The following is a 56,989-nucleotide window of genomic DNA, read 5'->3' on the forward strand; positions in this document are numbered from 1 at the left end:
CGCCATCACCCCGACCACCGCAGGCACCACCAGCACCATGGCCAGCAGCCAGTAGCGGGTCGCACGGCTGAACTGGCCATTGCCCTTGAGGCCAAGTCGCCCCCGGAGCCAGGCCGCCGCATCCGTGATGAGGTTGACCGGACAGACCCAGGAGCAGAACACTCGTCCCCCAACCAGCCAGTAGCCGGCCAGCACAATGGCAGCCCCCAGCCAGAGAGTGGTGATGGGCCAGTGACCCGCCGCCAGCGACTGCAACAGCGTGAGGGGATCGGTCAGCGGCACCGTCTCCAGCAACAGCGAGCTGGAGAGGTTGCCCTTGAGGATCCAGATGCCCGCCAGCGGCCCCAGCAAAAACAGCCCGAGCACGCTGAACTGACTCAGCCGACGCAGCAGCAGGAAGCGGTGGGAACGCCACCACCCCAGCTTGATGCGAGCCTCTTCCCCCGGACAACGACTCATAACCCCTCCGGTTTGCGAGTGGGCAGGGTGAGCCTGTCGCCGATGAGCGACTTGTTCCCCGCCTTGGCCTTCTCTTCCCAACCGAGCCGGTAGTGATGACCCAGTTCACCTTTGGCGAGCTGGCGTGGCACCACCTTGATGGCCGCTTCCTCCAGCACGCAGGCATGCTCGCACTTGCCACAGCCGGTACAGACATCGCTGTGTACCGTGGGCAGGAACATGGCGTGTTTGCCGGTACGCTGGTTATGCTGCAGCTCAAGAGTGATCGCCTTGTCAATCAGCGGGCAGACCCGATAACAGACATCGCAGCGCAGCCCCAGATAGTTGAGGCAGGTCTCGTGATCGATGAGCACTGCTACCCCCATCCGGGTCTGATCGATGTCGGTCATCTGCTGATCCAGCGCCCCGCTCGGGCAGGCCACCACGCAAGGGATGTCATCACACATCTCGCAGGGCACGGCACGCGCCTTGAAATAGGGGGTACCAGTGGTCACAGGGTCAAACAGCCGGGCGAGCTTGAGGGTGTCGTAGGGGCACGCCTCGACGCAGAGCCCGCAACGCACGCAGGCGCTGAGGAAGTCTGCTTCATCGAGAGCGGCGGGCGGACGCAGCGCCAGGGCAGGCACAGCTTGCGCCTGCTGGCGGGCCACGCCACCGAGCCCCACGCCAAGCAGGCCCACACCGCAGGCCCCCTTGGCCATGTCGGCCAGAAACTGGCGACGACTACGACTCATCTCGCACTCCCCCGCCTTAAGCCTTCATCACCTTGACGGCGCACTTCTTGTAATCGGTCTCTTTCGAGAGCGGATCGGTAGCGTCCAGGGTCAGCTTGTTGACCAGCTGGCTCGCATCAAAGAAGGGCATGAAGACCAGTCCTTTCGGCGGACGGTTGCGACCACGGGTCTCGACACGGGTCTTCACCTCGCCACGGCGGGAGGAGACGATCACCTCTTCACCACGGCGCACGCCGCGAGCCTTGGCATCGTCCGGGTGCATGAAGAGCACCGCATCCGGGAAGGCGCGATAAAGCTCGGGTACCCGACGGGTCATGGTGCCGGTGTGCCAATGCTCCAGCACGCGACCGGTGGAGAGCCACAGATCGTACTCTTTATCGGGCGACTCGGCGGCGGGCTCGAACGGCAGGGCGAAGATGACCGCCTTGCCATCGGGCTTGCCATAGAAGCGCACTCCCTCGCCCGCTTTCACATAGGGGTCAAACCCTTCGCGATAGCGCCACAGGGTCTCTTTGCCATCTACCACAGGCCAGCGCAGACCACGGGCTTCGTGGTACTGATCGAACGGTGCCAGATCGTGACCGTGGCCACGACCGAAGGTGGCGTACTCCTCGAACAAGCCTTTCTGGACGTAGAACCCGAAGTGCTCGGCTTCGTCGTTCAGCAGACCTTTGCTCTGCTCTTTCGGGAACTGGTTGACCTGACCGTTGGCATAGAGCACGTCGAACAGGGTTTTGCCCTTCACTTCCGGCATCTTGGCAATCAGCTCAGCCGGCCACACTTCCTCGACTTTGAAGCGCTTGGAGAACTCCATCAGCTGCCACAAGTCGGACTTGGCCCCTTCCGGCGCTTTCACCTGCTGATGCCAGAACTGGGTGCGGCGCTCGGCGTTGCCATAGGCCCCCTCTTTCTCCACCCACATGGCGGTCGGCAGGATGAGGTCAGCGGCCTGCGCAGTGACGGTCGGGTAAGGGTCAGAGACCACGATGAAGTTGCGCGGGTCGCGATAGCCAGGCAGGCGATCGGTATTCATGTTGGGGCCGGCCTGCATGTTGTTGTTGCACATCACCCAGTAGGCGTTGAGCTTGCCATCTTTGAGCATGCGATCCTGCAGCACGGCGTGGAAACCCACCTTGTCGGGAATGGTCCCTTCTGGCAGTTTCCAGATCTGCTCGGCGATGGCGCGGTGCTTGGGCTCGGTCACCACCATGTCGGCAGGCAGACGGTGGGCAAAGGTACCCACTTCACGCGCAGTGCCACAGGCAGAGGGCTGGCCGGTCAGTGAGAAAGGACCATTACCCGGCTCGGAGATCTTGCCGGTCAGCAGGTGGATGTTGTAGCAGAGGTTGTTGGCCCAGACGCCACGGGTATGCTGGTTGAAACCCATGGTCCAGTAGGAGACCACCTTCTTGCTCGGATCGGCATAGAGCTTGGCCAGCTTTTCCAGCTTCTCTTTGGAGACGCCGGAGAGCTTGGAGACCGACTCCACATCGTAATCCGCCACGAACTTGGCAAACTCCTCGAAGGTCATCGGAGTGGCATCGCCGCTGTCCGGGTTCTTCGCTTTCTGCTGCAGCGGATCGGTCGGGCGCAGGCCGTAACCGATGTCGGTGGCCCCCTTCTTGAACACTGTGTGCTTGTTGACGAAGTCCCAGTTCACCTTGTCATTCTGGATGATGTAGTTGGCGACATAGTTGAGGATCGCCAGATCGGTCTGCGGGGTGAACACCATGCCGTTGTCCGCCAGCTCGAAGCTGCGGTGCTCGAAGGTCGAGAGCACGTGCACCTGCACATCCGGGTTGGAGAGACGGCGATCGGACATCCGCGACCAGAGGATGGGGTGCATCTCGGCCATGTTGGAGCCCCACAGCACGAACGCATCGGCCTGCTCGATATCGTCGTAACAGCCCATCGGCTCATCCATACCGAAAGTACGCATGAAGCCAACGACCGCAGAGGCCATGCAGTGACGGGCATTGGGGTCGATGTTGTTGGAGCGGAAACCGGCCTTCATCAGCTTGGCGGCGGCGTAACCTTCCCAGACGGTCCACTGGCCGGAGCCGAACATGCCGACAGCGGTCGGCCCCTTCTCTTTCAGGGTCGCCTTGAACTTCTCGGCCATGATGTCGAACGCCTGATCCCAGCTGATGGGAGCAAAGTCGCCATCCTTGTCGAACTGGCCGTTCTTCATCCGCAGCATCGGCTGGGTCAGGCGATCCTGGCCGTACATGATCTTGGAGAGAAAGTAGCCCTTGATGCAGTTGAGGCCACGGTTGACCGGCGCATCGGGGTCGCCCTGAGTCGCCACGACCCGACCATCCTGAGAGCCCACCAGCACGGAACAGCCGGTACCGCAGAAGCGGCAGGGAGCCTTATCCCAATGGATGGCCGTCTTGTCGGTACTGGTGATGAGATTGGCTGCCAGCGTGGGGGCACTGACACCGGCCACGGCTGCGGCAGCTGCCACCGCGTTGGCCTTCATAAAGTCGCGTCGACTCAGCTTCATGGCATATCCTCACATTGCTTATCGCGTAATAGTTGTCGAATCTGTCGAACGGGAGCCAGCCATCAGCGGCGGAGGGCACGCCCGGCATCCCATCACTCTTTTCAGTGACCGCCCAGTTCATCGAACTGGTGGTAAATCAGGGCGGCAGAGAGCACACCCGGCATCGCCTGTATCGCATCAATGGCCGCCATGATCGGCCGCTGGCTCGGACCTTCCAGGGTCACGACCAGCTTGCCCTCGTCACTGACGGCGTGGATCTCGGCCCCTTCAAGGGCGCCAATCTGCTCGGCGAGCTGATGGCGCAAAGGGGGCTGGGTCAGCACCACCAGACTCGATACATGGAACTCCTGATCCATTGTGGCTTCTGTGTCACACGGCTTCTGACTCATTCTGACTCCTGCTTGAGGGTGGGCTGGCTCGCACCACCGGATGGGGCGGCTCGCCCGTCGACCTTGATGCTGCCAACCGGACAATCCTGCACACAGGCACCGCAGCCATTACAGCGATCCGGCTCGACCGTTGGGGTAGGCACACGCCCCAGCACCGGAATAAAACGAATGGCATTGGGCTCGCAGCTGTCCTGACAGCGCTGGCAGAACACCTGACCATTGGCCAGACAGTTGGCCTCGATATGGGCCTTGTAGTGCCAGGGAGACTCGCTGGTCGGGCGAAACAACGGCACCTTGCAGACAGTGACGCACTCGGTGCAGAAGGTGCATTCGCCACGCTGGAAATCGACCACCGGAAAACCGCCCTCGCCATTCACCAGGATCTGCTCCGGACAGGCGGCCAGACAGTCCCCGCAGCGGGTGCAGTCGGCGACAAATGCCGACCAGTTGACTGACCAGGGCAACTGCACCGGCGGTTCGGCAGTTCTCAGCCGCCCCCGGAACAGGCCGCGGCGGGCAAGATCGATCTCATCCGGCATGTTGACTCCTGTTCTGGTGAAGAAGGGGACAGTGCGAGTCCATGATTGGCATTCTTGATACCAATTATAAGAGTGGGTGTATATTGCGGCCCTGACAAGGTAAGGGATATACCACCAGGGAGATAAACAGGGGGGGTTCTTGCGCCAGATCAAAGCCTTGCAGCGCAATAAAAATGGAGGTATTGGTTAAAATACCTCCATGTGAGGATTGCTATTTAATCGTTGGCGATTTTTTGCGGTTATCCGCCGATCGAGGCGAGATGAGGGGTGATGCCGGCATTGCCCTCATGGAGACGATGGGTGGCACTCTTGCCCGCCAGTGCCGCGCGAATGCGCTGTTGCAGCTCATCAGATTGCCCATCTGCGCCGAGCAGATCCCGCAGGTCGATGCCGTTGTCGCCAAACAGGCACAGATGCAGCTTCCCCAGCGAGGAGACCCGCAGCCGGTTGCAACCGGCACAGAAATCCTTGCTGTAGGGCATGATGAGCCCCACTCCACCCTGCGATTCCGGATGCATGAATACCTGCGCCGGACCGTCATCCGTGCCCCGCAACTGCTGCACCCAGCCGCTATCCAGCAAGCGCTGTTTGATCTGCTCCCCGCTGACATGGTGGTCACGAAACAGGGTATCCATCTCGCCGGTCTGCATCAGCTCGATAAAGCGCAGCTCGATGGGCTTATGCCTGATCCAGCCCAGAAAGGCATCAAGCTGGTAGTCGTTAAGCCCCTTGAGCAGCACCGCATTGATCTTCACCGATTTGAAACCGGCGGCCAGTGCTGCTTCGATCCCCTCCATCACTTCGGCCAGCTTGTTCTCACCGGTGATCTGGTGAAACTGGCGCGGGTCGAGACTGTCGACACTGACATTCAGCGCATTGAGTCCGGCATCAAACCACTCCTGAGCCCGCTCCTTGAGGCGATAGCCGTTGGTGGTCATGGCGACTTTCTCGATGCCTGGGGTGGTGGCAATCACCTTGACGATCTCGGTGAAATCGCGGCGCAGGGAGGGCTCGCCCCCCGTGATGCGCACCTTGCGGGTACCCATGGCGGCAAAACCGCTGACCACGCGGCGGATCTCGTCAATGGAGAGAAAGGGTTGACGCCCCGCTTTGTGACCTTCGGGGGGGCGATAACCGTCAGGCAGGCAATAGGTGCAACGGAAATTGCACACATCGGTCACTGACAGACGCAAATAGTAAAAACGACGGGAAAAACCATCTTCAAGTGGCAACATAAACACCTTTCCAAATACGGGAGGCCAGGGCATTTCTTTCCTGACCCTTACAGCTCGAACGTCGGCTGACGGCTGGTTTCCCCCTATCGCTAGGACTTAGGCAAAACCGCTCGGAGTTCATCTAGTTTTTCGATGCTAACACAAGTTGGAGTACACTCCCACGCATCTTGCGGGGTCCTTATCACTATTCAGAGGTGCGCATCAGTATGGGAAAACGGTTCAGGGTCCATTCGGTCAGCAGTGCCATCGGGCGCGCCATGGTATTGATCCTCTTTATGGCCAGCCTGATCGCGCTGGTCGCCATGGTTACCCTCTTCTACTCGGTACCCGATGCCAAGGCGATCAATCTCTCCGGTTCGCTGCGGATGCAGGCCTACCGGATGGCCTACGAAATCGAGCGGGGCGACAGCGTGCTGGGGCGCCTCTCCCAGTTTGAAGAGACCCTGCACGCCGAAGAGCTGCAGGAGACCCAGCGCTGGATCACTCCTGCCTCCCTGCGTCGCACCTATGGCGAGGTGCTCGGCCAGTGGCAGGTGATGCGCCAGCACATCGAGGATCGCACTCCCAGACGGTACACCGATAACACCGAGCAGTTTGTGGCGGCCATCGATAATTTCGTCAATCAGATGCAGTACCACGTGGAATTCAAGGTGAGGATGCTGGCGCTTGCGGAAGGGCTCGGCCTGCTGGCCATCATCACCATCGCCTGGTTCACTGTGCGCTTCACCCGCCAGCAGGTGGTCGCCCCCCTCAACCAGCTGGTCTACTGCGCCCGCCAGATCCAGCGGCAGGATTTCGATCTTAAGCTGCCCGCCCACGGCGAAAATGAGCTGGGGGAACTGTCACGCGCCTTCGTCACCATGGCCGACGAGCTGGGCAAGCTCTATCGGGAACTGGAAAACAAGGTGGAAGAGAAAACCGCCAAGCTGCAGCAGGCCAACGATACTCTCTCGTTTCTCTACTCGACCGCCCAGAAGCTGCACGCTGCCCCGCTCAGTACCCGTACCCTCATCAAACTGCTGGACCGCGCCGCCGCCCACCAGCATATCGACCACATCCGGCTGACCCGCTTCGAGCACAACGCCATGCCGGTCTACATCTCGGGGCGAACCGGCTGGCCCGGCGATCTCGATGCGGTGGCCAGCTTCTATCTGCAGATGGATGAGCAGGAGTTCGGCCGCCTCGACATCATCAGCCAACACCCCATCGATGAGCGGTTGATTAAAAACTTCACCATGCTGCTGGCCCAAGTGCTGCACAAAGACCAGACCCTGCTGCAACAGCAGCGCCTGCTGCTGATGGAGGAGCGGGCGGTGATCGCCCGCGAGCTGCACGACTCGCTGGCGCAGGCCCTCTCCTATCTCAAGATCCAGTCCACCCTGCTCAAGCGCTCTTACGCCAAGGGGCAACATGACAAGGCGCAGGAGGCGATGCAGCAGATCGACGAGGGGCTTAGCAATGCCTATACCCAGTTGCGCGAACTGCTCGGTACCTTCCGTCTCACCATTGGCGATGCCAATCTGGGGGAAGCGATCCGCGTCATGCTTGATCAACTGCAACCCCAGACCCAGGCCGAAATCCGGTTCCATTACGGACTGGCCGACAACGACCTGGAGGCAGGCCAGCATATCCACATTTTGCAGCTGATCCGTGAGGCAGTGCTCAATGCCATCAAACATGCCAACGCGCAAGTGATTGATGTTAGCTGTGAGACCCTCGCCAGTGGTAACATTGAGGTTCAGATTTCAGATGACGGTGTCGGGATCGGACTCGCCAGCTCGGCGATCAACCATTACGGGTTGAGCATCATGAACGAGCGCGCCAGCAAACTGCACGGTCTGCTGACCATCAACGAGCAGCAACCACAAGGCACCTGCGTGCATCTGACCTTTCCCACCAGTCTAGCGAGAGACGCCTGATGGACGAGATGAAATACACAGTTCTGGTCGTAGATGACCATCCCCTCATGCGCAAAGGGATTGTGCAGTTGCTGGCTCTGGAAGAGAACATGGAGGTGACCGGTGAAGCCTCCAACGGCACAGATGCCGTGGCGCTGGCCAAAGAGTCCGAGCCGGACCTGATCCTGCTCGACCTCAACATGAAGGGGCTCTCCGGCCTCGATACCCTCAAGGCGCTGCGGGCCGAAGAGATCACCTCCCGGGTGGTGATCCTCACCGTCTCCGATGCCCGTCAGGATGTGGTTGCTTTGCTCAAGGCGGGTGCCGACGGCTACCTGCTCAAGGATACCGAGCCTGATCTGCTGCTGGCCCAGCTGGCCGACGTGATGACCGGCAAGCAGATCCTGAGCGAACCGCTGCGCCCCTATCTCGAAAACATCTACGAGCTGGATCACCTGCAGCAGAAGCTGGAAAGCTTAACGCGTCGCGAAATGCAAATCCTGCGCGAAATTGCAAAAGGCCTCTCCAACAAACAGGTCGCCTCGGTACTCCATATCTCCGAGGGAACGGTCAAGGTTCACGTGAAGAGCCTGCTGAAGAAACTCGAGGCGCAAAGCCGCGTGGAAGCGGCTGTCATGTATCTGGAGCAGCGCAACTAAGCGCCCTCAACCGCCCGAAAAGCCACCCTCCGGTGGCTTTTTTCATTCTCTGGCACAGTCGCTGCATTGTCATATTCAGCAACTACTCAATGGAGGATGGAACATGAAACTACAACCTTTGGCACTGTTCCCCTTGCCTTCCCACATACTGCCGGGCGGCAAGCTTCCTCTGCGTCTGTTCGAGCCACGCCACCTGCAGATGCTCAAGGAGTCATTCATCAACGATCAGGGCTTTGGCATCGTGATGGAAGAGTCGACCACCTCGGGACAGTCCGGCCGCATTCTGCCGGTGGGCACCCGGGTCAAGGTGACCGACTTCTACACCCTCAATGATGGCCTGCTGGGGGTGACGGTACTGGGACTGGAGCGCTTCTGCATCCACGAGATGGAAACAGACGAGATGGGGCTGCGCCGGGCCAAGGTGGAGATGCTGCCCAACTGGCCGAGCACCCACTCCGATTTCAACGACAAGCTGCTGGTCAATCGCCTGCGGGAAGTATTCGAGCAGTATCCGGAGCTTGATGAACTCTATCCGGACAAGCGCTTTGAAGATGCCGCCTGGCTCTGCCAACGCTGGCTCGAGATATTGCCGATGCCGATTTATGAAAAGCAGATGCTGATTGCCAAACAAAACAGCGAAGCGGCCCGTAAATTCCTGCATCGCCTGATTTCACAATGACAAAAACAGCGTTGCAAAATGCAATTATTCCAACAATGAAAATGTGAAATTCGCATTTTGCGAGTTAGTAGGAACGCAGAACGCCATAACAAGAGAGAGCCGCTGCGCTAAACGGCCAAAATTGAACACAAAAGAGTCTAAAAAAGTTGGCACAGATTTTTCATATAGATTGATACAACCCGATTTATCCCGTGCTCTCTTCAGTATTTGCTGAAGAACTGGTCAACCCACAAAGTTGACCATTTTTTTTATCCGCGCGTCGGCAACCGCTGACCAAAGTGACGCTGCAAACACTCTCTCAGCCGCGACAAGGTGATAGGCTTGGCGAGAAAGTCATCCATCCCCTGCGCCAGACAGCACGCCTTGTCCTCCGCCATCGCATTGGCCGTCAGGGCGACGATAGGCATAGTACATCCCAACTCACGCAAGCGCCGGGTGGCTTCCAGTCCGTCCATCAGGGGCATCCGCATATCCATCAGGATCAGATCCGGGAGCTGCTCATCCACCTGCGCCAGCGCCTCCAGACCATTGGCTGCCAGCCGTACCTTGCCCACCAGTTTTTGCAGCATCAGCGACACCACCAACTGATTCACTGGGCTGTCCTCCACCACCAGCACATCCAGTGGCAGCAGTGCCGAAGCCCCCTCCTCCCGCTGCGGCTGGCTATGGCAGGGTAGCGCCATGCCGGGCAGTTCGAACCAGAAACAGCTTCCCTTGCCCGGCTCGCTCTTCAGGTGGATCTCTCCCCCCATAAGCGTCACCAGACGCTTGCTGATGGCAAGACCGAGACCTGTACCGGAAAAACGCCGGGTGGCCGAGTTGTCGACCTGGGAGAAGGGTTCAAACAGCAGCGCCTGATCCGCATCAGCGATCCCGATCCCGGTGTCGGAGACCGAGATCAGCAGCTTCTCATCCTGCCAACCCAGGTGCAGTGTCACCTGCCCCTGCTCGGTAAATTTGAGAGCGTTGTCCAGCAGATTGCCCATCACCTGTGACAGACGCATCGGATCCCCCTGCAACTCCCGGGGAACCGACTCATCGACCCGATAAACCAGCGCGATCCCCTTGGCGGTCGCGCGAGCTTGCAGCGGCTCGACCAGAGATTGGCAAAGCTGGACGGGTTGCAGGGTCTCGCAGTGAAACACCAGGGTTTGCGACTCGATTTTCGAAAAATCGAGCACGTCGTCGATGATGGTTTGCAGCAATCTGGCCGAGTGGGTGGCATGGCGCAGCAGGCTCTGTTGCTCCGGCGCCAGCTCGGCATGCTGCACCAGATCGAGCATCCCCAACACCGCATTCATGGGCGAGCGGATCTCGTGGGTCATCATGGCGAGAAACTGGGACTTGGCACGGTTGGCCGCTTCAGCCTCATCCCGTGCCCGCGCCAGCTCCTCCTCACGGCGGATCTGGTTGCTGATATCCCGGGCAGTGCCACGATAACCGATAAACTGGCCATCATAGTCAAAACAGGGCTCGGCGCTCACTTCCATCCAGCAGGGGCCGTGTTGCAGCGCAACCTGCATCCGCACCCCTCGCACCGGCTGGCGCAGCTCCAAAAGCTGCAGGTATTTCTGGGCATCGCAGCTCTGCTTGTTGCAGACGTAGTCATAGAGGGTCGGCCGGGTCGCCTGCGGGGTCATCTCATCCAGATAACCCGGCTCTGAGGCATAACTGAGGCGATGCTCGGCATCTGTCTCCCAGAACCAGTCCGAAGCCATGGCGGCGAAGCTGCGAAAACGGCGTTCGCTGGCCTGCAACGCCTCGGTTTTTACCGCAACCTGCTCCTGCAAGCGGGCCCGATAGGTGATGTTGACCAGCGCCTGGGCGATGAGCGGACGGCAACGCTCCATGGCGGCCTTGCTGGTGAGATCGAAGGTGCCCGCCCGAGCGTGGCGGCAGATGAGGGTGGCGGTAAAACCGGGGGCCTGCAGCCCGGTCAGCATCACGCTGGCCCAGCCCGGCTCACTCGCCAGCGGCGCCAGCTCAGGCAGCTGGGCGGGATCGTAAATCACCAGGGTTTCACCCGAGATGGCGCGGGCAAATGCCGGGGTCATGCGCCAACTGCGGGCTGATAGCATTGGCTCGGTACTGAGGTGGGTACTTCCCTGCTCCCCTTCCCAGGCCACCACATCCGCGTGCTCAAAGCCGATAAAGGGTTTGAGCACCTGGATAAGGCTCTCCAGCACCTGCTCCAGCGTCTTGGCATCGGCGAGGGTGGCAACCCCCCCCAGCAGAGTCTGAGACTCGTGACGATACTTGGCCTCGCGCTCGCGGCAACGCATAAGGTCGACCAGCGTGGTCTGCAATTTGTCGCCGAGGGCTTCCAGTTCACTGTTGCCAATCATCTTGTTGCCTGCTCTGTTATGTTCTGCCGACTCAACGGGTCAGGAAAATCACGCTCGATACCATCAGGTTGCCGTGGGCCAGCTCGCCATTGGGCAGCCGCCCCTGCTCGCCGAAGGTAAAGGGGGTGATAAAGGGGATCTTGCCGAGGCGAGCCTGGCTCTGCTCGACAAATTGGCACAACATATCACCTAGCGCCAAACGGCAACCAGCACAAAAGATGATGAGCGCGCCGATAGGCTGCAATTCCACGTCGACCCCATACCCTGGCTCGATACGCATGGCATTGAGGCTGCGCTGCAGCAACCCTTCCTGACTGCTGTACATCAACAGCAGACGCTCCCCTTGCACCACATCGGTAAAGAGCCGCAGCCCGCCCTGTTCAGTCACCGCTTCGGGGTGGGAAAGTTTGTAGTAAGGAATGCCATCCAGTGCTCCCACCTGACGAGCCAGCGGGGTGAGCGTGGTCTCCCGCAAAATCGCCCCCACCGGCCAGGGCTGCTCGCGCCCGCACCAGCGGGCATAGACCTCGGCGGCTGGCTGGTGATCGATGGTGAGTACCTCCCGCCCATTGCAGGCGGTGATCTCGCCGCTGAATTCGGCAGGCACATAGCCCGAGTGAAACTGAAAAGCGAGCTGGCAATCGGGATAGAGCACCGCCAGACCGATGCCATCCTGAGCCACCGCCTCATCCCAGCAGAGCTGCCAGTCACCGCTGACGCTGCTATCAGCCGCGGATCCACCGACCACCGGCACCGAGGCACCGAGTTCGGCCTCGATACCGGCCAGCAGCCCCTCTTCCTTACCGGGACTGGCATGAAACAGGATCAACTGGGGCAGCTCGCCCGGCCGACCACAGTCGCTCATGGCTCGGCGCAGCAACTGCCGCACATCCACCCCGTCACCGCTGGCACCGGCTACCCCGAATGCCCCTTTCTCATCGTACAGAGCAGCAACGGCCAGCCCATATCCGTCTCGGGCGTGGTGTCCCATCTCGGTCATGACACCACCGCAAGAGCTGCACCCAAGCAGGCGGGTCGTCGGGAACTGGCGTTTGAGCGCGTCGCGCAGTATCGCCCCGTCATGGGCTTGGGTAAAATAGAGTAACAGCAGGGAGGGGGCCTGATCGGCATGGTGGCGCAGCTGCGCGCAGATATCTTGGGCCGCCAGCGATGAATTCTGGGCGAGGGAGTGAACGGTCAGAAATTTCAACACCATCTCCTTGTTTTATCGAATGGCAGCCTCAAGCAAAAATCATACCTTTATCAAACAATTATCTCGCTTCGCTTGCTAACATAGCGGTCAACTGAGACCAATAACAGGACGCCCATATGTGGCAAAAAAACATCAATGACTTCGATCGGGTCGTTGCCATCGGTGGTGGCCATGGCATGGGACGAGTGCTTTCGTCCCTCTCGTTTCTCGGTCAACGGCTCACCGGCATCGTCGCCACCACAGATGATGGTGGCTCGACCGGACGCCTGCGCAAGAGTCAGGAGTGCATCGCCTGGGGCGATCTGCGCAACTGCCTGAACCAGCTGGTGACCGATCCCAGCATCGGCAGCCTGTTGTTCGAGTACCGCTTCGCCGGCAAAGGCGAGCTGGCGGGCCATAACCTTGGCAACCTGATGCTGCTGGCGCTCGATAATCTCTGTGTCCGTCCTCTTGATGCTATCAAGCTGATCAGTGACATGCTCAAAATCGAGTCACAATTGCTACCCATGTCTGAATTTCCCACCGATCTCTGCGCCCATATGGAGTGTGGCACCCAGATCCTGGGAGAGGTATCCATCGATCAACTGGCAACACCGCCCCTCTCCCTCGGCCTGATGCCGGAGGTGCAAGCGACCCGGGAAGCGGTGCTGGCATTGCAGCAGGCGGACATGATCATTCTTGGGCCGGGCAGTTTTCTCACCTCCATCATGCCGCCACTGCTGCTGGCCGAGATCGCCCAGGCCATCAACGAGAGCAGCGCCATGCTGGTTTTCGTCTGCAATCTGGTGGCGGAAAACGGCCCTGCCAGTCAGCTGGACCTGATGAGTCAATGTCGCTGGCTGGAATCCCGGGTCGGTCAGGGTCGGCTGGATGCCATCCTGGCCCCACAAGGCGCGGGTGATGCGGGGGACTGGCAAGGGCGAGTGATCGAAGCCGAGCTGGGCGAGCTTGAGCTGCCCCATCGGCACGATCGGTTGAAGCTGAAACTGGCGCTGGACCGAATCATCCAGCAACTGCTCAACCAGCGTTAGGCAACGGTCACGGCGCCCCGGCATCCCTGCATGGCGCCGTTACTGATAATCGGCAAGAAACGCGAGCACTTGGGGCAAGGAGGCCTCCAGCAGTTGCAATTGGCGCTCTGCCTCGGCCACATCGGCCTGCTTGCTGGCCATCTCCAGCGCCATCACCTGCTGATAACTCGGCATGGCGCCGTAGCTGCCACAGGATGATTTCATGCTGTGCGCCACCCGAGCCAGCGCCTCCCACTCTCCCTGTTCATAGAGGGGTCTGAGCTGACTCAGCTGCTCGCCCACCTCTTCAATAAAGACTGCGATGACCACGGGCAGCATATCCGGACCGATATCCTCTGCCAGCTGCTGCAACACCTTGCGATCCACCCACTCCATGCGAGGCTCCTCCAGAACGGTATTCAAACAGACCATACTATAGATAGTTTTCGATGTCGTGGCTCACGACCAGGCAGTGATGAAGCACCCGATTGGATGGCTCAGGGAATAAAGTGGCAAAAAATGTGATCAGTATCGAAATAGCGATGCTGAAACGCCCATAAAGACAACAATTTGATTGCTAAAAATTAACAATTGATCAACACTCAATGCCGTCAGAGTGATGATGCTCAGCAACACCTCTCATCCCTTTTGCCTTTTATGGCTGCTGCGAAGAACCAGGGTAGGTATCTACCCTGGTATTTTTTTATCTTGCTCAAGCGCGACCTGATTGGTCGCCACCCGCTCCCCCATGCGAAACAGATTGAATTCGCCGGGCGCCATTTTGACCCAATTCTCATTGCCGGTCAGCGGACGGGTGGTGATCAAGGTCACCACATCGTTGGGGGTGGTCTCCCTTTGAAAGTCGATCACCACCTCCTCATCCAGCAGGCTCGCCTCGCCAAACGGCGCACAGCGGGTCAGCCAGTGCAGGTTGTTGCTGCAGTAGCTCATCACATACTCCCCGTCCGAGAGCAGCATGTTGAACACCCCGAAAGTTCTGAGCTCATCACACAGGGTGGCGAGATAGCGAAACATGGCGGGAAAGTTGGCCGGACGCTTGGGATATTTTTGCTCCAGCCGATCGAGCAGCCAGCAGAAGGCGTGTTCGCTGTCGGTATCCCCCACCGGACGGTGGCGGCCGGTGGGCAGCTTCTTGTAGCCGGTCAGCTGACCGTTGTGGGCGAAGGTCCAGTAACGGCCCCACAACTCACGGGTAAAGGGGTGGGTATTTTCCAGCGACACGCAGCCACGGTTGGCTTGCCGAATGTGGCTGACCACTGCGCAGCTTTTGATGGGCAGCGCCTGTACCAGTCTGGCGATGGGAGATTGGGCGCTGGGCTCGGGATCCTTGAAGGTGCGAAAGCCCTTCCCCTCGTAGAAGGTGATCCCCCAGCCATCCTTGTGGGGCCCGGTCTTGCCGCCGCGCAGCATCAACCCGGTAAAGCTGAAGCAGATATCGGTCGGCACATTGGCACTCATGCCGAGCAGTTCGCACATATCCGGCAGACTCCTTTCATGATTTGGCTTGTGTCATGTTCGACCAGCACGCTGGTTCGACAGACAGCAGGGGAAGGCGCAATCCCTTCCCCTGTGACTGGCAACAACCGGCCGATGGCGAACCATGTTACCGGCGTTGCCCTTGTCTGGTGACGATGGCCTGATTACTTGGCCATCTCTTTTTCGACCAGCTGGATCAGGATGTGGATCACCTTGATGTGCACTTCCTGAATACGGTCGGCATAGCCAAAGTGCGGCACGCGGATCTCGACATCCGCCAGACCCGCCATCTTGCCGCCATCCTTACCGGTCAGGGCGATCACTTTCATCCCTTTGGCGCGGGCGGCCTCGATGGCTTTCAGGATATTGCCGGAGTTGCCGCTGGTGGAGATGCCAAGCAGCACGTCGCCACGACGGCCAACCGCTTCTACGTAACGGGAGAAGACATAGTCATAGCCAAAGTCGTTGGAGACGCAGGAGAGGTGGCTCGGATCGGAGATGGCGATACCGGCATAACCCGGGCGGTTCTCGCGGTAACGACCGGTCAGCTCTTCGGCGAAGTGCATGGCGTCACAGTGGGAGCCACCGTTGCCACAGGAGAGCACCTTGCCCTCTTCTTTGAAAGAGTCGGCCAGCATTTTGGCGGCCGCTTCGATGTTTTTCAGGTTCTGCTCATCAGCCAGGAAGGCCTGCAGCACGCTGGCAGCTTCGGTCAGTTCATTGCGGATCAATTCTTGGTACATGATGTCTCTTCCACTGTTTTTAGTGTGCGTGTAGATCGCGGCTATTCTCGCACAAGCGAATCGCACAGTCGCCCCCCTGCGAGCCACAGCGCTGGCGGCGCGTGAGCGTTATGGGGATCACAGAGAGAAGGTAATGAAGATGTAAACAGCTTGATAACTTTGTGCGTATGAATTACAACAGGGGCCATATCCAACAGGTCAGACCTCTGGATCAGTTACGCCACGTTGGCAACCTAACCACGCAAGGAGCAAGCAATGACGACAACCCTCACTCTGCTCGGGGTGATCCTGGTTATCGGAGCCCTGGCCTATCGCCGGGCATCCCTGTTCATCTCCACCCTGGTCACCGGCGCCGCCCTGGTACTTGGCACCATCTATGGTCATGTGCCCTTGCTGGTATGGACGCTGTTCGCTGTGATCGCCATCCCGCTCAATCTGGTGGAATTTCGCCGCAATCAAATAACCAAGCCGCTGTTCAAGATCTACAAATCGATCATGCCGGAGATGTCCCGCACCGAGAAAGAGGCGATTGAAGCGGGCACCACCTGGTGGGAAGCCGATCTGTTCGCGGGCAACCCGGACTGGAAAAAGCTGCACGCCATTCCGGTCAGCGCCCTCTCTGCCGAAGAGCAGGCCTTTATGGATGGCCCGGTCGAGGAAGTGTGCCGCATGGTGAGCGACTGGGAAGTGACCCACGAGCGCGCGGATCTCTCCCCCGAGGTGTGGCAATACCTGAAGGACAACAAGTTCTTCGCCATGATCATCAAGAAGAAATATGGCGGTCTGGAGTTCTCGGCCTACGCCCAGTCCTGCGTCCTGCAAAAGCTGTGCGGCGCCAGCGCCGTGCTCGCCTCCACCGTTGGCGTACCCAACTCGCTGGGCCCGGGCGAACTGCTGCAACACTATGGCACCGACGAGCAGAAGGATTACTACCTGCCCCGCCTGGCGGTAGGTAAAGAGATCCCCTGCTTCGCCCTGACCAGCCCGGAGGCGGGCTCTGACGCCGGTTCCATCCCCGACTTCGGTATCGTCTGCAAGGGCGAATGGGAAGGAAAAGAGGTGCTCGGTATGCGCCTCACCTGGAACAAGCGCTACATCACCCTCGCCCCTATCGCGACTGTACTGGGTCTCGCCTTTAAACTGCGTGACCCCGAACACCTGCTGGGTGACGAGGAAGAGCTCGGCATCACCTGCGCCCTCATTCCCACTCACATCAAGGGGGTCGGCATTGGCCGTCGCCACTTCCCGCTCAACGTGCCGTTCCAGAACGGCCCGACCCAGGGCAAGGATGTGTTCGTCCCGCTCGATTTCATCATCGGTGGCCCGGCCATGGCCGGTCAGGGCTGGCGCATGCTGGTCGAGTGTCTGTCGGTCGGCCGCGGTATCACCCTGCCCTCTAACAGCACCGGCGGCGTCAAGATGCTGGCCCTGGCGAGCGGCGCCTATAGCCGCATCCGTCGCCAGTTCAAGCTGCCCATCGGCAAGATGGAAGGGATTGAAGAGCCGCTGGCCCGCATCGGTGGCAACGCCTACATCATGGGCGCCGCAGCCAACCTGACGGTGACCGGTATCGACCTTGGCGAGAAGCCCTCGGTCATCTCCGCCATCGTCAAATACCACCTCACCGACCGTGCCCAAAAGTGCATCATCGATGCCATGGACATCCACGGCGGCAAGGCCATCTGCATGGGCCCCAACAACTATCTGGCCCGTGGCTATCAGGGTGCCCCCATCGCCGTTACGGTGGAAGGGGCCAACATCCTGACCCGCAGCATGATCATCTACGGTCAGGGCGCTATCCGTTGCCACCCGTATGTACTGCCGGAGATGCTGGCCGCCAGCCACCCCGACAAGGAGCAGGCGCTGAAGGATTTCGACAAGGCGGTATTCAGCCACGTCGGCTTTGCCATCAGCAACCTGGTACGCAGCTTCTGGCTCGGTATCACCGGCGCACGCTTTGCCGCGGCCCCTTACAAGGACCAGACCAAGGGCTACTACCAACAGCTCTCCCGCCTCTCGGCCAACCTAGCGTTCCTGTCAGACATGGCGATGGGCACCCTGGGTGGCGAGCTCAAGCGCAAGGAGCGGGTCTCCGCCCGTCTTGGCGACGTGCTGAGCCAGCTCTATCTGGCCTCCAGCGCCCTCAAGCGCTATCAGGACGAGGGACGCCAGCAGGCCGACCTGCCGCTGCTGCACTGGGCACTGCAAGATGCCATGTTCAAGGCCCAAGAGGCGATCGACGAGCTGCTGCGCAACTTCCCGAACCGCTGGATTGGCCTTGCCCTGCGCGCCGTGGTATTGCCGCTGGGTCGTGACCTGAACCGTCCGTGCGACAAGCTGGACCAGCAAGTGGCCCGTCTGCTGCAAACCCCGAGCGAGACCCGCAGCCGCCTGGCCAAGGGCCAATACCTGACTCGCGAAGAGGGCAACCCCTTCGGTCTGCTGGAGCAGGCGCTCGATGACGTGCTGGCCGCCGAGCCGCTGTTCGAGAAAGTCTGCAAGAGCGATGGTATCAAGCGTCCCTTCATGGCGCTGGACAAGGTGGCCGACATCGGCCTGGCCGCTGGCGTACTGACCCAGAGCGAAGCCGAGCTGCTGCGCCGCGCCGAGGTAAGTCGCCTGCGCACCATCAACGTCGATGATTTTGACCCCATCGATCTGGTGGCCAACAAGAAGCTGTTTGAAGCCTCCGCTTACCATCACGCGGCCTGATAACCAGCTATCGACAACGCCTCCCTTGTGGAGGCGTTTTTTTATGGACGCTCACCACTATTCTCGGCCCTCACAGGCACCACTCGCACACACAGCTCCCCCGACCAGCTGCAGCCCCCGAGTGGTCAGCCGGGAAAAAAGGCACAATAGCCGACAAATCGAATCACCAAGGAAGCCAAGATGACCCTTGAGCACCTGATCCTGTGGCGCCGCGACCTGCACCGCCTGCCGGAAGCGGCCTGGAAAGAGTTTCGCACCACCAGCCTGATTGCCCACCACCTGAGCGAGCTCGGTTATCGCATCGTGCTTGGCGACAAACTGCTGGCCAGCAATCTGATGATGGGCCGTGATGTGGATGTGGCGGCCGAGAAGGCCCGTGCCCGCCGTCAGGGAGCCCATCCCGACTGGCTGGAGCGGATCGGCGATGTCACTGGGCTGATGGGGGAGCTGGATACCGGCCGTCCCGGTCCGACCCTGGCCTTTCGCTTCGATATCGATGCGGTGGAGGTTGAAGAGTCCGACGCCGAACAGCACCAACCGCAGCAGGAGGGCTTCGCCTCCCACAACAAGGGGTGGATGCACGCCTGCGCTCACGATGGCCACACCGCCATCGGCATGGGGCTGGCCAGCAGCCTGATGGCGATGAAAGAGCAGCTGTGCGGTCGCATCAAGCTCTTCTTCCAACCCGCCGAAGAGGGGTGTCGCGGTGGCAAGGCGCTGGCTGCCGGTGGTGCACTCGATGACGTGGATGCCCTGCTCTCGCTCCATATCGGTATTCACGCTGGCAGCGGCGAGCTGGTGATCAACCCCACCGAGTTTCTCTGCTCCACCAAGTTCGACGTCCACTTTATGGGCACCGCCGCCCATGCAGGGCTCGAGCCCAATGCCGGCAGCAATGCGCTGGCCGCCGCCTGCATGGCCACCTCCGCCATGCTAGGCATTCCCCGCCACCGAGACGGCATGACCCGCATCAACGTCGGCCAGCTTCACGCTGGCAGCGGCCGCAACGTCATCCCCGACCATGCCGAGCTGCGCGGTGAAACCCGCGGCGCCGACAGCACGCTCAACGACTACATGTTCAGTCAGGTACAGCGCATCGTCGAAGGGACTGCCCTCGCCCACGGTGTCACCTATCGCATCATCAAGCAGGGTGAGGCCATTGCCCTCGACAACAGCCCGGCGCTGCAAGCCGAGCTGGCGGCGCTGGCCCGCAAGCAGGGGCTCGCCACTATCCAGACTCGCCGCTTTGGCGCCAGCGAAGATGCCGGTTTTCTGATGGAGCGGGTGCAAAAGCAGGGGGGCGAAGCGGCTTACCTCATCCTGGGGGCCGATCTGGCGGCGCCGCACCATCACAACGAATTCGATTTCGATGAGCGGGTGATGCAAAGCGGGGTCGAGCTGCTGGCCGCCTGGGCACGCGCCCGGCTGGGCGTGACAGAAGCAGCCCTCTCTTGATATCCCCTCGGCCAGCTCACCGGCTAACGGGATCAAAAAAAGGCGCCTCGGCGCCTTTTTTCTGCAAGAAAAACCTGAGCGCTACTCGCGGTGCTTGCGATGCACATCGGGGCGACCACCGGTCACGCTATCGGCTCTCCCCTCCTCTTTGGCCTTCTCGGCGCGCTTTTTGCGCATTTCGCGGGGATCGGCGATGAGCGGGCGGTAGATCTCGATACGATCGCCGTCGTGCAGCGGCTCGCTCCCTTTCACCGGGCGGCTGTAGATACCGAACTTGTTGACCGCCAGATCGATCTCGGGGTGTTTTTGTACGATGCCGGACTGCTCGATGGCTGCCAGCACGCAGGTCTCGGGCGCAACCCGCAGGGCAATCACCGTCTGCTGCTGCGGCAAGGCATAGACAACCTCGATGTTGAGCTGGTCAGACACCGTAGACCTCCTTCGCCCGGTTGGAGAAGGCGGAGACCATGGAGCTCACCAGATCGCGGAACACCTGACCAAATGCCACCTCGATAAGCTTGGAGGTAAACTCGAAATCGAGATCAAACTCCACCTTGCAGGCATCCACATCGAGCGGGGTAAAGGTCCACCAGCCCGCCAGCTTGCGGAACGGGCCATCCACCAGCTCCATCCTGATCTGACGGTTCACATCCAGCTGATTGCGGGTAGTAAAGGTCTTGGCAATCCCCGCCTTGGCCACATCGACCGACGCCATCATGTAGTCATCGCCAGCCTCGTGGACACGGCTGCCGACACAGCCGGGCAAAAACTGCGGATAGGCATCCACATCGTTAACCAACTTGAACATCTGTTCTGCACTGAACATCACCAGGGCACTGCGCGTAATTCGGGGCATGGCTTTTCCTCATCCAATCGGCGCGATTTTATCACCATGTTTGGGGTTGTGGAGGTAAAACCTCAGCCAAACCGCTCAGAAAGCCACCACTTGACCTGCTGCGCGTTTTACAGCCGCCCCTGCCTACGTATAATACGAGCCTCCTAGTCATTGCCGGAAATCGCCCGTCATGAGCAAAAAAAACAGTAAAAACAAAGCCGGGTCCAGCACCATTGCACTCAACAGAACCGCGCGCCACGAATACTTCATCGAAGAGAAGATCGAAGCGGGTCTGTCCCTGCAAGGGTGGGAAGTCAAATCCCTGCGGGCGGGCAAGGCCAACATCAGCGAAGCCTATGTCATCTTCCGCGATGGCGAGGCCTATCTGTTCGGCTCCAGCTTCCTGCCACTGCAAGCGGCCTCCAGCCATGTGGTATGTGACCCGACCCGCACCCGCAAACTGCTGCTGAGCCGTCGTGAACTCGACAAGCTCGAAAGCCTGATTGCCCGTCAGGGCTACACCATAGTTCCCCTCGCCCTCTACTGGAAACAGTGCTGGGTCAAGGTCGAGATCGGCCTGGTGAAGGGCAAGAAAGAGCACGACAAGCGCGAAGATACCAAGGCCCGCGAGTGGGATAGGGAAAAAGCCCGCATCATGAAGAACAAGCATCGCGGCTAACCCGCTACTGGCAGGATCTGGACGCCAGTTCACCTTCCCCCAGCGCAGCTGGCTCTTCAAGCTCAGCTGCGTACAATAAATCGGCAAACAGACTGGCTGCCAGAGGGAATGGGTATCAACGCCTTGCTATGACAGCATTTTTGCGTACAATCGCAATTAACAACTTGGGGCTGATTCTGGATTCGACAAGATTCACGAAACCCAAGGTGCATGCCGAGGTGCGGTAGGCCTCGTTAATAAACCGCAAAAAAATAGTCGCAAACGACGAAAACTACGCACTAGCAGCTTAATAACCTGCATAGAGCCCTTCTACCCTAGCTTGCCTGTGTCCTAGGGAATCGGAAGGTCATCCTTCACAGGATCGTGTGGAAGTCCTGCTCGGGGCGGAAGCATTAAAACCAATCGAGCTAGTCAATTCGTGGCGTGTCTCTCCGTAGCGGGTTGGCGAATGTAAAGAGTGACTAAGCATGTAGTGCCAAGGATGTAGTAATTTTGGACGGGGGTTCAAATCCCCCCAGCTCCACCAAACGTTTGGAAAGGGCCACCTCGCAAGAGGTGGCCCTTTTTATTTGTCCATGTCCATGTCCATGTTGTTTACCGATATCAAACTGGTTGGATTTTTTTCCAATATCCCCCTTGAACCGGCCTTTGGCAAAAAAATCAGGCGCATCACCGCGCAGGCTTTATCATCAGGTTGCCATCCCGGTACTAGCCGGACTCACAGCCGCACAGTGGCATGTCGCGGCGCAATATTGAGTAAATTGATGTTGGCCGCTGCATTTTAATGCACTTACAATATGCGCCCAATTCTGTTGGATTCCTTCTGATGCTCCGCCAATGTGATCGTCTATTCCTGTTTCTCCTGCTACTGCTCTGGGGCGTGGCGGCGCACGCCATTACCAGTCTGAATGAAGACGAGTTTGATCTGTCTGAGCGCGCCTGGCTGTCATCACACCAGGAGTTGGTCATCGGCATGCCGATGATGGGTGACCCTCCATACAGCTATAAGGATGCAGATCAACGCTTTACCGGCCCAGTCCCCGACATTGCGCAGCAGATTGCCAGAACGCTCGGGTTGACCCTGCGTTACAAGGTTTACCCCTCCTACGTGGATGCGCTGACCGGGCTTGGCCACGGCGCAATCGACATACTGGTGAACGACCAGCCAAGCGAACAATGGCGATCCAATATTGTCTCCCTGCCGTTTTTGCTCTCCATGCCGCGCGGCGTGCTGCTCAACAATGGCAAAACGAAGTTGTCACGACAGGATGCCCATGGTTTGCACTGGGTATGTGTCACGGGAGTCAATGCTTGCAGTGAATTGAAAAAACTGGGATTTCCCCGTGTGACCGAAGCAGAGAGTCGCAGCGAAGCGGCCTTTATGCTCAAAAAGCGCATGGCTGACGCCTATCTTGCTGACATGCCGTCACTGGTGATGGTGAAAGATCAGCACCCCAAGGCTGGTTTCACCATTGCCACTCCGGAATGGGTAAGCGGCACGTCTCTCTCCATCAATATGCACAAGAGCGACCCGGCACTGGTCAGCCTGGTGAGCAAGGCATTCAACGAGATACCGGTTGAGGATCGTCGTCACATGCTGGCCGCCACCACAACTAGCCAACCTGCGGACTCAGGAGCGGTGAAGTCTGTCCAGTTTACCCCTGAGGAGCAGGAGTGGCTCAACCAGCATCCTGAGCTGACTTACGGCGTCTCCCCGGACTGGACCTCCATGAGCGAATTCAATTACCGGGGCAGGCTGGTCGGTTATGTGGCAGACCTGATGGCGCTGATGCAGCAAGTCTCCGGGCTGAAGTTCTCTCTGGTTCGCACCAATAGCTGGGGTGAAACCCAGAATATGCTGAAGCTGCGGCAGATCGATTTTATTCCGGCCATATCCCCCAACCACGATCGCGGCCAGTTTGCGCTGTTCACCCCCGGCTATCTGTTTGTCGATCGGGTCGTTATTGCCCCCAAACGCAGTGCCGATATCACCGATCTCTCACTGCTGCGAGGGAAACGGGTCGGCATGGTGCATGGCTCGCTGGATAAAGATCTACTGACCCACATCGGCGCCCATCCGGTAGAGGTCAACAATGACAACCGCTTGCTGGAGCTGCTGGACACGGGCGATGCCGACTACGTGATGGTCACTCTGCCATCCGTCAACAAACGGGTGAGCGAACGCTATCAGGTGGTCTATGCCGGCAAAGACTTGCGCCTGCCGGTCGCCATGGCCACGCGCAAAGATCCCATGCTGCAGCGGATCCTTACCAAGGTGCTCTATTCGATACCGCCGGAGGAGCTCAATAAAGTGGAGAGACGCTGGCTCTCCATGAGCGTGCAGACCGGCATCAATAGCGAAACAGTGCTGTTCTGGTTCGTAATGAGCGGCGCAACTGCCACCCTGCTGTTTACCCTGTTCTGGGCCTGGAACCGCACTCTGAAACGGGAGATCGTGCAGCGACAACGGGCCGAGAAGACGCTCAATGAGCAGTTGGTGTTTATCCAGACCCTGCTCGACTCCCTGCCCAATATGGTGGCGCTACGGGATCGCGATCATCGCCTGACCCTCAGCAACCGGGCATACCGCGAGCTGTTTGTCGGTGATGGGGAAGAAGGTGATCGCTGGGGCTATATGACCGAGGACGAGCGGCAACAGATGTTGCGCGAGGAGCGTGCGGTCTGGGAAACCGGCGATATCTTCGAAGGATCGGGTTATACCCAGCGCGAGGGGGATGTTCCCCTTCACGTGGTCTACGTCAAGTTGCCCTATCGCGCAGCAGACGGCGCGATTCAGGGGGTGCTGACGGTATTGACCGATGTCAGTGCCCTCAAGGCCGCCGAAAACAAGGTGCGGGAAGTGGAGGGCAGGCTGCGGGACATCACCGACAGCATGCCGGGTCTGGTTTATCAATATCTCTGGCAAGGGGCCGGCAAGGGGAAATTCCTCTATCTGTCCCAAGGAGCCAGCGACATTCTCGGGATGACCCATCAAGAGTTGATGGCAGCCGAGTCTGGCGGCGTAATCCTCGGCTTGAACGACGAGGCTCTGGCAGCCTTTATCGATAAGGTGGCCAAACATGCGCGAACCCTTGAGCCGCTCGATATGGAGGTGCTGGTGCCCTCTGTTCAGGGGGAGCGATATATCCAGATCCGCGGCAACTTTGTGGCGCAACAGGGCAATGATCGCCTGCTCAACGGCGTGGTGCAGGACATCACCGCCATCAAGCAACAGGAGCATGAACTGCGCGAGGCGCGCGCCGCAGCCGAGCAGGCGATGCAGGCTCGCAGCCGTTTTCTGGCCACCATGAGCCATGAGCTGAGACCCCCCATCTCGGGCATGCACGGCATGCTGGAGCTGCTGCGCATGAGTGAGCTCAATGATGACCAGCGCTATCTGCTGCGCAATGTGGAGAGCTCGGCCAACCACCTACTCTATCTGGTCAACGATATCCTCGACTTTTCCAAAATCGAGGCGGGTCAGCTGCACCTCAATCGCCAATCCTGCCGTCTGCAACCTGTGGTGTGCGATGTGATCCGCGGCCATGCTGCACTGGCCTACAGCAAAGGGCTGAAGGTCACGCTCCAGTGGGAGGATCAACTCCCCGACCTGGCCGATATCGATCCGGTCAGAGTGGGCCAGGTGATTTCCAATCTGCTCAACAACGCGGTGAAGTTCACCGAGCAGGGCGCCATTTCGATCCAGGTCAGCTATCAGGACCAGCAGCTGGTTATCGCGGTGACGGATACCGGCATCGGCATCGCCGAAGAGAAGCAAGCGCAGCTCTTTACCCCGTTCGAGCAGGTGGAATCCGATATTAATCGCCGCTTTGGTGGCACCGGTCTAGGGCTGGCCATCTGTGATCAGCTGGTGAAGAAGATGGGCGGCACCCTGACAGTCAAGAGCCAGCTCGGTGAAGGAGCCTGTTTCCGCTTCAGCATCCCGCTGTTCAATGTCCTGTGGGAACCACCCGCACTGGCGGGCAGCGAATGGTGGTGGCTGGGTAGCGATGCCGCCTTGCAGGCCACCATGGCACGGCTCGGCGCCCGGTTAACGCCCCTCGATATCCACCAGCTCACCGCCGCTCTCGACGGCCTGCTGTTGGCGGAAGAGGCCGCGCTGGAGTCCTGCATGGGGAGCGATTGGCACACCTTGCTGCAGTCCGGCACTCTCAAGGGGGTCATCCTCTCCCCCCGCGAAGCGTTGCGGGGGCGCATGGGCTCGGAGAACTGGTGGCGCCTCGGCCAATCCCCCCTCTATCCGGATCTGTTGCTCGAAAGCTGCCGCGAGCTGATCACCGGGCGAGCCGTGCCCCCCCATGCCGCCAGCATCGAAAAACTGGGCGGGCGGGTGCTGGTCGCCGATGATCATCTGGTCAATCGCGCCCTGCTGACCCGTCAACTGGCGATTCTGGGGGTGGAGTGCGAGGTAATGGAAGATGGCGAGAAGGCGTTGCGCGCCTGGCAAACCCGGGATTTCGCCCTGCTGATCACCGACTGCCACATGCCGCACATGGATGGCTACACCCTGACCCGCCGCCTGCGGGAACAAGGGGAGCAAGCCCCCATCATCGGCGTTACCGCCGATACCTCGGAGGAGGCGGCAGCCAATATGACGGCAGCCGGCATGAACGGCATGCTGTGCAAACCCTATTCGCTGGAGTCACTGCGCCAGATGCTGCTGCGGTGGTTGCCCGCGACTACGATCACAGAGAGAGTGCCCGCACGACAGGCCATCAATCTCGACATGATCGGTCGCTGGCAAGATCTGTTTGGCGATGAAGGGATTGCCAAAAGCATGGCAAGGGAGTATCTGGCCTCCAACCGGAAAGATTGCCACGCTATGATGAGCGCGCTCTCCTCCGATGATAGCCAGGAGCTGGTGGAGATCGCCCACCGCATCAAAGGGGCAGCCAGAATGGTCGGGGAGCTCTCCCTGGCCGAGCAGGCGGCGCAACTGGAATCGGCGGCCCGCCTCAAACAGTTGAGCGAGCTCGCGCTGCTGACACAGAGAGTGGAAGAACAGATGAACAATATTGAACGTGAAATGGGATTGTGGCTCGATGAGTAGAACGGCAGACGAGTTGGTCATCATGGTGGTCGAGGATCACGGGTTTCAACGCAAGACCCTGATGCACCAGATCCGGGCGCTCGGTTATCAACAACTGCTGGAGGCCGCAGACGGCATCGAAGCCCTGGCGCTGTGCCAGAGCCACACTGTCGACATCCTGTTCTGCGATCTGCGGATGCCCGGCATGGATGGTATGGCGCTGCTACGCCGCCTCTCGCTGGGTGGCTTTCGGGGCGGCATCATCCTCTCCAGCGCGCTGGAAGATGACGTGGTGGAGGCTGTGCTGCGCATGAGCGCGGCCTATGGTCTCCATGTGCTGGGTCGCATCGAGAAACCTTCCAGCCCGCAGCGACTGCGCCAGCTGATTGACTCCTGGGCGCCCAAGTCGGCTCCCTCGGGCAAGGACGATGGCCTCGTCCTCTCGGTGGACGAGCTCAAACGCGCCCTCGACAACGACCAGTTGCTGCCCTGGTATCAACCCAAGGTCGGCTTTGCGTCCGGCCAGTGGGTGGGGATGGAGGCGCTGGCCCGCTGGCAGCATCCGGAATACGGACTGATCTCCCCCGGCATGTTTATCCCGCTGGCGGAAAACAACGGCCTTATCGACCAGCTGACCGATGTCATCATCAACAAGTCGCTGCAGGATTGCCATCTGTGGGGCCAGACCGGTCTCTCCCTCAATCTGTCGATGAACCTCTCCACCACCTCGCTGATTGAGGGAGACCTCTGCCACTTCCTGATCAACCAGTGCCAGCGCTGGGGCGTCAATCCCGAGCTGATCACCCTGGAGGTGACCGAAAGCTCGTTTGTCGAGGATATCGGCAAGGCACTGGAGGTGCTGACCCGGCTGAGGATGCACGGCTTTGGCCTCTCCATCGATGACTTCGGTACCGGCTACTCCTCGATGCAGCAGCTGGCGCTGCTGCCGTTTACCGAGCTCAAACTTGATCGATCTTTTGTCGATCGCTGCTATGCCGACCCCTCCCGTCTGGCCATCATAGAGTCGAGCATCGAGCTGGCACGCAAGCTGGGGCTGAAATCAGTCGCCGAAGGGGTGGAAGATGTGCAGACCTGGCAACTGCTGGCCAAGCTGGGGTGCGATATCTGTCAGGGCTTCTTTACCGCCCGCCCGATGCCGCGCAGCGAACTGCAGCACTGGCACCAGATCTGGCAAGCCCGGCTGCCCACCCTGATATCCGGCTGATCTCCTGCGACCAACCCTTTGGGCCAACAGTGCGCCGATCGGCAACGTGAATGGCCGCCTTGGAAAAGGTGGCCATTTTCTTTATCTAGGACTCGCCACTCACGCATGTCCGCCCCCTCTCCAGCAACCTTCTATCCAGCCGAGTGCCTTCAGCAAAGTCACCATTTATGCAAAATAAGTTGCATAACAAATGGTGCTACTGGCGGATCACACCTACCGCGAGCGAGAGCAGCCTCTCTTCCACCAGACGCATAAACTGACAATAAGACAATGAGTTTCCTGCTGTAACAGGAATGATTCTCAACGATGCGCCGAGCCGATGAGGTAGACAAGACAACCTGAAATCGTTTTCCCTTTTGAACAATAAGCTGTCTAAAATCAAATAAAGTTGTAAATAATCTTTGTTATGGTGAGCGTATAACAAGCGGCCTCCCTGTCGCTTCCCCTGCTGGCTCCGCCAGATGCAGCATTTTCTGCGCCTTGAAACCGAGTTATGACGCCATGCTCACCATCACCCTCGATGGAGCTCAGTTGACGGTTGACCCGACCCAGACCCTGCTCCAGATAGCAAAACAGCACCAGATCGACATCCCCTCCCTGTGCGGTGACAACACCAACGGCCCCAAGACGCCGTGCGACCTCTGCGTGGTGGAGATTGCCGGGCTCGGCATCCGGCGCGCCTGCGAGACGCCCCCCGAGGCAGGAATGGTGATCACCAGCCAAAGCGATGCCCTGCGCGTACACCGCCAGCAGGCGCTCGGCCGCATCCTCTCGGACCACTACGCTGATTGCGAAGCCCCCTGCCAACGCGCCTGTCCGGCCGGGGTGGACATTCAATCCTATCTGCATCACATCGCCATGGGGGAGCACGAGGCGGCCATGGCCGTCATCAAACAGACCCTGCCTATGCCCCTCTCCATTGGCCGGGTCTGCCCCGCTTTCTGTGAGGCCGAGTGCCGCCGCGCCTTGGTAGATGAGCCGCTCGCCATTCGCCACCTCAAGCGTCACGCCGCCGATCTCGATCTGGCCGAGGTTGCCCCCTATCAACCGGCAAAGAAGCCCGCCAAGGGCAAGCGGGTGGCCATTATCGGCAGCGGCCCGGGCGGCCTCACCTGCGGTTATTATCTGGGTTACGAGGGGTTCGAGGTCGATCTGTTCGAGGCGATGCCCGAAGCGGGTGGCTGGCTGCGCTACGGCATCCCTGAATACCGGCTGCCCAAGGCGATCCTAGATCAGGAGATCGACCTGATGTGCCAAAGCGGCATGCGGATCCACACCAGGCAGCGGCTGGGCAACCAGATCACCCTCTCGGCACTGTGCCGCGACTATGATGCGGTCTGTCTGGCCGTCGGCGCATCCAAGGCGGTGCCGATGGATTACCCGGGCAGCACCCTGGCCGGTTGTTATCTCGGGGTCGATTACCTCAAGGATCAGATGCTCACCAAGCGGCTCACCACCGGCAAGAGGGTTGCGGTGATCGGGGGTGGTAATACCGCGATCGACTGCGCCCGCACGGCGGTGCGCCTCGGCGCCGAAACCACCCTTATCTATCGCCGCACCCGCGCCGAGATGCCCGCCGAGGCATATGAGATCGACGAAGCGGAGCACGAAGGGGTGCGCTTTTTGATGCTCACCAATCCGGTGGAGAATCTGGCCGATGAGGCTGGTCGCGTCTGTCAGGTACGCCTCGAGAAGATGGCTCTCGGCGAGCCAGACGCCTCCGGTCGCCGCCGCCCGGAGCCCACCGGCGAGTTCTTCCTTGAAGAGTTTGATACCGTGATTGCGGCAGTGTCGCAGCAGCCGGATCTCAGCTTTATGGAAGGGGAGCCCCTCACCCTCCCCTTCACCCGCTGGCAGACGCTGGAGTCCCACCCCGAGACCATGCACAGCGGCCACGGCAACCTGTTCGCCATCGGCGATCTGCGCCGCGGGCCTGCGACCGCCATCGAAGCGGTCGCCGATGGTCGCAAGGCGGCGCTGGCCATCGATCAGTTCCTCCACGGTGACATGATCGACCCGGTGCGGCCCTTCAACGCCTGCAAGGCACCCACACTCAAGCAGGTCGATCCCGCCCAGTTTGCTCACCTGAAAAAAGTCGCCCGCACCATCATGCCCCATCTGGCAGAGAAGGATCGCGAGGGCAGCTTTGCCGAGGTGGAGCGTGGTCTGAGTGATGCAGATGCCCGCAGTGAGGCCAGCCGCTGCCTCGAGTGTGGCTGTCAGGCCAACACCAAGTGTGCACTGCGCGACTACGCCACCGAATACAAGGTCGATCAGAGCGCTCTCGATACCAGTCAATGCCAGAAGTTTGCAGTAGATAGCAGCAGCGAATTTATCGTGTTCGATGCCAACCGCTGCATCGGCTGCGGCCAGTGCGTGCAGACCTGTGGTGAGCAGGCGGTACAAGGGGTGCTGCGCTTTGCCAAGAACAGCGATGGTACCCTCTCGAACCGGCCGCAGTTCGACACGGGACTCTCGATGGGCGACTCCCACTGCGTGCAGTGCGGCGCCTGCGTACAGGTCTGCCCCACCGGCGCCCTGGTGGATGCCCGCGACAAGTCGCAGGGGCGCACCGAGCTGCTCACGCCGGTCAATACCATCTGCACCTACTGCGGGGTCGGCTGCGGCGTCACCCTCTATGTCGATGAGACGCGCAACCGTATCCGCTATGTGGAGGGGAACCGCAACTCGCCAGTCAATCAGGGGCTGCTCTGCGTCAAGGGGCGCTTCGGCTTTGACTTTATCCAGAGCGAGGAGCGCCTCACCATCCCGCTTATCCGCAAAGATGGCGAGCTGGTGCCCGCCAGCTGGCAGGAGGCCATCGCCCTGGTCGCCGAGCGTTTCACCGCCCTGCGCCAGCGCTATGGCAGCGATGCACTGGCGGGCTTCTCTTCGGCCAAAACCACCAACGAAGAGAACTACCTGTTCCAGAAGTTCATGCGCCGGGAGCTGGGCACCAACAACGTGGATCACTGCGCGCGGCTCTGCCACGCCTCCACTGTCACCGGGCTGGAGGCGTCACTCGGCAGCGGCGCCATGACCAACGACATCCCGAGCATCGACCACTCGGATCTCATCTTCATCATCGGCTCCGACACCTCGGCAGCCCACCCCATCATCGGCTCCCATATCAAGCGGGCAGTCACCACGGGCAAGGCGCGGCTGGTAGTGGCCGATCCGAAGCGGATCGAGATGGCGGACCACGCCAGCCTCTATCTGGCCCATCGCCCCGGCACCGACGTGATGCTGCTCAACGGCCTGATGCAGCAGATCATCCAAAACGGCTGGCACGACAAGGCCTATATCGCCGAGCGGGTGGAAGGGTTCGAAGCGCTGCAAGCGGAGGTGCTCTCTCCGACCTATGCCCCGGACAAGGTGGCCCTCGTCACCGGCGTACCGGCCGAACAGGTGATCGAGCTCGCGCGCCTTATCGGCACCGCCGAACGCACCGCCATCTACTACTCAATGGGGATCACCCAGCACACCACCGGCCACGACAACGTGCGGGCCATCGCCAACCTGCAACTGCTGTGCGGCAACATCGGCATCGAAGGGGGCGGCATCAACCCGCTGCGGGGCCAATCCAACGTGCAGGGGGCCTGTGACATGGGGGCGCTGCCCAACTGCCTGCCCGGCTATCAGAAGGTGGCCAACCCCGAGGTACATGCCCGCTTCGTGGCAGCCTGGCAGCAGCCAAACTTGCCGCGCACGCCCGGCCTCACCCTTACCGAGACCATCGATGCCGCCTGCGCGGGTAGCCTCAAGGGGCTCTATGTGATGGGGGAGAACCCGGTGCTGAGCGATCCGGATCAGCATCACGTCATCGAGGGGCTCAAGCAGCTGGAGTTTCTGGTGGTGCAGGATATCTTCCTCTCCGAAACTGCCCAACTCGCTGATGTGGTGCTCCCCTCCAGCTCTTTTGCCGAGAAGAGCGGCCACTTCACCAATACCGAGCGGCGGGTACAGCGCATCTCCCCCGCCCTCAAGGCGCCGGGTGAAGCGCGGGAGGATTGGTGGATAATCCAGCAGATCGCCAACGCCATGGGCGGCGACTGGCGCTATCAACACCCGCAGGAGATCACCGCCGAGATCTGCCGGGTAACCCCGCAATACGCCGGCATCCAGTGGGACAAGGTGGGAGCGCAAGGGCTACAGTGGCCCTGCAACGACGCGGCGCCCGAAGGCACTCGCCTGCTCCACGGCAAGCAGTTCACCCGCGGCAAGGGGGAGATGGTCGCCACCCCGTTCCGCTATGCAGCCGAACTGCCCGACGAGACCTATCCCATCGTGCTCACTACCGGCCGCCTGCTGGAGCAGTTCCACACCGGCACCATGACCCGCAAGACCAGGGGGCTCGACAAGCTGGCTGGCCCGCGGGTGATGATGAGCGTGGCGGACGCCGAGCGGATGGGCATCAGCAACAGTGAGCGAGTGAAGGTCACCAGCCGCCGCGGCCATATCGAGCTGCCCGCCTTCGTCACCAAGCGGATGCAACCGGGCGTGGTCTTTATCCCGTTCCACTTTGCCGAAGCCCCGGCCAACCGGCTCACCATCAATGCCACCGACCCCCACGCCAAGATCCCCGAGTTCAAGGTAGCTGCGGTGCGCATCGACAAGCTGGTGTGCCCGAGGCAAGGAGGGCAACACACCATGCAGGCGGAACCGGCCAAGCCAGACATCGAGGTTGCCTGAGGGGAATAGCAAAACCTGAGTAGCCGCCTGCCGGGAGAGTTGGCCCGCAGGCCTTCCTCCTTGGTGTTGCAATAGCAAAAGAGGGGTATGAGAAGGGGCCACCAACCAAAAAACACAAAGGGTTAGCTTCGCCCATAAGCTAACCCTTTGTGTTTTTTGGTGCCGATAAGGGGAATCGAACTCCTGACCTTCGCATTACGAATGCGCTGCTCTACCAACTGAGCTATACCGGCTTGTTGCTCTCCACATTCATAAAAAATGGCCGGCAAGTCAATTGAGGCAGCTCGATTTTATGAGTTGGCTCATGGTGTTAGCGCCCGATTTACAGGTCGGCAAACTCGGGGATATGGGCGCGGCCGCGGCTCTCGAGGAAATCGAGCAGGGCACGGGGGGAGCGCACCAGGATCCGCTCTTGCGGGAAGCCCGCTTCGGTCACCAGACGGTGGCTGTGGTCAAAATCGCCAAGAGTAAATGCCACGTGGGAATCGGAGCCGAAAGTGAGATAGGCCCCCAGATCTCGCGCGACTTCAACGATGGCACGGCAGTTGCCTTCGCTACCCGGGCGCGAGTGAATGAAAGAGGAGTTGTTGATCTCCAGCGCTACCCGATAGTCAGCGGCCGCCTTGACCACCGCCTGAATATCGATTGGAAATGCGGGGTTGCCAGGGTGGCTGATCATGTCGACCCGGCCGCTCTTGATGGCGTTGATCATAGCCTGGGTGTGAGTGGCCTGATCGCAGGGAGGGAATACCTGCTCATGAAAGCCCGCCATGATCATGTCGAGGCGCGACTCATAGCGCTCGGGAAAATCGATCTCCCCCTCCAGGTTTTTGATGTTGGCCTCGATACCCCGCAGGATCCCTACCCCATCCACCACTCTTGGCAATATCGGCAAGTTGGCAAAGTGCCAGACATGAGGGGCATCGGCCATCTCGGGGCCGTGATCCGTGGTGGCAAACAGCTTGATCCCCTTGGCCCTGGCTATCGGCAGATAGTCGTGGATGGTGCTGTAGGCATGGGTGCTGGCAATAGTGTGAGTGTGGGTATCGACCGGGTACTTCATCTTCTCTCCCCTCATATTTTGAAAGGGCAGCATAGCAAAGAGCGGCAGCTCGGGCCACGCCGGTGCTTGCCACACTTTGTCACAAAATACCGCGAAGCTGACATAGTCTGAGGGGCTCTGGCTGGCATACTGCCCCCGTCGATACATGCCTGAACTCGCATCGACAGTTTGCCGTCAGGATGACGCGAACTCACTTTCCCCACCGTCGCGCCCTGCGGCGGTTTTTTTTGCCTGCAAACCGCAAACCGGTAACAGACGCGCAAAAAAAGGCCCAACTAGCATGGTGCAGGTTGGGCGAGACTTAATGTTTAATTGCAGTGGCATAGATATAGAGTCCTGCTTTTTGACTAAGTTCCGCCCACTTTGCTTTTTTCATCGAAAAACATTCCGCTAACACTCATTCACATTCTCTTGACACTTCACGTTATGAAACGTACTTTTTAAACATTCGTTTAAGTGAGGTGTCCAGTGAGTAAAATCGATACCAAAAACCGTATTCTCGACGCCGCTGAAGTGCTATTTGCCGAGCGGGGATTCGCCGATACCTCTTTGCGTCTGATCACCAGTGAGGCCGACGTCAATCTGGCGTCGGTGAACTATCACTTCGGCTCCAAGAAGGAGCTGATCCAGGCAGTACTCGACCGTTACCTGAGCCTGTTTATGCCGGATCTCGATGCCCGCCTGCGGGTACTGATGGAGCAGGATCAGCTGACCCTGCTGCAACTGTTTGAAAGTTTTGTCGAGCCGCTGATGAAGCTATCGGCGGTGCGGGCCAACGGCCCGGCCATCTTCATGCAGCTGCTGGGGCGCGGCTATATCGACAGCCAGGGCCACCTGCGCCGCTTTATCACCGCCCACTATGGCCCCATTTTGCAGCGGATCACCCAGGCCATCTCCAAGGCCAATCCGGCCCTGTCGCCGGCAGATCTCTTCTGGCGCCTGCACTTCACCCTGGGCACCGTCGTGTTCACCATGGCCTCTGCCGATGCGCTGCGCGACATCGCCCTGGCCGACTTTGGCCAGCAGCTCGATGTAGAAGGGCTGGTGCGCAACGTTATTCCTTATCTGGCGTCCGGAGTCGGGGCGCCCGTGGAGTCGACCAGGCTCTCCCTGGCCGTGTAACAACCAACAATAAATCAACGGAAACAGTGAAATAGAAGGAACTTCGGTATGATCACATTGCTTGTCCTGCTGGTGCTGGCGATTGCCGTTGTGCTCGGCGTACCCTCCATCCGTAAAAAGGTGGTAACCCGTCCGGTGTTCGGCATCTTCAAAAAGATTCTGCCGCCCTTGTCAGCTACCGAGCGGGAGGCCATGGAAGCCGGCTCCGTCTGGTGGGATGGCGAGTTGTTTCGCGGCAACCCCGACTGGAAAAAACTGCACGGTTACGGCAAGGCCGAACTGACCGCAGAGGAGCAGGCCTTTATCGACAATCAGGTCGAAACCCTGCTCGCCATGGTTGACGACTTCAAGATCGTCAACGAAACCAAGGACCTGCCGGAGCCGGTGTGGGACTATCTGAAGAAGGAAGGCTTCTTCTCCCTGATCATCCCGAAATCCTACGGCGGCCGCGAATTCTCTGCGATTGCCAACTCCACCATCGTTACCCGCATTGCCACCAAGAGCCTGAGCGTGGCGGTCACCGTCATGGTGCCGAACTCCCTCGGCCCGGGCGAGCTGCTGATGCACTATGGCACCCAGGCCCAGAAAGATTTCTGGCTGCCGGGGCTGGCCAGTGGCAAAGAGGTGCCCTGCTTCGCCCTGACCGGTCCGGAAGCGGGCTCCGATGCCGGCGCCATTCCTGACAAGGGGATCGTCTGCAAAGGGATGCACAAGGGTGAAGAGGTGCTGGGTATTCGCCTCAACTGGAACAAGCGCTACATCACCCTGGCCCCCCGTGCCACCGTGCTGGGGCTGGCGTTCAAACTCTATGACCCGGAAAAACTGTTGGGTGACAAGGAGGAGCTCGGCATCACCTGCGCGCTTATCCCCACCAGCCACCCCGGCGTGCGCGTCGGCGATCGCCACTACCCCATGGGTCTGGCGTTCATGAACGGCCCGACCTTCGGTAAGGATGTGTTCATTCCGCTCGACTGGATCATCGGCGGCCCGGATTACGCCGGTCGTGGCTGGCGCATGCTGGTCGAATGTCTCTCCGCCGGTCGCGGCATCTCGCTGCCTGCGCTGGGCACCGCTTGCGGTCACATGGCGAGCCGCACCGTGGGCGCCTACTCCTATGTGCGCAAGCAGTTCGGCATGTCCATCGGCAAGTTTGAAGGGGTGCAAGAGGCGCTGGCTCGCATCGGCGGCCTCACCTATCAGCTGGAAGGGGCCCGTCGTATGACCGCAGGTTCCTTGGACTTGGGTCAGGCACCGGCCATCGTCACCGCAATTTCCAAGTACCACATGACCGAAATGGCGCGCCAGATCATGGATGACTCCATGGATATCCACGCCGGTCGTGCCATCCAGCTGGGCCCGAAAAACTACACCGGCTACGCCTACATGGGTATTCCGGTCGCCATCACGGTGGAAGGGGCCAACATCCTGACCCGCAACCTGATGATCTTCGGGCAAGGGGCTACCCGCTGCCACCCGTACGTCTTTGCCGAGCTGGAAGCGGCAGCCGATACCGACGTGGAACGCGGTCTCGAGAAGTTTGACGCCCTGCTGATGAAACACATCGCCTTCGGCGCCGGCAACTTCTTCGGCTCCCTGTTCCAGGGGCTGACCCTGGGTCAGTTCAACAGCGCGCCGGTGGCCGGTGAAACCGCTCGCTACTACAAACAGCTCTCCCGTATGAGTAAAGGGCTGGCCCTGTGCGCCGACGTCTCCATGCTGATGCTGGGTGGCGACCTCAAGCGCAAGGAGATGATCTCCGCCCGCCTGGGTGACGTGCTGAGCCACCTCTACCTGGCCTCCGCCACCCTCAAGCACTACGAGGATCAGGGCCGCATGGTCTCCGATCTGCCGTTCGTGCAGTACGCGGTGGAACGCAACCTCTACCTGATTGGCAAGGCGTTCGAGGGCTTCTTCCAGAACTTCCCGAACAAGGTGGTGGGTGCCGTACTCAAGCGGGTGGTGTTCCCGTTCGGCGTGGGTTACAAGATGCCGGCCGACGATCGCTGCCACGCCATCTGTCTGGCCATGATGAAACCGGGCGAGTTCCGCGACCGTCTGACCGCCCTCTGCTATGTAGGCAAGGACGAGGCGGACCCGGTCGGTCTGATGGAGCGTGCCTTCCAGGCCATGGTCGCAGTGCAGCCCTACGAGAAGAAACTGGTGCAGGCCCAGAAAGAGGGCAAACTGCCCCGCAAACTGGCGCTGCCGGAACTGGTGGAAGCTGCGCTGGCCAAATCGGTGCTGAGCAAGGACGAGGCAGACAAGCTGCTGGCCGCCGATGCCCTGCGCTACGAAGCGATTCAGGTAGACAACTTCGCCCCGGGCGAGCTGGAAGGCTTCTCCCAGCAAGCAAACAAGCAGCCAAACAAGGTCGAACACGCCGCCTGATCCCTTGGCAAACCAGTACCAAACCGGCCCTCGTGGCCGGTTTTTTTGTTTGTTAACCATGCATTTACAAGCCGGGAGAATTCCAGTTAAATGCTTGAGTCCCTTTGCAGGGGCTTTGGAAGCAAGGCCAGCGGAATGGCCGATAACAACAACTCAGGAAGAGTGAATGAACCTCGCCAAAACGGCGATCGAACGCCCCATCTGGGTGGCGGTCTCGATCGTGCTGATTTTCCTGCTGGGCCTGCTCAGCATCCGGGGACTGCCGATCCAGCTGTTCCCCGACATCGACCGTCCACACCTCAACATCTCGGTGAGCTGGCGTTCAGCCTCGCCCCAAGAGATGGAGTCGGAGATCACCGACCCCATCGAACAGGAGATGCAGGGGGTGCAGGGGCTCAAGAGCCTTGTCAGCAACAGCTATCCCGGCTTTACCGAAATCGACATGGAGTTTGCCCTCGGCACCGACATGCAGCGGGCCCAGCTCGATGTGATTTCGCGGCTGAACCGGGTCTCGGGATTGCCGGACAAGATTGGCGGCCCCTACGTCAACAACTACAGCAGCAACGACACCCTCACCTTCTTCTTCATCCAGCAGCTGCCCGGCGCCAAAGGGATGATCGATGATCATCAGGCGTTGATCGAGGCGCGGGTCAAACCCGAGCTGGAGCGCATCGAAGGAGTCTCGACAGTCGCAATCGAGGGGATCAACGAGCGCCAGATCCAGATCCGCTTCGACCCCTATCGCGCCGCCGAGCTGGGGGTGGAGATCCCGGTGCTGGCCAGCCGGGCCCCCACCGGCTGGGACGTGTCGGCCGGTACCCTCGACATCGGGCGCTGGGAGTACAAGCTGCGCTTCGCCGGTCGCTATGATGTCGAGACGCTGGGGGACAAGGTGGTGGACTGGCGCGATGGCCTGCCCATCTATCTGCGGGATGTAGCAGAAGTAAGGGTGGCCAGGGAAGAGAACCCGGTGCTGCGGATCCAGAACGGCAATACCGCCATCGCCGCCCAGATCTTCAAGGAGAGCGGTGCCAATGCCCTGGCATCCCTTGAGGCGATCAAGGCCCGGGTGAACGAGCTCAACCGCGAGGTGCTGGAGCCGGTCGGGCTGCACATGGAGCAGTCGTTCGATGCCTCCCTCTACATCAATCGCGCCGTCAGCATGGTCACCGCCAACCTGGGGCTCGGGGTGCTGCTCTCCTGTGCCATCCTCTGGCTCTTCCTGCGCCAGCTCAAGGCGACCCTGATGATTGCCCTAGCCATCCCCATCAGCATCATGCTCACCTTCTGCCTGCTCAAGGTGATGGATCGCACCCTCAATATCATCTCGCTGGCGGGCATCGCCTTTGCCGTCGGCATGGTGCTCGATGCCGCCATCGTGGTGCTGGAGAGTATCTACCGGCGCCACGATCGGGGGGATTTGAGCAAGGCGGAGGCAGCGCTCGAAGGTACCCGTCAGGTGTGGACGGCGCTGGTGGCCTCCACCCTCACCACGGTCGCCATCTTCCTGCCGGTGCTGCTGCTCAACGATGTGGAGGGTCAGCTGTTTGCCGATCTGGCGCTCACCATCGCCTGCGCCGTGACGGTCTCCATGCTGGTCGCCGTCACCGTGCTGCCTGCGGTGGCGGCGCGCTGGATGGGACATGAAACGCTGACCGATCCCTATGAGTCGCTGTGGCAGCGCACCACCCGTCACGTGATCCGCTGGACCTCGACCTCACGCCAGCGCTGGACGGTCATCACCCTGATGATGAGTCTGCCGGTACTGGCCACCTGGGCGCTGCTGCCGAAGATGGACTATCTGCCAGACGTGAAACGGGACGCGGTGGATGTCTGGATGAACTTCACCCCCGGGGTCAACCTCAAGGCCCAGCGAGAAGAGGTGATCGATACCCTGATCGCCCGCCTCGCCCCCTACATGAAGGGGGAGAAAGAACCGGCCCTCAAGAACTACTACATCTTGCGCTACCCGGGGGGCGCCCAGATTGGCGTGCGCCCCAAGGACGAGACCCGCATCAAGGAGCTGGAGAGCCTGTTGATGAAACAGCTGCTGGTGGGTATTCCCGACACCCGGGTGTTCGGCGGTCAGGGGTCGCTGTTTGGCGGCTTTGACAGCGAGAACGGCGTCTCCCTGCTGCTGCAGGGAGGCAACCTGCCCGAGCTCTATCAGGCGGCCCGTGCCAGCATGGAGATCCTCAGCAAGGACCTGCCGGGAGCACAAATCCGGCCCGAGCCGAGTCTCGACTTCACCGCCCCCGAGCTCAAACTGGTGCCGCAAGATCGGCGTCTCGCCGAAGTGGGTTGGGATCGCACGCCCCTGCCCACCATCATCCAGACCTTTGGCGACGGCTTGCGGGTCGGCGAGTATTTCGATGGCGAGGATCGGCTCGACATCATGCTGATGGGGCAGAGCTCCGCCAATCCGGACGAACTGAAGGCAGTGCCGCTGGCCACCCCCTCCGGGCGCATCGTTCCCCTTGGCGAGCTGTTGCGGGTAGAGCATGACATGGGCCCGGCCAGCATCTTCCGGGCCGATGGGCGGCGCAGCATCATCCTGCAGATAGCGCCCCCCGCAGGCATGACCATGGAGCAGGTGCTCGACACCCTGAAAAACCGCAGTTTTGCCGCCATCCGCCCCCTGCTGCCCGCTGGTGGCGAGCTGCGCATTGCCGGCAACGCCGACAGCCTGCAACAGGCGCTCGACAATCTGGGGACCATCTTCCTGTTTGCCGTGGTGATCCTGCTGGTGCTGCTGTGGGGGGTGTTTGCCTCCCTCAAGGATGCCCTGCTGGTGTTGCTCACCCTGCCCCTTGCCTCGGTTGGCGGCGTGCTGGCGCTGCAACTGAGCGGGCTGCTGGTGCCGCTGCCGATGGATCTGCTCACCATCATCGGCTTTGTCATCCTGCTGGGACTGGTGGTCAACAACGCTATCCTGCTGGTGCATCAGACCCGCACCGCCGAGCGGGACGGCATGAGCCGTCAGCTGGCGGTAGCTGATGCCTTGCAAAGCCGGATGCGCCCCATCGCCATGACCAGCCTCACCAGCATCTTCGGCATGCTGCCGCTGATGCTGAGCCCGAGCGAGGGGAGCGAAATTTACCGCGGGCTCGCCACCGTCATTGTCGGCGGCATGAGTTGCAGCACCCTGTTTACCCTGATCCTGTTGCCTGCCTTCCTGCGTCTCGGGGAGCAGGTGGCGATCCCACAACCCCTGCGCCAGCGGGCCTGAGCAAGGAGCTCATCGATGACACATATGATTACCCGAATGTTGGCTGGCGCGGTGCTGATTGCAGGCAGTGCGCTACCGGTATTGGCCGATCAGGGCAAGATGGTGACCTTGGCGGATGTGACCCAAGGGGATGCGGCCGCCAATATCTGGGTCAGCGGCACGGTGGCGAGTCGCCAGCAGGCGGCGCTCAGCGCCGAAGTGAGCGGCCGGGTGGAGTGGATCGCCGAATTTGGCAGCCGGGTCAAAAAAGGGGACGAGCTGCTGCGCCTCGACAGTACGGCGCTGCGCCTCTCGCTGGAGCAGGCTCGCGCCGAGCAGGCGAAATGGCAGAGCAACTTGCGCTTCGCCCGCGCCGAATCCCAGCGGATCACCCGGCTGCACCAGCAAAAGAGCGCCTCCCAAAGCCAGTACGACAAGGCCAGTTATGATGTGGAGCAGGCCGCGCTGGCCGAGCGGCTGGCCGCCATACAGGTAAACCAGATTGAAGAACAGCTGCGCCGCAGCCACATCTATGCTCCGTTCGATGGCGTGGTGAACAACCACTTCATCCAGCCCGGCGAGCATGTGGACGCGGGCGAGCAGGCGCTGGAACTGGTCAATCCGGATCAGCCGGATATCCGCCTGCAAGCCCCCATTCTCTGGGCCCAGCAGCTGGCGCCGCAAACCCGGCTACGGGTGGAGGGGGAGCAACTGAGCGGTCACGGCGTCTATTACCAGCGAGCCGCCAGCGCCGATCCCAAGTCGCGCCTCATCGAGTTGCGCCTCAAACCGGAAGCGGGCACCTTCATCATCGGCTCGCCGGTACGGGTTGCCCTGCCACTGGGGGATCAGCAGAGCATGCTGCTGCCCCGTGACGCTCTGGTGCTCGGCACCGATGGCAGCGTGGTCTATCAGGTGGCGCGAAGCGGCAAGTCGCTCAAGGTTAATCGGGTGCCGGTCACCGTGCTGTTTGGCGACAGCCAGCAGGTGGCGGTGAGCGGCGCCCTCAAGCAGGGGGATCGGGTGGTGGTGCGCGGTGCCGGCAGCCTGCAGGATGGCGACACCATAGAATTGTTCAAGGGGTAGCCACGCCCGACGCAGGCTGGCCAATCTTTACCCGCTTGACCCGGGACATACAGCCAAACGGGCCACAGTTTGCTATCTTGGCGGCCATCACTCGCGTTTAGAGCAATCAACACCCATGAGCATTATTTTGGGCATCGATCCGGGTTCACGGATCACCGGATACGGGGTTATCCGGGTCGTGGGCGGCAAGGCCGAATACTTGGGCTCTGGCTGCATCCGCACCGATTGCGGCGAGCTGCCGGAGCGCCTCAAGCAGGTCTATGACGGGGTATGCGAGATCATCACCCAGTTCAAACCCACCGAGTTTGCCATCGAGCGGGTCTTTATGGCCCGCAACGCCGACTCGGCCCTGAAACTGGGACAGGCCCGGGGCAGCGCCATCGTCGCCGCGGTCAACGCCTATCTGCCGGTGAGCGAATACTCTGCCACCCAGATCAAGCAGGCAGTGGTGGGCACTGGCGGCGCCGCCAAGGAGCAGGTGCAGCATATGGTGACCCATCTGCTGAAACTTTCCGCCACCCCGCAGGCGGATGCAGCAGATGCCCTTGGCGTCGCGCTCTGCCACCTGCACACCCGCCAGAGCCTGATCAAGATGGCCGGCCGTGCCAGCAGCTCGGTACGTGGCCGCTATCGCTGAGCCCTTGTGTCGTCCACGACTCATCTCGGTATCGTTAAATAAAAAACCGCCCCGGCTAGTCGGGGCGGTTTTTTTGTGGGCAGGTAACAACCGGCGGGACTTGTCAGATAAATGTTCTCTCACGTAGCCGACCATATATTCAGCCGCCTTATTCAACAGCGGCATTCATCCCTGAGAGTCGAGCCTGCTGTTCACCGCGCTTTTCCAGCACCGAACTCATGGCGAGGGAGAGCGCCTCCAGCTGGCCGTCGAGGCTGGCATCGATGATCCCCACCTCGGTCTCGAGAATGCAGCCCCCCTGATCGAGGCGGGCATCGGCGGAGATCTCGAGATAGCCGATTTCGGGGAAATCCTTGTGTACCCGGGCAATCTGGTCGCGCACCGCCTGCACCTGCTCGGGGTGAACCCGTATCGTCACCTGCTTCTGGTTGCTCACCAGCGAGAGCGCCTCTCGTACCACCTTGAGGGTGAGCGCTACCTGATCGTAATCGTGCAGGATCTTGCGCACCGCCTGCAGCACCACCTCGCTCATCTGCTGCTCCACGGTGCGATAGTACCCCTGACACTGCAACTGGGTCTGGTGGATCAGCACTGCCTGTTCGCGCCGGGCCTCGTCAATCCCGGCTTGCCAGCCAAGGCTCTTCTGCTCTTCATAGACGGCGCGGGCCTCGGCCACGATATCGGCCGCCTGGGCACGAGCGGCCTCTACCAACTCCTGGGCGCTCAGGTAGGAGAGGTAATCCTGGCTACGCAAAATACGCTGGCTTGGCGCCAGTTGCAGATGGTTACTCTTTATTTCAACAAATGGCAGCATTGGGGGGTTACCTGTTTGGCAATCTTGAGACAAAGCGCCCGAGCCAGTGGCCGCTGATCAGCCGCCAAAGGCCATGATGGCCCGGGTGGCGCAGGGGGAAGTCGCAGGGTGAGACGGCGAGCCCAGTCGGGGTAGCCTTCCCCGGCCGCCGCCAGCCAGAACTGCAAACCAGCCTCTTCCAGCACACCCTCATCGAGCTGAGCGGGCAGAGGCTGCTGCCAGCCTGCGGGCCAGGGTCCAATCAACAAGTCGAGCTGGGAGAGTATGGCTCTGTGCCCCTCCTCCCCCAGCAGGGCGATGATCTGGCGCAGCGTTGGTGCCAGCAGGCAGCGACGGATCGCCTCACCGTGCAGCACGGCCCCCAGACGGCGCAACAACAGCACCAGCTCGCCTTGGGGAAAGAGCGCCAATCCCCCCAGAGGCGCTGGCATCTCATAGCCAACCTCCAGATCCAGCGCCTCGAGCAAGGCGCCGTTACTGGCTGGCAGCGTTCGCCACTCGGGCAGGAGTTTGGGCACCAGCGCCCAGGATGAGGGCAGGTGCGCCTCATGGAGGTAACTGGCCGGGCAAAAGCGCAGCTGATAGGGGGTCAAACCGACCGTCATCCGCGACTCCGGCTCCGGTGCCACATGTATTGCGCCAGGTTGCTGGTCACCACCAACGCCAGCAACAGGGCAATCAAGCCGCCCAGCCGCCACTTTGAACCTTCGCTCACTTCAATGGAGAAGAGCGAGGTATTACGCGGCATCAGCGGGCTCTGACGCACATCCGCCGAGGGTACCAGCACCACGCTGATCCGGTCGTAGGCGAGCCCCTCGATACTATTGTTGACCAACTGCTTGATCTGCGGGATGTAAGTATCGAGCTGGATATCCGCCGCATGCTTGATAAAGACCGAGGCCGAGGCGGGAGAGGGTTTCTTGCTGATCCCCTCATTGCCTTCCGGCAGCACCACATGGACGCGAGCCACCAGCACGCCGTCTATTTCCGACAGAGTATTGGAGATCTCCTGCGCCTTGGCATAGGTGAGGCGAGCCCGCTCCTCGGTGGGCGAGGAGATGAGGCCATCCTTGGGAAACACATCCTGCAGGGTGGAGAAGCTCTCTTTTGGATAGCCCTTGCGTTTGAGGGTCTCGATGGCCTGCGCCACGTCGGATTCCTCCACCAGCAGCTTGATGCGGCCATCCTTGTCCGGCTGCTTGTCCGAGGCGATCCCCTCGGTCTGCAGCAACGCCAGCATTTCGTTGCCCTCTTTCTGAGTGACCCCGGTATAGAGCTCCACTTTGCAGCCGCTGAGCAGCAGCGAGGCGCCAAGCACCCCCATCAGCATCGATCTCTTCACACTACCTCACTGGGTCTTCAACAGGGTTTCTACGTTCTGGCTCATCTTGCCCACGGTCTTGGCAATCAGCTCCTCCTGCATGGTGATCCGCATCAGCGACCACTGCATCTGCATCAGGCTGTTGGGGTCATCCCCCGGGGTGGCCAGCTCGGCTTGCAGGCTCTGCTTGGCCTCGACAAACTGCTGCTTCAACTCCCCCAGCTCCCCGAGCAGGGAGCTCCCCATCCCCTGGGATGTGCTCCCCATCGCCTGTTCAAAACTGGCGACATGGGGCGAGGAGAGATCCACCGCTTTCAACTCATCCAGGCTGGTTACCACCGCCTGGGCAGACTGTGCAATTTCCATCACGCCTCCAGATCAAGTTTGTGCGAATTGCGCATCAGATTGTCCACCATGCCGTTGAGCGGGATCAGGGTCATCAGCTCTCGCCGGGCCAGTGCATCGAGAAATTGATGCCCCGCGGGCACAGCGCCCTGCCCGTCCCTGAGCTCGCTCAACAAGTTCAGCAACACCTTCTCTCGCCGCGACGCCAGGGGATCAAACTCCCGCATGGTGGCTCGCAACTCCGACAGATCGATGGCATCCACCACCGGCGACTGACGCTCGCCAAAACGCGCGATCAACTTGTCAGTGACCGGGGCAAACAGTTGCTTGCCAATCTCCGGCGCCGATTTGTCGCCCTGTTGGTAGATCTGCCAGAGCAGTTCACGCTTGGCGGCGGGCTCCACACTGGCCAGCAACCCCTCAAGGGTAGCCCCCTGTTGCCAGCGTTCGAACAGATCCGGCTCGGGAGTCTTGGCCAGCAGTCGCTCGAACTGGCGTTGAGCCATGGATTCGGGCGGGGGGGGCTGACGCAGCGGCTGCTCTCCCCCCGGCTGATCGCTGCCTTCAATCTTCATGATGTCATCTGCTCGCGAAGGCCTGCGGCAAACTGTTGCAAGGCTGGCTGACCGCTCTGCTCCAGTCGCAGCAACCGTGCAGCCAGCGCCTCCTGCTGACCAAGCCGCCACTCGCACAGGGCCAGCCAGGGCTCGATATCCTGCGTGCAGTGCTCGCCACCAAGCTGTAAAGCGGCCTGGTAATCGCCCCGGTTCATCAGGGAGGAGAGGCGAATGAGCGTTACACACTCGTTCATCTCCGGCGCACCAGCCAGCCAGTCGGCAATAGTAGCCGCCTCCTGATGGCAATGGTGGCCGGTGCCAGCCAGCGCAAGTTCGGCCAGTTGTCGCTTGAGTTCAGAGTTCATCATCAAATCTTCTGCAAAATACCCTGCATCAGGTCTTTCATGGCCCGAGTCACGGTGGAGTTGATGTTGTAGATCACCGACCATTTGTTGATCTTGTGCTGCAGCTCGGCCAACAGCGCCGGGTTATCCGGATTGGTTTTCATCGCCTCAATGGCCTTGTTGACCTCGGTATTGGCGTCATTGGCCTGCCCGGAGAGGTTCGATGCCACCTGATCGAGGGTGTTAGTAGTACCGTCCGCATACTTAAAGTAATCAGCCATGGTTGTGCTCCTTTAACTTGCCAATGATCGTGAGCCCCGCCTCGATGGCGTCGGCCTGTTGTTGCCACTCCCGATACTGTTGCGGGGTTCCCCCGCGCAGCAGTTGCCGTTTCACTTCACCCTGAGCCTGCACAAGCTGCTCATGCAGCTCACGAGCAAAGGCGGGATCAGCGCCGGACAGTCGCGCTTCCAAACTGGTCATCATGCCGCTCGGCTCCTTTTAATTTGACGATGTATTGCTGCTTGCCCTTGCTCACCACCACCGCATCGGGGCGAATGGCCAGCACCCGCACGCCGCTGGAGGTTGCGCCCCCAACCGGATAGCGCTGGTTGTCTGCCAGTACCACATAAGGCACCCGGCCAAACGAGACGCTGCGCACATCGAACTCCAGCTCATCCTGACGCGGCGTTCTGGTCTGATTGATCAGCTCCAGCGTCGGGTGTGTACCGAACTCCCGGCGAAACTGCTGATTGACCTGCTGAAACTGGCCAAGTTGGCGCTCATCCAGCTGGCCGGAGAGTTCGAGTCGCCCACCCGCTTCACGCACCCGCAATGCACCGGCCAGCCCCTGCTCCTGCAGCAAGGCATCGAGGCGCTTGCGATAGGCCCCGGCAATCTGTACCTGATTTTCAACCCCCAGCAGGCCGGGCACCTCCTGTTTGAGCAGAGATTCAATGGTGCTCCATTTGCCATCCTGCCCCTGAATTTCACCGCTGAGCTTGAGCCAGCCGGGCTCCTTGCCATTGCGGATCTGCAGCTGTTCATAACCCAGCTTCTGCAAGATAAAGCCGGCCCCCTGCCGCAGATCTTCCATGGTGCGCAGCTCCAGCCGGTAGCTGAAACCCTTGCTGTCGAGGTACTGCTGCAAGGCAAGACGCGCGCTGTTCTCATCGACATAACCCGAGAGTTGCCACAGCTCGGGATCACTGCTGTTCAGCACCACCTGACGGTAGTTTGGTGCGGCCAGAAAACGCTTCAATGCCTGCTCACTGCGGGCGGATTCGTTCTCGTCGGCGCCATGCCACCAGCCCGTGCCGAGCAGCAAGACCACGGCGACCACCAGACTCAGGCAGAGGGAACCCATCCAGACATCGGCGCCCGCTGTCCGCCGCCGCGGCGCACGAGCAGGAGCAACCACCGCCGCCAGAGCCTCAAGCTGTTCGGGTAGCGAACGACTGTTGTCACAGAAGCTCCAGAGCAGCGGGCCTGCCTCCAGGCGCGTCCCCGCCCTGAGCGTCTCTCCCGCGGTCAGGGCGACACCGTCCTGAGTCGGGGTAATACCGTCCGCCCAGGCTTGCAGGGTGATCCCTTCCCCATTCACCAGCAGTACCAGATGCTCGGGGGCCATCCCCTCATCCACCAGCACCAGATCAGCCTTGAGGGGATCGGAACCGATGACCAGACGCCCCTCCGGCAGAGGAACTTCTACCCCGCGGTTGAGCCCGCGATATACGCGGCACTTCCAGCTCATCGGGGAGCGCCCTCATTGCCCGCCTGCACACACCAGCTGGCGGAAGGTGTACATTTTTGATCCTTGTTCATTTCGACCAGACGCCACCCCAGCTCATTGCCCATCCGGCACTGGGTCAGGGACGAGCTCTTGCCCCCCTGACGCAGCAGTTGCTGCACGTCACGGGCTGCAGCCAGCGGCTGGCATTGCGCGCCCCCCAGCACCTTGCCAAGGGAGAGACTCTGATTGGAGATCTCATCAGCCCCGAGCACCCCGGCTCGCAGATCCTGACCATTGCCCAGCGCCAGATAGTGGGCAATACCGTCATCAATCAGACGAGGCTCGATGATAAAGAGCCGCACCGAACGACGAGTCTGGGTGTCCTTGCTACGGAACAGCGCCCCTAGATAAGGGATGTCACCAAGGAAGGGCACCTTGCTCAGGTTCTCGCTCATCTCGTCGCGGTAGATACCGCCTATCAGCAGACTCTGGCCGTGGCCGACCCGAGCGATGGTATCGACCACGGTGCGACTGATGGTGGGGATGCCATCGGCCCCCGCACTGTTGGGTTTCTGGTTGCCATCCTCGATGTGGAGGCTCAGGCTGATCTCGGGTCTGTCACCCATCTGGATCACCCGGGGCGTCATCCGCAGCATGGTGCCGTAGGTGATCCCCTGTAGCTCGGCCACCCGCTCACCGCTGATCTTCACGTAATAGGTTTCGCTGTGGTCAATCACCGCCTGGGTGTTCTCCTGGGTCAGCAGGGTCGGGCGGGAGACCACCTGGGCATTGCCTTCGTTTTCCAGCAGATTGACCCGGGCCAGCAGATAGTCGAGCCCTTTGGAATCCACCAGACTGCCGAGCGCGGCGCCCCCTTCAATTCCTTTGCGATCGCCGGTGGTCTTGATAATCACCTGCTGGTTGGAACCGGTGCGGATCCCCACTCGCCAATCCACCCCCAGTTGGGAGAGATCCTCGGCATTGATATCGATGATGGAGAGCGCCACCTCGATACGGGCCGCCGGTTTGTCGAGCGCGGCGATCAACTTGCCGTACATCGCCATCCGCTCCGGGGCATCGCGCACGATCACCGCATTGAGGGAAGGATCGGCTTGCACGATGGCCTGACCGGAGGTGGCCGTCGCTGCCTTGCTACCCTCGCCGTTGACCATCTGCACGCCAGCATCGCTCAGCAGCTTGGCCAGAATGGTCGCCACACCGGGCGCCGCCACATCGGTATCGCGGTACTGGATGGAGCGATCGGTAGCCGAGGCGTACTTGAGGGGGAAGATCTCGATGGCCAGCGGCCCGGTCTTCTCGCTGCGCAGCTGGGATTGTTGCTCCAGTGCCAGCGCGGTCTGCTCGATCAGTTCAAGGTAACGGGGCGGGCCGGAGACATAGACCAACCGGTTATCCGCATCGGGGCGCCAGCCAAAGCGGGGTTCCCAGATCCCGGCCCGTTGCAGCGCCTGTTTGAGTTCTGCTGCGCCAGTCTGCTCAAGATTGATGAGACGGGACTGCACTTCGCTGTTCTTGAAGACGTAGAGCACATTACCGTCGTAGTACCAGACCAAGTTGTAGAGGGAGGAGAGCTGCTGCAAAAAGGCGAGCGGCTCGTCATGTTCAAACTGACCGTTGACCTGATCGTTGACCTTGTCGCTGACCACCACGGAGACCTCGTAGTTAGCACCGAAGTTGACCAGCACGTCGCGCAGACTCTCCCCTTCTGCCACATAGCTGTAAGGCATGGGCACCCAGTCCAGCTCCTGTGCCATGGCGGGACGCTGCCACGCCATCACGGCGAGGCAGACCCACAACAGGGGACGCAGCAAGGGTTGCACACTCAAGGGTGCCATATCATCTGTCTCCATTGGGGGGCCAAGGCGGCCTCGGTCAATTGGGGTTCCAACCGCTCCAGCAGGGCGATGTGCTGGCTCAGGCGCTCCGCCAGCAGCGCCTCGTCGAGCCACTCCAGCGCGAGCCGCGCCTCCAGCTGCAAATTGCCAAGCTCATCCAGCACCAGTGCATGGGGGGCATGACGCCCCCAGGCCACCACCTGTTGCAACAGACGCTTTAGCAGCGCCGGATCATGGGCCTCAGCGTCATTCCTCTGGCTGCTTGCAAGCGGGGTACTCAGCAGCAATTCACCGTTTCTGGGGGTCAGAAAGAGGGGATAACCATCGATCCGCAGATGGTACTTTCCCTGTGCGTCGGCAATAAAAGGCCCTTGGCCAAGGTTTGCGGCCAATCGATTCAGTAGCGTTTGCATAGTTCCTCGGGCTATCTAGGGCGCAGGAGGCTGCCAGTAGAAGTGATCCTGACCCAGGGCAATGCCCCGGCCGGCCAGCCACTCATGCAGGGTTAGGGCTGCCTCGTCCTGATGGGGCAGAGCCTGCAGGGCATGCCAGAATGTGCCGAGCTCAAGCGGTACCGGCATCAGGTGAACCGGGTCCCCCTCCTTGCTCGTTTGCGCATACCAGGCAGGCCAGGCCAGCTGGAGACGTGTCTCACAATCAGTCTGCAGCCGGGTGAGCTCCTGCTCGCGCTGGTTCAACTGCTCAAGCTGATCGGCGATCCGGCTCTCCAGATCCGCCGGTACATCGACCACGGTCTGCCAGAACACGGCCTGGGCATTGAGCTGGCGGCGCATCACCTGCAACTGCTCCAGTTCGTTAAGCCAAGCGCCGTAAAGTGGTTCAAGACGCTGAACCCACCAGCGGTGCAAGGGATAGAGCACCCAGTGCCACAGCAAGGGACGATCCGCCAGATTGATGCGATCCCCCAGCTGCTGCATCCAGTCACAACGCTCACTGCCTGCCAGACGCAAGATCTGTTGCAGCTCCTCACGCGAGACGGCCAGCGCGGCATCTAGACGGCGCTGAAACCAGATGGAGCCCAACAGACTCTCCAGTCGGGTTCTTGGCAACAGTCGTTGCAACAGGGCCATCTGCTGCGAAGTGATCACGCCGGCATCCTGATAACGGAGCACGGACAGCTGGCCGACCAGACGATCCCGACTCAGGGTATCTGGCTGGACAACGGTAACCCGACGACCTGCAAACAGGCCCTGGTTAGGTGAATGGTGATCTTGCTGACTCATGCTATGCCTTGCTCATCTTGCTGCGGGCAATAATGGAATGATGTTTCGATATGCTGGCTATTCTATCCATTGCCTCGCTCTGCGGCTTATAAAAAACGTCAGATTATTTTAGTCCGGCGTTAATCTGTGCCGTGTCGGGCACGGCTTGGCGTACAGCCAAAACGACGACGATAACTCTGGGTAAAATAGGATTGGCTGGAGAAACCGGCCTCCATCGCAATATCGACAATGCTCATTTCACTATTGAGTAATAACTGATGAGCGAAAAGGATCCGCCTTTCACTGATCCAGGCGCGTGGAGAAACACCATATATCGAGCCAAACAGCTCCTTGAAAGTGGTCAATCCCATACCGAACTCTTTGGCGAATTCGCTGAGCTTCCACTCCATCAGATAGTGCTTTTCCATAAACTGTTGCAACCGCTCGACCTGGCGATTGCTCAGCTGGCGCAAAATAGACATCAGTTGAGGCCCCTGTTCGCCAAACGCGAGCAGAAACAGCAACTCTTCGGTGCGTAATTGGGCCAGTGCGGGGGGATGTTCATGTTCGGTCAACCCGCGCAGTCCCTGAATACATTGGGTCAGCAAGGGGGATGAGTTAAACGGCAACAGCGTGGGGGCCATCCCCTCCAGCCGGGGGACTTCACTCAACAGTGAACCGAAACGTTGCAAGAAGCCTTGCAAAAAGGAGTTTGACAGAGGTAGCCAAAGCAGGCGGCAGGGGCCGTCACCGGTACAGACCGCGTAGTTGCCACGGCGCACGAACAGAAGTTCGTTGGGGGATAATTCATAGGTATCGGTACAGTCCTGCCACTTCATCGATCCTTCCAGGAGAATATAAATTCCCTCTTGCGGATGTTCGATAACGTTAAAAGCAGACATGCACCACTGGAGCAGGGCCATATCGCCCTTCTCTGTGGTAGTAATGCCCTTCATGTTTTATTTTCCTGAATCTGCGTGTAGTACCAGTAACACCTCCGGAAGCGGGTCGCTCTCGGGTGCTTTATTATTGCTGTTATTTTTATTTATTATTTTGTAATCAAGTCATTCGCTGGTGAGTTCAAAAATTAATCACCATTGAAATGAGGGGGAATCCTACAACAGTCACAAGCAGAAAAACCAGCCTAAAATTAGAGCTAACACACTATTTATCCAGTGCAACGACTCAGACTTAATGGTGTGCTTACAGCAAAAGATACTTCGTTACAAAAAGAAACCTTCAATCTTAACTGGCAAATTAATAAATGATTGATTTGAAGCTTTTTATTTAAACACAATCATTACTGACATTGTGGATAACAAGCTTTTGGCTGCAATTGAATAACCATTTTTTTGTCATTAAAAATCTTAAAAACTTTCTGCTGACTCATAGCCTGTACGGCGGAGCCATCTATAAATCGCAAGCGGGCCCGCAGATAGATCTCCCCTTCCGCCAGTTGCAGAGGGGTCAAACGCAGATCAAACAGCAATGGCAGCATGGTCACCTCATAACGAGTGGCTGCCACTTGCAACGGACGCCCCCCGATCACGCTGAGCACTGCCACCTCCACCATCGCCGGACGTGGCAAGGCTTGCGGGAAATGCACCTCTCCCTTGAGTTGCTGTTGCGATGGCTTCAGCTCCGGGGTGGTGACACAACCGGCCAGCATGGCCGACAACATCAGTGCCAGCAGACCTCTCATAACACCCGGATCCGCCGCTCACTCAGCGGTGTGTGCTCACCCTGCTGCAGTCGCTGCAGCGCCAGCTCCTGGACCTGATTGAGAGTAATGGAGCGTCGCAGCAGTGCCGACAGGGGAACCTGGCTCGCACTGGCTGACCGGGCACTCACGGTTCTGCCTGAAAATGCCCCTACCTTGCCCGCCTCTGCCCCATGCAGGGCCAGCGCACCTTGTGATTCCTGAATCTTCATGGTTATACCCGCACTCCCATCACCTGATCACTGCTGCCTGCCTCCCGAGTACCGGGTTGCAGCAACTCCTGCCAGAACTCGGCATGCTCCAGCATGCTAGCGAGACTCTCTTCAAGGTACGCCAGGGTCAACCGGCTTGCCGCCATCTGGCGATAGAGTTGCACAGTCAGACTCTCTTCATCGAAACCGAAGTGAAGATTGAACTGATACCAGTGACGATTGAAGCTGGCCAATTGACGGAAAATCCCCTCGCCCACCTGATGCAGCTCGGCCACGTCGGCCTGCAACACCAGCTGATCACGCTCCGGCACCAGGATCAGGCTGAGTTGCAACTGCTCGTCAAAGCAGAGCGCCGCAACCCCCTCCTGATTCAGAGCCAGGGATGGCAAACCATATTTGGTGGCAAATTCAGCGAGCAGTCGATTGATGATGACAGTTACATCCATGATTTCCTCCAGCAGAGAGGAAGAGATGTTAGCCTGCCACCGCCATGCGGGCTGTCACTCAAGGGCGGCACTTTTAAGAAAAATGGCCGGAAAACAAAAAGGCGCCCCAATGGGCGCCTTGATTACCATGACGTTTATGCAACGCCGAATGCCGCTTTCCAGGCCTGATTCTGGCTCTGGGAATACTGCTGCATCAGTTGCAGCAGATCTTTCATAAAGTTGGCATTGAAGGACATATTGTCCTCGGCCTTCTGCTTCTCGGTCTGACTGATGGTCGCCTCGACCTCGTCTTCTTTCGCATTGGCCTGGCTGTCACCCTGCGCCACCTGCACCGCAGAGTTGCTCATTTGCCCCACAGACTGGGTTACGGTGTTGAACACCTGACCACGCTGGGTATTGCGGTCAAATTTCTTGTCCAACAACTGCTTCGCGTTACTGTCTGCAACTTGATCCTGTTTCCAGACTTTGCCCACATCAGCACGGTCAACCTGTTGGCCCGGCTTGCTCAAGCTATCAACCTTGGCGTCAATCAAAGCCTCGCGACCGGCAATCTTACCATCAAGGGATTGTTGCTGCTTGATAGCCTTGGCGCCCTTGCCCAAGCTGATCCCGCCCATAATGGCAGAGAACCCCGCCATCACGCCGGAGACCACCGCCATGACGATCATCAGCTTGGCGCCGTGGCGCATCTCGTCAACCTGCGCCTGCTGGCTACTGATGACCAGCTTGTTTTCGATGTCCCGAACCTGCAACCCCTCTTCACGAGCCTGGCGGGCCAGCTTGAACAGCAAGGACATCATATCCATCGCACTGTCCAGCTGCGCAACCATCTGGGTCACCCCTTTGGTATCAAAGGGAATGGAGGGGCGTGGCAGAGTAGGAACGCTCTTGCTCTCTGACCCTTGCGGGCGAGTCGAAACGGCAGCCTCATGGGCAGTGGTCGCACTGCGAACCTGCTGCGCCTCACCGGCCTGCACCTCGGTCAGCGGGGCAGTACGGGTCACGCCATTTGCATAATCACTGTTAATCATGGTCGGTACTCCTTAGATAGCGGCAGGTCTGCGGGCCAGGTTGTTCATCATGTCGCCCTTGGCATTGATCATCTGGAAGATCATCTCCATGGTCTGCTGGAACGCCTCGATCATCTGGGATATCGCCTCCTTGAGCTTGTCGATAACCCCTTGCAGTTCGGTCATCTCGCTCTTGCTCAAGGCAAGATCAGCCTGGGCATCGAGCGACTCGGACTCTTTCGCTGACTGGACCGTTTTGGCCACGCCACTGCTCACATCAATGAGGATATCGGCACCCTGGGTGGCCAGTTTGGCCACTTTCGCCACCTTGTCACTCACCTTCACCGCCTCAAAAGTTGCTCTGGCACCAAATTTGGCGGCCATTTCACCCGCCTTGGCAACGATTTTGGCGGTAACATCCGCAACCTTGCCACCAATCTTGGCGCCCAGTTTGGCAATCGCACCGCCAATGGTCGCGCCGAAACTGACTGCGGCCGACATCACTGCCAATGCAATCTCTATCCCCATCAGGGCTGGCCCCAGCTTCTCCATCACCTCCTTGGAGATAAGGCCATCAGCGGCAGCCTGCTGCACAGCCATGTTGACCACGCCAACGACGCCAGCTGCGATCATCAGGGCACCGGCGGCAGCGCCAATCCCGGTTGCCACCATGATGGCGCCGATCACCAGCGAGGCGATGGCACTGACCCAGCCGAAAATCTTGCCAAAGATACCGGCCTTCTTGGCCTCCTGGGCACTCTCTTCTGCCTCTTTGATCTTCGCCTGGTTCTCGCCGATCTTCTTCTCGTTCAGCGTGCGAGCTTGCCGGATATCATCAAGCTTCAGCTTGGTCTGGGTCTTCTCCAGATCGCTGGTGAGCTTGCCCAGCTCAATCTCGAACGCTTCGGGCGAGGTAAAGGCTGCGGTCACCAACCCGGTGGTGTGCGGCAGAATCAAGCGGGTGTTCTCTTTCACCGAAGCCACCAACTTGCCGATTTCACCAAGTTGCTGCGCACTGACCTGGCTATTGCTTACCGCCAGTGGTGCGTTTAGCGAGACCCCTGACTTGCGGGCCTGACCGGTGACTTGCACCGTGGCGGCATCGAGCCGTGTTTCACTGCGAGGTTGGGTTACGGGCACCAGGCCCGCAACATCACCTGTGTTTCCCAGCGGGGAAACCTGTCTTTCATTGCTGATCGGGTTCATCTTGCAGATCCCTTCTGATTGCGATGGCTTCCAACATGACCTTGGCGCTTGCCGCCAGGTCTGCCTGCCGGGGATCTGTGTCCGCCAGCAGTCGGGCCGAGTGGAAGCCACTCTCGGCCCCGTTCAAATCACCTTGTTGCAGCCGGCACTCGGCAGCATGAAACGGGAAACGGGGATCTTTCAGGTCGAGCATGGCGCCAAAGCTGTAGCTTTGAACCGCCGTTTCAAACTCCCCCATCGCCTGACGGCAGGCACCCAGCCCGAGGAAATAGCGCGGCTCGTAGTGATCCAGCATGCAGAGGGCCTGGAAGATCTTGTGAGCATCCTCCCACTTGCCGGCCTGATACTGGCCAAAGGCCAGGGCATAGAGCTGCTCCAGGGTGTCGCCCGAGATATCCTGCAGCATGGCCAGGGTGCCACCGTCAGCCATAAAGGCTTCCAGCTCTGCTTCATATTCCGGGGTCAGGGTGGTATCGGTCTGCATGATCTCTCCTCAAATTGCGCCAAGAATGTCGCGCATGATGCTGTCATATTTCTGGATAAAGCGGTTGAGTGCCTCGATGGCGGCGTTGTAGCGCGAGCTGACGTCGTTGAGGCGGGTGGTCTTTTCACTGACCTGATCGTTGAGCGGGCGAGAACGGTCGCTCACACTGGTGGAGAAGTTGCCAAGCTTGTTGTTGTCCTTGTCATAGCTGTAGCTGGCTTCGATATTTTTCATCGCACCGCTCTTCTTCTGCTCACTTTCGAGGAACGTTTTAACTGTGAGGACCTGCGTGGCTACGATCTTCTCAAAATTGGCTTTTTTACGCTCATAATCGGCCTTGGCCTCCCCCAGCGTTTTGGGGTCGAGGCTGGCAGACGTTACTTTTTCCAGCTCATTTTTAGCGTTGGTGAAATCTTGCTGTGCTTTTTGCACCGCCCCATCGGTAAACATTTTTGACAACAGTTTGAACTCTGACCCATCCATAAATTCGGCCAGAGACTGATAGCCATAGAGCTTGTAATCCAGCAGATTGAAATTGGTGTTGAAGGTCTGGCTGGATGCCGCAGAGAGCACCTTGTTGATCTCGGACTGGATCACCCCGTAGATCTTCAGCTCACCGGTCATCTCTGCAAGCTCGTCCCGCAGCCCTTTACGCTGGTTGTCCTGAAACGCCATCACCCCGGTAAAGGTCGTGATGAGATCGTCATCGATGCGATCCATGGTCAGCGCACTGAGGGAGAGCAGCATAAATTCAGGGACGGTCCAGTGGGTGACTGGCGGGGTTTGTTTTGCTCCCCGCTCGATCATTCCCTTGATGGCGGCAATGGCCGCATCTTGCCCCCCCTGGAACTGGCCCATCGCCCAACCCCCGTTGATCGAGGCGGGATCCGTCAGATAGGCAGCCAGCAACTTCTCCAGCTGCTCCTTGCTCAGCGCAGTCGATGAGTCAGCACTGATGGTGATCTTGCCCTTGAGCAGCTCGACCAGTTCGGTCAACTTGGGGTTTTTATGGCCCGGCAATGCGTCCAGCGCTTGCCCATCAAGCCAGCCGACGAACGCACCAGGGTTGGTGTTGTAGTCAGGGATAGTGCTCATCACGACTCCTTAAATCATCAGTCCGCGCATCATGGTGGGACGGCGACTCTTACGGCCCTCTCCCGGCTGTGCCGGCAGTAACGCCTGTCTGCGCTGGATCTCAGCCAGCAACTCCTGCTCGGCCACGGCCACTTGCTCGGTCGGCGCATCGAATAGCAGCTGACAGGTCTGATCCGAGAGAGCGAGGCCAGCCAGCATCTCTTGCAACAGAGCGTTGCGGTGATCGCTGTCGGCAATGGCCTGCTCTGCCTGCAAAATGGCCTCGCTATGGTCGGCAAAACGCGGTTGTTTCATCTTGGCTCCTATTCTATGAGGCCCCTTTGGACATGCCTGTCACGCAAGGCCGTGCTTTTGTCGTTTTCGCATATCCCGCACGGAACAGACTCGCTCGGCGGCCAGCATGAACCAGCCGGGCTCGGGTTCACTGGCTCCCGTCCAGCGCAGGTAGAAGCGCCCGAGCCGCTCACTACTCAGGCTACTGCCACGAAAGACATCGACGTTGCCGTAGAGGTAATGGCCCGGCCCGAGCACTTTCAGAGTGGCTTCGGCCAGCAGATAGAGGGCTG

General features: G+C 59.9%; 52 protein-coding genes, 1 tRNA gene, 1 other RNA gene and 1 riboswitch (2 of these 55 only partly in view). Of the genes, 17 read left to right on the plus strand and 37 right to left on the minus strand.

Translation table 11 applies throughout. The annotated features are described in order from the left end of the window. The 6 genes from napH to moaA all read right to left on the minus strand — a co-directional run. Window positions 1–459: the 5' portion of a quinol dehydrogenase ferredoxin subunit NapH gene (napH, locus tag AB5Y73_RS20035; protein ID WP_181497168.1), read on the minus strand. Its footprint begins 417 nt before the window's first position; 459 of the gene's 876 nt are visible here — the first part of the coding sequence; it begins with the start codon at window positions 457–459; its stop codon lies off the left edge, out of view. Beyond that, window positions 456–1,193 carry a ferredoxin-type protein NapG gene (napG, locus tag AB5Y73_RS20040; RefSeq protein ID WP_181497167.1) on the minus strand — a complete coding sequence of 246 codons (738 nt, stop codon included), beginning with the start codon at window positions 1,191–1,193 and terminating at the stop codon, window positions 456–458. Before napG ends, napH begins: the two co-directional genes overlap by 4 nt. A 16-nt stretch (window positions 1,194–1,209) precedes the next feature. Then, complete coding sequence (gene napA / locus AB5Y73_RS20045; protein ID WP_064336553.1) at window positions 1,210–3,699, minus strand: nitrate reductase catalytic subunit NapA; 2,490 nt, start codon at window positions 3,697–3,699, stop codon at window positions 1,210–1,212. 101 nt (window positions 3,700–3,800) lie between these two features. Continuing rightward, a complete protein-coding gene (locus tag AB5Y73_RS20050; RefSeq protein WP_031227438.1) occupies window positions 3,801–4,055 on the minus strand; it encodes a chaperone NapD in 255 nt (84 codons plus the stop codon). Between the two features lie 29 nt (window positions 4,056–4,084). Next, a complete protein-coding gene (napF, locus tag AB5Y73_RS20055) occupies window positions 4,085–4,627 on the minus strand; it encodes a ferredoxin-type protein NapF (protein ID WP_139430237.1) in 543 nt (180 codons plus the stop codon). A gap of 239 nt (window positions 4,628–4,866) precedes the next feature. Then, window positions 4,867–5,862: a GTP 3',8-cyclase MoaA gene (gene moaA / locus AB5Y73_RS20060; RefSeq protein WP_181497166.1), complete on the minus strand. Its 996-nt coding sequence runs from the start codon at window positions 5,860–5,862 to the stop codon at window positions 4,867–4,869. Continuing rightward, window positions 5,850–5,990, minus strand: a riboswitch (molybdenum cofactor riboswitch). It overlaps the preceding gene by 13 nt. Window positions 5,991–6,068: 78 nt before the next feature. Between moaA and narQ the strand changes: the two genes are divergently transcribed. The 3 genes from narQ to AB5Y73_RS20075 all read left to right on the plus strand — a co-directional run bounded on the left by narQ (window position 6,069) and on the right by AB5Y73_RS20075 (window position 9,098). After that, window positions 6,069–7,781 (plus strand): nitrate/nitrite two-component system sensor histidine kinase NarQ, encoded by a 1,713-nt coding sequence (narQ, locus tag AB5Y73_RS20065; RefSeq protein WP_005334468.1) that lies wholly within the window; start codon window positions 6,069–6,071, stop codon window positions 7,779–7,781. Continuing rightward, window positions 7,781–8,419 carry a two-component system response regulator NarL gene (narL, locus tag AB5Y73_RS20070; protein ID WP_005334471.1) on the plus strand — a complete coding sequence of 213 codons (639 nt, stop codon included), beginning with the start codon at window positions 7,781–7,783 and terminating at the stop codon, window positions 8,417–8,419. Before narQ ends, narL begins: the two co-directional genes overlap by 1 nt. A gap of 103 nt (window positions 8,420–8,522) precedes the next feature. Beyond that, on the plus strand, window positions 8,523–9,098 hold the full coding sequence (locus tag AB5Y73_RS20075) for an LON peptidase substrate-binding domain-containing protein (RefSeq protein ID WP_005334473.1): 576 nt from the start codon (window positions 8,523–8,525) through the stop codon (window positions 9,096–9,098). A 248-nt stretch (window positions 9,099–9,346) separates the two neighbouring features. Here the strand turns inward: AB5Y73_RS20075 and AB5Y73_RS20080 are convergent, their stop codons facing one another. Both AB5Y73_RS20080 and AB5Y73_RS20085 read right to left on the minus strand, forming a co-directional pair. Then, on the minus strand, window positions 9,347–11,443 hold the full coding sequence (locus AB5Y73_RS20080) for an ATP-binding protein (RefSeq protein WP_279499465.1): 2,097 nt from the start codon (window positions 11,441–11,443) through the stop codon (window positions 9,347–9,349). A 31-nt stretch (window positions 11,444–11,474) separates the two neighbouring features. After that, a complete protein-coding gene (locus AB5Y73_RS20085) occupies window positions 11,475–12,659 on the minus strand; it encodes an FIST signal transduction protein (RefSeq protein WP_181497164.1) in 1,185 nt (394 codons plus the stop codon). 113 nt (window positions 12,660–12,772) lie between these two features. On the opposite strand from AB5Y73_RS20085, the gene yvcK reads away from it, so the two are divergent. Beyond that, on the plus strand, window positions 12,773–13,687 hold the full coding sequence (yvcK, locus tag AB5Y73_RS20090; protein WP_047438497.1) for a uridine diphosphate-N-acetylglucosamine-binding protein YvcK: 915 nt from the start codon (window positions 12,773–12,775) through the stop codon (window positions 13,685–13,687). A 39-nt stretch (window positions 13,688–13,726) separates the two neighbouring features. On the opposite strand, the gene AB5Y73_RS20095 is transcribed toward yvcK, so the two are convergent. From AB5Y73_RS20095 to lpcA, 3 genes are all read right to left on the minus strand, one after another. Further along, window positions 13,727–14,062, minus strand: a complete 336-nt coding sequence (locus AB5Y73_RS20095) for an Hpt domain-containing protein (protein WP_005353511.1) — start codon at window positions 14,060–14,062, stop codon at window positions 13,727–13,729. A gap of 291 nt (window positions 14,063–14,353) precedes the next feature. Next, complete coding sequence (locus AB5Y73_RS20100) at window positions 14,354–15,163, minus strand: class II glutamine amidotransferase (RefSeq protein WP_058059901.1); 810 nt, start codon at window positions 15,161–15,163, stop codon at window positions 14,354–14,356. Window positions 15,164–15,327: 164 nt separating this feature from the next. Beyond that, window positions 15,328–15,906 (minus strand): D-sedoheptulose 7-phosphate isomerase, encoded by a 579-nt coding sequence (gene lpcA / locus AB5Y73_RS20105; protein WP_021230835.1) that lies wholly within the window; start codon window positions 15,904–15,906, stop codon window positions 15,328–15,330. Window positions 15,907–16,161: 255 nt separating this feature from the next. Between lpcA and fadE the strand changes: the two genes are divergently transcribed. Beyond that, window positions 16,162–18,618 (plus strand): acyl-CoA dehydrogenase FadE, encoded by a 2,457-nt coding sequence (gene fadE / locus AB5Y73_RS20110; RefSeq protein ID WP_181497163.1) that lies wholly within the window; start codon window positions 16,162–16,164, stop codon window positions 18,616–18,618. A 180-nt stretch (window positions 18,619–18,798) separates the two neighbouring features. Next, a complete protein-coding gene (locus tag AB5Y73_RS20115; protein WP_181497162.1) occupies window positions 18,799–20,073 on the plus strand; it encodes an amidohydrolase in 1,275 nt (424 codons plus the stop codon). An 81-nt stretch (window positions 20,074–20,154) separates the two neighbouring features. Here the strand turns inward: AB5Y73_RS20115 and AB5Y73_RS20120 are convergent, their stop codons facing one another. Together AB5Y73_RS20120 and AB5Y73_RS20125 are read right to left on the minus strand one after the other, a co-directional pair. Further along, a complete protein-coding gene (locus tag AB5Y73_RS20120; protein WP_005353535.1) occupies window positions 20,155–20,502 on the minus strand; it encodes an RnfH family protein in 348 nt (115 codons plus the stop codon). Then, complete coding sequence (locus AB5Y73_RS20125) at window positions 20,495–20,929, minus strand: SRPBCC family protein (RefSeq protein ID WP_005334496.1); 435 nt, start codon at window positions 20,927–20,929, stop codon at window positions 20,495–20,497. The genes AB5Y73_RS20120 and AB5Y73_RS20125 overlap by 8 nt, the downstream gene beginning before the upstream one ends. 169 nt (window positions 20,930–21,098) lie before the next feature. Here AB5Y73_RS20125 and smpB point away from each other — a divergent pair, with 169 nt between their 5' ends. The 6 genes from smpB to fdhF all read left to right on the plus strand — a co-directional run bounded on the left by smpB (window position 21,099) and on the right by fdhF (window position 32,554). Beyond that, the gene (smpB, locus tag AB5Y73_RS20130; protein ID WP_005334498.1) at window positions 21,099–21,587 is read left to right on the plus strand and encodes an SsrA-binding protein SmpB; all 489 of its coding nucleotides are present in this window, start codon (window positions 21,099–21,101) and stop codon (window positions 21,585–21,587) included. A gap of 166 nt (window positions 21,588–21,753) precedes the next feature. Next, window positions 21,754–22,113, plus strand: a transfer-messenger RNA (tmRNA) gene (ssrA, locus tag AB5Y73_RS20135). Between the two features lie 61 nt (window positions 22,114–22,174). Further along, a complete protein-coding gene (locus AB5Y73_RS20140) occupies window positions 22,175–22,372 on the plus strand; it encodes a hypothetical protein (protein WP_162895315.1) in 198 nt (65 codons plus the stop codon). A 41-nt stretch (window positions 22,373–22,413) separates the two neighbouring features. Further along, entirely contained in the window at window positions 22,414–26,658 is a 4,245-nt protein-coding gene (locus tag AB5Y73_RS20145; protein WP_279499457.1) for a transporter substrate-binding domain-containing protein, read from the plus strand. Next, window positions 26,651–27,862, plus strand: a complete 1,212-nt coding sequence (locus AB5Y73_RS20150) for an EAL domain-containing protein (RefSeq protein ID WP_005353540.1) — start codon at window positions 26,651–26,653, stop codon at window positions 27,860–27,862. Before AB5Y73_RS20145 ends, AB5Y73_RS20150 begins: the two co-directional genes overlap by 8 nt. Before the next feature lie 480 nt (window positions 27,863–28,342). Further along, window positions 28,343–32,554, plus strand: coding sequence for a formate dehydrogenase subunit alpha (fdhF, locus tag AB5Y73_RS20155; RefSeq protein ID WP_235686273.1), 4,212 nt, complete (start codon window positions 28,343–28,345; stop codon window positions 32,552–32,554). Window positions 32,555–32,711: 157 nt separating this feature from the next. Here the strand turns inward: fdhF and AB5Y73_RS20160 are convergent. Further along, window positions 32,712–32,787: transfer RNA gene (locus AB5Y73_RS20160), tRNA-Thr, on the minus strand. Between the two features lie 89 nt (window positions 32,788–32,876). Continuing rightward, window positions 32,877–33,617 carry a phosphatase gene (locus AB5Y73_RS20165; protein ID WP_181497161.1) on the minus strand — a complete coding sequence of 247 codons (741 nt, stop codon included), beginning with the start codon at window positions 33,615–33,617 and terminating at the stop codon, window positions 32,877–32,879. Window positions 33,618–34,085: 468 nt separating this feature from the next. Between AB5Y73_RS20165 and AB5Y73_RS20170 the strand changes: the two genes are divergently transcribed. The 5 genes from AB5Y73_RS20170 to ruvC all read left to right on the plus strand — a co-directional run bounded on the left by AB5Y73_RS20170 (window position 34,086) and on the right by ruvC (window position 42,058). Next, window positions 34,086–34,739, plus strand: coding sequence for a TetR/AcrR family transcriptional regulator (locus AB5Y73_RS20170; RefSeq protein ID WP_041208826.1), 654 nt, complete (start codon window positions 34,086–34,088; stop codon window positions 34,737–34,739). Window positions 34,740–34,787: 48 nt separating this feature from the next. After that, a complete protein-coding gene (locus AB5Y73_RS20175; protein WP_107685055.1) occupies window positions 34,788–37,127 on the plus strand; it encodes an acyl-CoA dehydrogenase in 2,340 nt (779 codons plus the stop codon). Window positions 37,128–37,293: 166 nt separating this feature from the next. Beyond that, window positions 37,294–40,356: an efflux RND transporter permease subunit gene (locus AB5Y73_RS20180; RefSeq protein ID WP_181497160.1), complete on the plus strand. Its 3,063-nt coding sequence runs from the start codon at window positions 37,294–37,296 to the stop codon at window positions 40,354–40,356. Window positions 40,357–40,371: 15 nt separating this feature from the next. Continuing rightward, entirely contained in the window at window positions 40,372–41,421 is a 1,050-nt protein-coding gene (locus AB5Y73_RS20185; RefSeq protein ID WP_181497159.1) for an efflux RND transporter periplasmic adaptor subunit, read from the plus strand. Between the two features lie 115 nt (window positions 41,422–41,536). Continuing rightward, complete coding sequence (ruvC, locus tag AB5Y73_RS20190) at window positions 41,537–42,058, plus strand: crossover junction endodeoxyribonuclease RuvC (RefSeq protein WP_005334512.1); 522 nt, start codon at window positions 41,537–41,539, stop codon at window positions 42,056–42,058. Between the two features lie 148 nt (window positions 42,059–42,206). Here ruvC and ascL read toward each other — a convergent pair whose 3' ends face one another. The 22 genes from ascL to AB5Y73_RS20300 all read right to left on the minus strand — a co-directional run. After that, the gene (gene ascL, locus AB5Y73_RS20195) at window positions 42,207–42,872 is read right to left on the minus strand and encodes a SctL family type III secretion system stator protein AscL (protein WP_139463772.1); all 666 of its coding nucleotides are present in this window, start codon (window positions 42,870–42,872) and stop codon (window positions 42,207–42,209) included. Next, entirely contained in the window at window positions 42,851–43,477 is a 627-nt protein-coding gene (locus tag AB5Y73_RS20200; RefSeq protein ID WP_163129513.1) for a SctK family type III secretion system sorting platform protein, read from the minus strand. Before AB5Y73_RS20200 ends, ascL begins: the two co-directional genes overlap by 22 nt. Beyond that, a complete protein-coding gene (ascJ, locus tag AB5Y73_RS20205; protein WP_179831119.1) occupies window positions 43,474–44,214 on the minus strand; it encodes a SctJ family type III secretion inner membrane ring lipoprotein AscJ in 741 nt (246 codons plus the stop codon). Before ascJ ends, AB5Y73_RS20200 begins: the two co-directional genes overlap by 4 nt. 6 nt (window positions 44,215–44,220) lie before the next feature. Then, window positions 44,221–44,559, minus strand: coding sequence for a SctI family type III secretion system inner rod subunit AscI (ascI, locus tag AB5Y73_RS20210; RefSeq protein WP_005320806.1), 339 nt, complete (start codon window positions 44,557–44,559; stop codon window positions 44,221–44,223). Beyond that, window positions 44,559–45,113, minus strand: a complete 555-nt coding sequence (locus AB5Y73_RS20215; protein ID WP_107685050.1) for a YopR family T3SS polymerization control protein — start codon at window positions 45,111–45,113, stop codon at window positions 44,559–44,561. The genes ascI and AB5Y73_RS20215 overlap by 1 nt, the downstream gene beginning before the upstream one ends. Then, window positions 45,110–45,463: a YscG family type III secretion system chaperone gene (locus AB5Y73_RS20220; RefSeq protein WP_107685049.1), complete on the minus strand. Its 354-nt coding sequence runs from the start codon at window positions 45,461–45,463 to the stop codon at window positions 45,110–45,112. Before AB5Y73_RS20220 ends, AB5Y73_RS20215 begins: the two co-directional genes overlap by 4 nt. Beyond that, entirely contained in the window at window positions 45,463–45,720 is a 258-nt protein-coding gene (gene ascF / locus AB5Y73_RS20225; protein WP_040065226.1) for a type III secretion system needle filament protein AscF, read from the minus strand. Before ascF ends, AB5Y73_RS20220 begins: the two co-directional genes overlap by 1 nt. Beyond that, window positions 45,713–45,925 (minus strand): EscE/YscE/SsaE family type III secretion system needle protein co-chaperone, encoded by a 213-nt coding sequence (locus tag AB5Y73_RS20230; RefSeq protein ID WP_040065228.1) that lies wholly within the window; start codon window positions 45,923–45,925, stop codon window positions 45,713–45,715. The genes ascF and AB5Y73_RS20230 overlap by 8 nt, the downstream gene beginning before the upstream one ends. Beyond that, a complete protein-coding gene (gene ascD, locus AB5Y73_RS20235; protein ID WP_107685048.1) occupies window positions 45,888–47,192 on the minus strand; it encodes a SctD family type III secretion system inner membrane ring subunit AscD in 1,305 nt (434 codons plus the stop codon). The genes AB5Y73_RS20230 and ascD overlap by 38 nt, the downstream gene beginning before the upstream one ends. Then, the gene (gene ascC, locus AB5Y73_RS20240) at window positions 47,189–49,042 is read right to left on the minus strand and encodes a SctC family type III secretion system outer membrane ring subunit AscC (RefSeq protein WP_181497158.1); all 1,854 of its coding nucleotides are present in this window, start codon (window positions 49,040–49,042) and stop codon (window positions 47,189–47,191) included. The genes ascD and ascC overlap by 4 nt, the downstream gene beginning before the upstream one ends. Further along, window positions 49,015–49,440 (minus strand): YscB family type III secretion system chaperone AscB, encoded by a 426-nt coding sequence (ascB, locus tag AB5Y73_RS20245; RefSeq protein WP_088869515.1) that lies wholly within the window; start codon window positions 49,438–49,440, stop codon window positions 49,015–49,017. The genes ascC and ascB overlap by 28 nt, the downstream gene beginning before the upstream one ends. Before the next feature lie 15 nt (window positions 49,441–49,455). Beyond that, entirely contained in the window at window positions 49,456–50,271 is an 816-nt protein-coding gene (gene exsD / locus AB5Y73_RS20250) for a type III secretion system negative regulator ExsD (RefSeq protein ID WP_005334544.1), read from the minus strand. A 119-nt stretch (window positions 50,272–50,390) separates the two neighbouring features. Beyond that, the gene (locus tag AB5Y73_RS20255; RefSeq protein WP_181497157.1) at window positions 50,391–51,206 is read right to left on the minus strand and encodes an AraC family transcriptional regulator; all 816 of its coding nucleotides are present in this window, start codon (window positions 51,204–51,206) and stop codon (window positions 50,391–50,393) included. A gap of 344 nt (window positions 51,207–51,550) precedes the next feature. Then, the gene (locus tag AB5Y73_RS20260) at window positions 51,551–51,952 is read right to left on the minus strand and encodes a YscW family type III secretion system pilotin (RefSeq protein ID WP_181497156.1); all 402 of its coding nucleotides are present in this window, start codon (window positions 51,950–51,952) and stop codon (window positions 51,551–51,553) included. Further along, window positions 51,949–52,182: a T3SS regulon translocated regulator ExsE family protein gene (locus AB5Y73_RS20265; RefSeq protein ID WP_181497155.1), complete on the minus strand. Its 234-nt coding sequence runs from the start codon at window positions 52,180–52,182 to the stop codon at window positions 51,949–51,951. The genes AB5Y73_RS20260 and AB5Y73_RS20265 overlap by 4 nt, the downstream gene beginning before the upstream one ends. Window positions 52,183–52,184: 2 nt before the next feature. Further along, the gene (locus AB5Y73_RS20270) at window positions 52,185–52,628 is read right to left on the minus strand and encodes a type III secretion system chaperone (protein WP_021229946.1); all 444 of its coding nucleotides are present in this window, start codon (window positions 52,626–52,628) and stop codon (window positions 52,185–52,187) included. Window positions 52,629–52,762: 134 nt separating this feature from the next. After that, a complete protein-coding gene (gene aopD / locus AB5Y73_RS20275; protein WP_118853555.1) occupies window positions 52,763–53,659 on the minus strand; it encodes a type III secretion system translocon subunit AopD in 897 nt (298 codons plus the stop codon). Between the two features lie 12 nt (window positions 53,660–53,671). Beyond that, window positions 53,672–54,844, minus strand: coding sequence for a type III secretion system translocon subunit AopB (gene aopB, locus AB5Y73_RS20280; RefSeq protein ID WP_279499453.1), 1,173 nt, complete (start codon window positions 54,842–54,844; stop codon window positions 53,672–53,674). Continuing rightward, window positions 54,825–55,328, minus strand: a complete 504-nt coding sequence (gene acrH / locus AB5Y73_RS20285) for a SycD/LcrH family type III secretion system chaperone AcrH (RefSeq protein WP_042054069.1) — start codon at window positions 55,326–55,328, stop codon at window positions 54,825–54,827. Before acrH ends, aopB begins: the two co-directional genes overlap by 20 nt. A gap of 9 nt (window positions 55,329–55,337) precedes the next feature. Further along, complete coding sequence (locus AB5Y73_RS20290) at window positions 55,338–56,423, minus strand: virulence-associated V antigen (RefSeq protein WP_118853553.1); 1,086 nt, start codon at window positions 56,421–56,423, stop codon at window positions 55,338–55,340. 9 nt (window positions 56,424–56,432) lie between these two features. After that, a complete protein-coding gene (locus AB5Y73_RS20295; protein WP_118853552.1) occupies window positions 56,433–56,717 on the minus strand; it encodes a type III secretion protein in 285 nt (94 codons plus the stop codon). Between the two features lie 39 nt (window positions 56,718–56,756). Beyond that, on the minus strand, window positions 56,757–56,989 hold the 3' portion of the coding sequence (locus AB5Y73_RS20300; protein ID WP_118853551.1) for an LcrR family type III secretion system chaperone. 223 nt of this gene lie beyond the right edge of the window; the window shows 233 of its 456 coding nt (coding positions 224–456); the start codon falls outside the window, past its right edge — the gene reads right to left on this strand; its stop codon occupies window positions 56,757–56,759.

This window comes from Aeromonas sp. s7(2024), assembly GCF_040907825.1.
Lineage (GTDB): Bacteria > Pseudomonadota > Gammaproteobacteria > Enterobacterales > Aeromonadaceae > Aeromonas > Aeromonas veronii.

Excerpts from the sequence above, each read along its gene's own strand:
- napG (WP_181497167.1), bottom strand. The coding sequence starts at position 1,193 with ATGAGTCGTAGTCGTCGCCAGTTTCTGGCCGACATGGCCAAGGGGGCC.
- napA (WP_064336553.1), bottom strand. The coding sequence starts at position 3,699 with ATGAAGCTGAGTCGACGCGACTTTATGAAGGCCAACGCGGTGGCAGCT.
- AB5Y73_RS20050 (WP_031227438.1), bottom strand. The coding sequence starts at position 4,055 with ATGGATCAGGAGTTCCATGTATCGAGTCTGGTGGTGCTGACCCAGCCC.
- napF (WP_139430237.1), bottom strand. The coding sequence starts at position 4,627 with ATGCCGGATGAGATCGATCTTGCCCGCCGCGGCCTGTTCCGGGGGCGG.
- moaA (WP_181497166.1), bottom strand. The coding sequence starts at position 5,862 with ATGTTGCCACTTGAAGATGGTTTTTCCCGTCGTTTTTACTATTTGCGT.
- narQ (WP_005334468.1), top strand. The coding sequence starts at position 6,069 with ATGGGAAAACGGTTCAGGGTCCATTCGGTCAGCAGTGCCATCGGGCGC.
- narL (WP_005334471.1), top strand. The coding sequence starts at position 7,781 with ATGGACGAGATGAAATACACAGTTCTGGTCGTAGATGACCATCCCCTC.
- AB5Y73_RS20075 (WP_005334473.1), top strand. The coding sequence starts at position 8,523 with ATGAAACTACAACCTTTGGCACTGTTCCCCTTGCCTTCCCACATACTG.
- AB5Y73_RS20080 (WP_279499465.1), bottom strand. The coding sequence starts at position 11,443 with ATGATTGGCAACAGTGAACTGGAAGCCCTCGGCGACAAATTGCAGACC.
- AB5Y73_RS20085 (WP_181497164.1), bottom strand. The coding sequence starts at position 12,659 with ATGGTGTTGAAATTTCTGACCGTTCACTCCCTCGCCCAGAATTCATCG.
- yvcK (WP_047438497.1), top strand. The coding sequence starts at position 12,773 with ATGTGGCAAAAAAACATCAATGACTTCGATCGGGTCGTTGCCATCGGT.
- AB5Y73_RS20095 (WP_005353511.1), bottom strand. The coding sequence starts at position 14,062 with ATGGAGTGGGTGGATCGCAAGGTGTTGCAGCAGCTGGCAGAGGATATC.
- AB5Y73_RS20100 (WP_058059901.1), bottom strand. The coding sequence starts at position 15,163 with ATGTGCGAACTGCTCGGCATGAGTGCCAATGTGCCGACCGATATCTGC.
- lpcA (WP_021230835.1), bottom strand. The coding sequence starts at position 15,906 with ATGTACCAAGAATTGATCCGCAATGAACTGACCGAAGCTGCCAGCGTG.
- fadE (WP_181497163.1), top strand. The coding sequence starts at position 16,162 with ATGACGACAACCCTCACTCTGCTCGGGGTGATCCTGGTTATCGGAGCC.
- AB5Y73_RS20115 (WP_181497162.1), top strand. The coding sequence starts at position 18,799 with ATGACCCTTGAGCACCTGATCCTGTGGCGCCGCGACCTGCACCGCCTG.
- AB5Y73_RS20125 (WP_005334496.1), bottom strand. The coding sequence starts at position 20,929 with ATGCCCCGAATTACGCGCAGTGCCCTGGTGATGTTCAGTGCAGAACAG.
- smpB (WP_005334498.1), top strand. The coding sequence starts at position 21,099 with ATGAGCAAAAAAAACAGTAAAAACAAAGCCGGGTCCAGCACCATTGCA.
- AB5Y73_RS20140 (WP_162895315.1), top strand. The coding sequence starts at position 22,175 with ATGTTGTTTACCGATATCAAACTGGTTGGATTTTTTTCCAATATCCCC.
- AB5Y73_RS20145 (WP_279499457.1), top strand. The coding sequence starts at position 22,414 with ATGCTCCGCCAATGTGATCGTCTATTCCTGTTTCTCCTGCTACTGCTC.
- AB5Y73_RS20150 (WP_005353540.1), top strand. The coding sequence starts at position 26,651 with ATGAGTAGAACGGCAGACGAGTTGGTCATCATGGTGGTCGAGGATCAC.
- AB5Y73_RS20165 (WP_181497161.1), bottom strand. The coding sequence starts at position 33,617 with ATGAAGTACCCGGTCGATACCCACACTCACACTATTGCCAGCACCCAT.
- AB5Y73_RS20175 (WP_107685055.1), top strand. The coding sequence starts at position 34,788 with ATGATCACATTGCTTGTCCTGCTGGTGCTGGCGATTGCCGTTGTGCTC.
- AB5Y73_RS20180 (WP_181497160.1), top strand. The coding sequence starts at position 37,294 with ATGAACCTCGCCAAAACGGCGATCGAACGCCCCATCTGGGTGGCGGTC.
- AB5Y73_RS20185 (WP_181497159.1), top strand. The coding sequence starts at position 40,372 with ATGACACATATGATTACCCGAATGTTGGCTGGCGCGGTGCTGATTGCA.
- ruvC (WP_005334512.1), top strand. The coding sequence starts at position 41,537 with ATGAGCATTATTTTGGGCATCGATCCGGGTTCACGGATCACCGGATAC.
- ascL (WP_139463772.1), bottom strand. The coding sequence starts at position 42,872 with ATGCTGCCATTTGTTGAAATAAAGAGTAACCATCTGCAACTGGCGCCA.
- AB5Y73_RS20200 (WP_163129513.1), bottom strand. The coding sequence starts at position 43,477 with ATGACGGTCGGTTTGACCCCCTATCAGCTGCGCTTTTGCCCGGCCAGT.
- ascI (WP_005320806.1), bottom strand. The coding sequence starts at position 44,559 with ATGGAAATTGCACAGTCTGCCCAGGCGGTGGTAACCAGCCTGGATGAG.
- AB5Y73_RS20215 (WP_107685050.1), bottom strand. The coding sequence starts at position 45,113 with ATGAAGATTGAAGGCAGCGATCAGCCGGGGGGAGAGCAGCCGCTGCGT.
- AB5Y73_RS20220 (WP_107685049.1), bottom strand. The coding sequence starts at position 45,463 with ATGATGAACTCTGAACTCAAGCGACAACTGGCCGAACTTGCGCTGGCT.
- ascF (WP_040065226.1), bottom strand. The coding sequence starts at position 45,720 with ATGGCTGATTACTTTAAGTATGCGGACGGTACTACTAACACCCTCGAT.
- AB5Y73_RS20230 (WP_040065228.1), bottom strand. The coding sequence starts at position 45,925 with ATGATGACCAGTTTGGAAGCGCGACTGTCCGGCGCTGATCCCGCCTTT.
- ascD (WP_107685048.1), bottom strand. The coding sequence starts at position 47,192 with ATGAGCTGGAAGTGCCGCGTATATCGCGGGCTCAACCGCGGGGTAGAA.
- ascC (WP_181497158.1), bottom strand. The coding sequence starts at position 49,042 with ATGGAGACAGATGATATGGCACCCTTGAGTGTGCAACCCTTGCTGCGT.
- ascB (WP_088869515.1), bottom strand. The coding sequence starts at position 49,440 with ATGCAAACGCTACTGAATCGATTGGCCGCAAACCTTGGCCAAGGGCCT.
- exsD (WP_005334544.1), bottom strand. The coding sequence starts at position 50,271 with ATGAGTCAGCAAGATCACCATTCACCTAACCAGGGCCTGTTTGCAGGT.
- AB5Y73_RS20255 (WP_181497157.1), bottom strand. The coding sequence starts at position 51,206 with ATGAAGGGCATTACTACCACAGAGAAGGGCGATATGGCCCTGCTCCAG.
- AB5Y73_RS20260 (WP_181497156.1), bottom strand. The coding sequence starts at position 51,952 with ATGAGAGGTCTGCTGGCACTGATGTTGTCGGCCATGCTGGCCGGTTGT.
- AB5Y73_RS20265 (WP_181497155.1), bottom strand. The coding sequence starts at position 52,182 with ATGAAGATTCAGGAATCACAAGGTGCGCTGGCCCTGCATGGGGCAGAG.
- AB5Y73_RS20270 (WP_021229946.1), bottom strand. The coding sequence starts at position 52,628 with ATGGATGTAACTGTCATCATCAATCGACTGCTCGCTGAATTTGCCACC.
- aopD (WP_118853555.1), bottom strand. The coding sequence starts at position 53,659 with ATGATTAACAGTGATTATGCAAATGGCGTGACCCGTACTGCCCCGCTG.
- aopB (WP_279499453.1), bottom strand. The coding sequence starts at position 54,844 with ATGAACCCGATCAGCAATGAAAGACAGGTTTCCCCGCTGGGAAACACA.
- acrH (WP_042054069.1), bottom strand. The coding sequence starts at position 55,328 with ATGCAGACCGATACCACCCTGACCCCGGAATATGAAGCAGAGCTGGAA.
- AB5Y73_RS20290 (WP_118853553.1), bottom strand. The coding sequence starts at position 56,423 with ATGAGCACTATCCCTGACTACAACACCAACCCTGGTGCGTTCGTCGGC.
- AB5Y73_RS20295 (WP_118853552.1), bottom strand. The coding sequence starts at position 56,717 with ATGAAACAACCGCGTTTTGCCGACCATAGCGAGGCCATTTTGCAGGCA.